56 protein-coding genes (2 of these 56 only partly in view) are annotated in these 56,944 nt (G+C 64.9%); 35 read left to right on the top strand and 21 right to left on the bottom strand.

Translation table 11 applies throughout. From position 1 onward, the window contains the following. The 10 genes from BH683_RS22695 to BH683_RS22650 all read left to right on the top strand — a co-directional run. A protein-coding gene (locus tag BH683_RS22695) for an NAD(P)H-dependent oxidoreductase (RefSeq protein WP_084838698.1) crosses the window boundary here: on the top strand, positions 1–215 show its end. The gene continues 232 nt to the left of window position 1, outside the view; only the last 215 of its 447 coding nucleotides appear in the window; its start codon lies beyond the left edge, outside the window; it ends in the stop codon at positions 213–215. Between the two features lie 78 nt (positions 216–293). Then, positions 294–2,444, top strand: a complete 2,151-nt coding sequence (helR, locus tag BH683_RS22690) for an RNA polymerase recycling motor ATPase HelR (protein WP_084838547.1) — start codon at positions 294–296, stop codon at positions 2,442–2,444. A 10-nt stretch (positions 2,445–2,454) separates the two neighbouring features. Beyond that, entirely contained in the window at positions 2,455–3,267 is an 813-nt protein-coding gene (locus BH683_RS22685) for a thymidylate synthase (RefSeq protein WP_094647672.1), read from the top strand. 10 nt (positions 3,268–3,277) lie between these two features. Then, positions 3,278–3,784: a dihydrofolate reductase gene (locus tag BH683_RS22680; protein WP_084838545.1), complete on the top strand. Its 507-nt coding sequence runs from the start codon at positions 3,278–3,280 to the stop codon at positions 3,782–3,784. Beyond that, entirely contained in the window at positions 3,784–5,037 is a 1,254-nt protein-coding gene (locus BH683_RS22675) for a crosslink repair DNA glycosylase YcaQ family protein (RefSeq protein WP_084838544.1), read from the top strand. Before BH683_RS22680 ends, BH683_RS22675 begins: the two co-directional genes overlap by 1 nt. Before the next feature lie 101 nt (positions 5,038–5,138). Continuing rightward, entirely contained in the window at positions 5,139–5,891 is a 753-nt protein-coding gene (gene thyX, locus BH683_RS22670) for an FAD-dependent thymidylate synthase (RefSeq protein ID WP_084838543.1), read from the top strand. A gap of 81 nt (positions 5,892–5,972) precedes the next feature. After that, positions 5,973–6,878 carry a 4-hydroxy-tetrahydrodipicolinate synthase gene (dapA, locus tag BH683_RS22665; protein WP_084838542.1) on the top strand — a complete coding sequence of 302 codons (906 nt, stop codon included), beginning with the start codon at positions 5,973–5,975 and terminating at the stop codon, positions 6,876–6,878. Next, positions 6,875–8,833, top strand: coding sequence for a ribonuclease J (locus tag BH683_RS22660; RefSeq protein WP_084838541.1), 1,959 nt, complete (start codon positions 6,875–6,877; stop codon positions 8,831–8,833). The genes dapA and BH683_RS22660 overlap by 4 nt, the downstream gene beginning before the upstream one ends. A gap of 24 nt (positions 8,834–8,857) precedes the next feature. Next, positions 8,858–9,478: a TIGR03085 family metal-binding protein gene (locus tag BH683_RS22655; RefSeq protein ID WP_084838540.1), complete on the top strand. Its 621-nt coding sequence runs from the start codon at positions 8,858–8,860 to the stop codon at positions 9,476–9,478. 121 nt (positions 9,479–9,599) lie between these two features. Then, on the top strand, positions 9,600–12,413 hold the full coding sequence (locus BH683_RS22650) for a DNA translocase FtsK 4TM domain-containing protein (RefSeq protein ID WP_168187102.1): 2,814 nt from the start codon (positions 9,600–9,602) through the stop codon (positions 12,411–12,413). Positions 12,414–12,416: 3 nt separating this feature from the next. Here the strand turns inward: BH683_RS22650 and BH683_RS22645 are convergent, their stop codons facing one another. Then, positions 12,417–13,133, bottom strand: coding sequence for an alpha/beta hydrolase (locus tag BH683_RS22645; protein ID WP_084838539.1), 717 nt, complete (start codon positions 13,131–13,133; stop codon positions 12,417–12,419). A 72-nt stretch (positions 13,134–13,205) separates the two neighbouring features. Here BH683_RS22645 and BH683_RS22640 point away from each other — a divergent pair, with 72 nt between their 5' ends. Further along, positions 13,206–14,210 carry a TerC family protein gene (locus BH683_RS22640; protein ID WP_084838538.1) on the top strand — a complete coding sequence of 335 codons (1,005 nt, stop codon included), beginning with the start codon at positions 13,206–13,208 and terminating at the stop codon, positions 14,208–14,210. 8 nt (positions 14,211–14,218) lie between these two features. Here the strand turns inward: BH683_RS22640 and BH683_RS22635 are convergent, their stop codons facing one another. Together BH683_RS22635 and BH683_RS22630 are read right to left on the bottom strand one after the other, a co-directional pair. Continuing rightward, positions 14,219–14,503 carry a YciI family protein gene (locus tag BH683_RS22635; RefSeq protein WP_084838537.1) on the bottom strand — a complete coding sequence of 95 codons (285 nt, stop codon included), beginning with the start codon at positions 14,501–14,503 and terminating at the stop codon, positions 14,219–14,221. Positions 14,504–14,523: 20 nt separating this feature from the next. Continuing rightward, entirely contained in the window at positions 14,524–15,066 is a 543-nt protein-coding gene (locus tag BH683_RS22630; RefSeq protein ID WP_084838536.1) for an amino-acid N-acetyltransferase, read from the bottom strand. Positions 15,067–15,179: 113 nt separating this feature from the next. Between BH683_RS22630 and pgsA the strand changes: the two genes are divergently transcribed. The 8 genes from pgsA to BH683_RS22595 all read left to right on the top strand — a co-directional run bounded on the left by pgsA (position 15,180) and on the right by BH683_RS22595 (position 20,994). Further along, positions 15,180–15,845 (top strand): CDP-diacylglycerol--glycerol-3-phosphate 3-phosphatidyltransferase, encoded by a 666-nt coding sequence (gene pgsA, locus BH683_RS22625; RefSeq protein WP_084838696.1) that lies wholly within the window; start codon positions 15,180–15,182, stop codon positions 15,843–15,845. A gap of 197 nt (positions 15,846–16,042) precedes the next feature. After that, a complete protein-coding gene (locus tag BH683_RS22620) occupies positions 16,043–16,372 on the top strand; it encodes a helix-turn-helix transcriptional regulator (protein ID WP_084838535.1) in 330 nt (109 codons plus the stop codon). Positions 16,373–16,480: 108 nt separating this feature from the next. After that, positions 16,481–17,293 carry a PspA/IM30 family protein gene (locus tag BH683_RS22615; RefSeq protein WP_084838534.1) on the top strand — a complete coding sequence of 271 codons (813 nt, stop codon included), beginning with the start codon at positions 16,481–16,483 and terminating at the stop codon, positions 17,291–17,293. Positions 17,294–17,432: 139 nt separating this feature from the next. Beyond that, positions 17,433–17,606: a hypothetical protein gene (locus BH683_RS28765; protein ID WP_168176739.1), complete on the top strand. Its 174-nt coding sequence runs from the start codon at positions 17,433–17,435 to the stop codon at positions 17,604–17,606. A 24-nt stretch (positions 17,607–17,630) separates the two neighbouring features. Next, positions 17,631–18,827, top strand: a complete 1,197-nt coding sequence (locus tag BH683_RS22610) for a nucleotide disphospho-sugar-binding domain-containing protein (RefSeq protein WP_084838533.1) — start codon at positions 17,631–17,633, stop codon at positions 18,825–18,827. Further along, entirely contained in the window at positions 18,818–19,012 is a 195-nt protein-coding gene (locus BH683_RS22605; protein WP_084838532.1) for a DUF3046 domain-containing protein, read from the top strand. The genes BH683_RS22610 and BH683_RS22605 overlap by 10 nt, the downstream gene beginning before the upstream one ends. Before the next feature lie 256 nt (positions 19,013–19,268). Beyond that, complete coding sequence (gene recA, locus BH683_RS22600; RefSeq protein WP_084838531.1) at positions 19,269–20,312, top strand: recombinase RecA; 1,044 nt, start codon at positions 19,269–19,271, stop codon at positions 20,310–20,312. Between the two features lie 64 nt (positions 20,313–20,376). After that, complete coding sequence (locus tag BH683_RS22595; protein ID WP_246833527.1) at positions 20,377–20,994, top strand: regulatory protein RecX; 618 nt, start codon at positions 20,377–20,379, stop codon at positions 20,992–20,994. A 40-nt stretch (positions 20,995–21,034) separates the two neighbouring features. On the opposite strand, the gene BH683_RS22590 is transcribed toward BH683_RS22595, so the two are convergent. From BH683_RS22590 to BH683_RS22575, 4 genes are read right to left on the bottom strand one after another with little or no spacing between them, the layout of a single operon-like run. Then, complete coding sequence (locus tag BH683_RS22590) at positions 21,035–21,907, bottom strand: amino acid ABC transporter permease (RefSeq protein ID WP_084838529.1); 873 nt, start codon at positions 21,905–21,907, stop codon at positions 21,035–21,037. Then, positions 21,904–22,587, bottom strand: a complete 684-nt coding sequence (locus BH683_RS22585) for an amino acid ABC transporter permease (protein WP_084838528.1) — start codon at positions 22,585–22,587, stop codon at positions 21,904–21,906. The genes BH683_RS22590 and BH683_RS22585 overlap by 4 nt, the downstream gene beginning before the upstream one ends. Continuing rightward, the gene (locus tag BH683_RS22580) at positions 22,584–23,612 is read right to left on the bottom strand and encodes a glutamate ABC transporter substrate-binding protein (RefSeq protein WP_084838527.1); all 1,029 of its coding nucleotides are present in this window, start codon (positions 23,610–23,612) and stop codon (positions 22,584–22,586) included. The genes BH683_RS22585 and BH683_RS22580 overlap by 4 nt, the downstream gene beginning before the upstream one ends. A gap of 38 nt (positions 23,613–23,650) precedes the next feature. After that, the gene (locus tag BH683_RS22575; RefSeq protein WP_094647699.1) at positions 23,651–24,379 is read right to left on the bottom strand and encodes an amino acid ABC transporter ATP-binding protein; all 729 of its coding nucleotides are present in this window, start codon (positions 24,377–24,379) and stop codon (positions 23,651–23,653) included. A gap of 244 nt (positions 24,380–24,623) precedes the next feature. Between BH683_RS22575 and miaB the strand changes: the two genes are divergently transcribed. After that, the gene (gene miaB, locus BH683_RS22570) at positions 24,624–26,135 is read left to right on the top strand and encodes a tRNA (N6-isopentenyl adenosine(37)-C2)-methylthiotransferase MiaB (RefSeq protein ID WP_094647670.1); all 1,512 of its coding nucleotides are present in this window, start codon (positions 24,624–24,626) and stop codon (positions 26,133–26,135) included. Next, positions 26,135–26,755 carry a hypothetical protein gene (locus BH683_RS22565; RefSeq protein ID WP_084838524.1) on the top strand — a complete coding sequence of 207 codons (621 nt, stop codon included), beginning with the start codon at positions 26,135–26,137 and terminating at the stop codon, positions 26,753–26,755. Before miaB ends, BH683_RS22565 begins: the two co-directional genes overlap by 1 nt. Before the next feature lie 9 nt (positions 26,756–26,764). Here the strand turns inward: BH683_RS22565 and BH683_RS22560 are convergent, their stop codons facing one another. Next, positions 26,765–28,129, bottom strand: a complete 1,365-nt coding sequence (locus BH683_RS22560) for a DUF349 domain-containing protein (protein ID WP_094647697.1) — start codon at positions 28,127–28,129, stop codon at positions 26,765–26,767. A 181-nt stretch (positions 28,130–28,310) separates the two neighbouring features. Between BH683_RS22560 and BH683_RS22555 the strand changes: the two genes are divergently transcribed. The 5 genes from BH683_RS22555 (at position 28,311) to BH683_RS22535 (ending at position 33,738) form a co-directional block, all read left to right on the top strand. After that, positions 28,311–29,051 carry a hypothetical protein gene (locus BH683_RS22555; protein ID WP_094647668.1) on the top strand — a complete coding sequence of 247 codons (741 nt, stop codon included), beginning with the start codon at positions 28,311–28,313 and terminating at the stop codon, positions 29,049–29,051. Continuing rightward, positions 29,045–29,965: a tRNA (adenosine(37)-N6)-dimethylallyltransferase MiaA gene (gene miaA, locus BH683_RS22550; RefSeq protein WP_094647666.1), complete on the top strand. Its 921-nt coding sequence runs from the start codon at positions 29,045–29,047 to the stop codon at positions 29,963–29,965. Before BH683_RS22555 ends, miaA begins: the two co-directional genes overlap by 7 nt. Positions 29,966–29,984: 19 nt before the next feature. Then, positions 29,985–30,968, top strand: a complete 984-nt coding sequence (dapF, locus tag BH683_RS22545) for a diaminopimelate epimerase (RefSeq protein ID WP_084838694.1) — start codon at positions 29,985–29,987, stop codon at positions 30,966–30,968. Between the two features lie 45 nt (positions 30,969–31,013). After that, the gene (gene hflX / locus BH683_RS22540) at positions 31,014–32,489 is read left to right on the top strand and encodes a GTPase HflX (protein WP_084838521.1); all 1,476 of its coding nucleotides are present in this window, start codon (positions 31,014–31,016) and stop codon (positions 32,487–32,489) included. A gap of 106 nt (positions 32,490–32,595) precedes the next feature. Continuing rightward, the gene (locus tag BH683_RS22535; protein WP_084838520.1) at positions 32,596–33,738 is read left to right on the top strand and encodes an acyl-CoA dehydrogenase family protein; all 1,143 of its coding nucleotides are present in this window, start codon (positions 32,596–32,598) and stop codon (positions 33,736–33,738) included. Positions 33,739–33,812: 74 nt separating this feature from the next. Here BH683_RS22535 and lexA read toward each other — a convergent pair whose 3' ends face one another. After that, positions 33,813–34,532 (bottom strand): transcriptional repressor LexA, encoded by a 720-nt coding sequence (gene lexA, locus BH683_RS22530; RefSeq protein ID WP_084838693.1) that lies wholly within the window; start codon positions 34,530–34,532, stop codon positions 33,813–33,815. A 231-nt stretch (positions 34,533–34,763) separates the two neighbouring features. Here lexA and BH683_RS22525 point away from each other — a divergent pair, with 231 nt between their 5' ends. Both BH683_RS22525 and nrdR read left to right on the top strand, forming a co-directional pair. Continuing rightward, positions 34,764–35,276: a LysM peptidoglycan-binding domain-containing protein gene (locus tag BH683_RS22525; RefSeq protein WP_094647693.1), complete on the top strand. Its 513-nt coding sequence runs from the start codon at positions 34,764–34,766 to the stop codon at positions 35,274–35,276. A 95-nt stretch (positions 35,277–35,371) separates the two neighbouring features. Further along, positions 35,372–35,821, top strand: coding sequence for a transcriptional regulator NrdR (nrdR, locus tag BH683_RS22520; RefSeq protein ID WP_084838519.1), 450 nt, complete (start codon positions 35,372–35,374; stop codon positions 35,819–35,821). Between the two features lie 33 nt (positions 35,822–35,854). Here nrdR and hrpA read toward each other — a convergent pair whose 3' ends face one another. After that, positions 35,855–39,712 carry an ATP-dependent RNA helicase HrpA gene (gene hrpA / locus BH683_RS22515; protein WP_084838518.1) on the bottom strand — a complete coding sequence of 1,286 codons (3,858 nt, stop codon included), beginning with the start codon at positions 39,710–39,712 and terminating at the stop codon, positions 35,855–35,857. 81 nt (positions 39,713–39,793) lie between these two features. Here hrpA and BH683_RS22510 point away from each other — a divergent pair, with 81 nt between their 5' ends. Beyond that, on the top strand, positions 39,794–41,032 hold the full coding sequence (locus tag BH683_RS22510) for an aminotransferase class III-fold pyridoxal phosphate-dependent enzyme (protein WP_084838517.1): 1,239 nt from the start codon (positions 39,794–39,796) through the stop codon (positions 41,030–41,032). 70 nt (positions 41,033–41,102) lie between these two features. Here the strand turns inward: BH683_RS22510 and BH683_RS22505 are convergent, their stop codons facing one another. Together BH683_RS22505 and BH683_RS22500 are read right to left on the bottom strand one after the other, a co-directional pair. Continuing rightward, positions 41,103–41,633, bottom strand: a complete 531-nt coding sequence (locus BH683_RS22505; RefSeq protein ID WP_084838516.1) for an alkyl hydroperoxide reductase — start codon at positions 41,631–41,633, stop codon at positions 41,103–41,105. A gap of 2 nt (positions 41,634–41,635) precedes the next feature. Further along, complete coding sequence (locus BH683_RS22500; RefSeq protein WP_084838515.1) at positions 41,636–42,223, bottom strand: peroxiredoxin; 588 nt, start codon at positions 42,221–42,223, stop codon at positions 41,636–41,638. Between the two features lie 99 nt (positions 42,224–42,322). On the opposite strand from BH683_RS22500, the gene BH683_RS22495 reads away from it, so the two are divergent. Further along, positions 42,323–43,261, top strand: a complete 939-nt coding sequence (locus tag BH683_RS22495; RefSeq protein WP_084838514.1) for a hydrogen peroxide-inducible genes activator — start codon at positions 42,323–42,325, stop codon at positions 43,259–43,261. An 11-nt stretch (positions 43,262–43,272) separates the two neighbouring features. Here BH683_RS22495 and BH683_RS22490 read toward each other — a convergent pair whose 3' ends face one another. The 4 genes from BH683_RS22490 to BH683_RS22475 all read right to left on the bottom strand — a co-directional run bounded on the left by BH683_RS22490 (position 43,273) and on the right by BH683_RS22475 (position 47,941). Beyond that, positions 43,273–43,716, bottom strand: coding sequence for a MarR family transcriptional regulator (locus tag BH683_RS22490; RefSeq protein WP_210405257.1), 444 nt, complete (start codon positions 43,714–43,716; stop codon positions 43,273–43,275). Next, the gene (locus BH683_RS22485; protein ID WP_084838512.1) at positions 43,713–44,354 is read right to left on the bottom strand and encodes a DJ-1/PfpI family protein; all 642 of its coding nucleotides are present in this window, start codon (positions 44,352–44,354) and stop codon (positions 43,713–43,715) included. The genes BH683_RS22490 and BH683_RS22485 overlap by 4 nt, the downstream gene beginning before the upstream one ends. 68 nt (positions 44,355–44,422) lie before the next feature. After that, positions 44,423–46,930, bottom strand: coding sequence for a DEAD/DEAH box helicase (locus tag BH683_RS22480; RefSeq protein ID WP_084838691.1), 2,508 nt, complete (start codon positions 46,928–46,930; stop codon positions 44,423–44,425). Positions 46,931–46,957: 27 nt separating this feature from the next. Continuing rightward, positions 46,958–47,941 carry a PAC2 family protein gene (locus BH683_RS22475; RefSeq protein WP_084838690.1) on the bottom strand — a complete coding sequence of 328 codons (984 nt, stop codon included), beginning with the start codon at positions 47,939–47,941 and terminating at the stop codon, positions 46,958–46,960. A 286-nt stretch (positions 47,942–48,227) separates the two neighbouring features. Here BH683_RS22475 and BH683_RS22470 point away from each other — a divergent pair, with 286 nt between their 5' ends. Continuing rightward, complete coding sequence (locus BH683_RS22470; RefSeq protein ID WP_084838511.1) at positions 48,228–49,316, top strand: S-(hydroxymethyl)mycothiol dehydrogenase; 1,089 nt, start codon at positions 48,228–48,230, stop codon at positions 49,314–49,316. Next, positions 49,313–49,939 carry an MBL fold metallo-hydrolase gene (locus BH683_RS22465; RefSeq protein WP_084838510.1) on the top strand — a complete coding sequence of 209 codons (627 nt, stop codon included), beginning with the start codon at positions 49,313–49,315 and terminating at the stop codon, positions 49,937–49,939. Before BH683_RS22470 ends, BH683_RS22465 begins: the two co-directional genes overlap by 4 nt. A gap of 82 nt (positions 49,940–50,021) precedes the next feature. Here BH683_RS22465 and BH683_RS22460 read toward each other — a convergent pair whose 3' ends face one another. The 3 genes from BH683_RS22460 to BH683_RS22450 form a co-directional block, all read right to left on the bottom strand. Beyond that, positions 50,022–50,513 (bottom strand): hypothetical protein, encoded by a 492-nt coding sequence (locus BH683_RS22460; RefSeq protein WP_084838509.1) that lies wholly within the window; start codon positions 50,511–50,513, stop codon positions 50,022–50,024. Then, a complete protein-coding gene (locus BH683_RS22455) occupies positions 50,495–51,637 on the bottom strand; it encodes a hypothetical protein (RefSeq protein ID WP_246833547.1) in 1,143 nt (380 codons plus the stop codon). The genes BH683_RS22460 and BH683_RS22455 overlap by 19 nt, the downstream gene beginning before the upstream one ends. A 73-nt stretch (positions 51,638–51,710) precedes the next feature. Next, the gene (locus tag BH683_RS22450) at positions 51,711–52,853 is read right to left on the bottom strand and encodes an SPFH domain-containing protein (RefSeq protein WP_084838507.1); all 1,143 of its coding nucleotides are present in this window, start codon (positions 52,851–52,853) and stop codon (positions 51,711–51,713) included. A 140-nt stretch (positions 52,854–52,993) separates the two neighbouring features. On the opposite strand from BH683_RS22450, the gene BH683_RS22445 reads away from it, so the two are divergent. Beyond that, a complete protein-coding gene (locus BH683_RS22445) occupies positions 52,994–53,701 on the top strand; it encodes a hypothetical protein (protein WP_143696114.1) in 708 nt (235 codons plus the stop codon). A gap of 97 nt (positions 53,702–53,798) precedes the next feature. After that, positions 53,799–55,061, top strand: a complete 1,263-nt coding sequence (locus tag BH683_RS22440; RefSeq protein WP_084838505.1) for a DUF4192 domain-containing protein — start codon at positions 53,799–53,801, stop codon at positions 55,059–55,061. Positions 55,062–55,067: 6 nt separating this feature from the next. Here BH683_RS22440 and galE read toward each other — a convergent pair whose 3' ends face one another. Together galE and BH683_RS22430 are read right to left on the bottom strand one after the other, a co-directional pair. Continuing rightward, entirely contained in the window at positions 55,068–56,060 is a 993-nt protein-coding gene (gene galE, locus BH683_RS22435) for a UDP-glucose 4-epimerase GalE (protein WP_084838504.1), read from the bottom strand. Between the two features lie 11 nt (positions 56,061–56,071). Beyond that, the gene (locus BH683_RS22430; protein ID WP_084838689.1) at positions 56,072–56,755 is read right to left on the bottom strand and encodes a metal-dependent transcriptional regulator; all 684 of its coding nucleotides are present in this window, start codon (positions 56,753–56,755) and stop codon (positions 56,072–56,074) included. 176 nt (positions 56,756–56,931) lie between these two features. Between BH683_RS22430 and BH683_RS22425 the strand changes: the two genes are divergently transcribed. Next, positions 56,932–56,944, top strand: the 5' portion of a protein-coding gene (locus tag BH683_RS22425) for an acetoin utilization protein AcuC (protein ID WP_084838503.1). 1,268 nt of this gene lie beyond the right edge of the window; only the first 13 of its 1,281 coding nucleotides appear in the window; the start codon lies at positions 56,932–56,934; its stop codon lies off the right edge, out of view.

Raw genomic sequence — 56,944 nt, 5'->3', positions numbered from 1 at the left:
ATTACCCGGTCCTCGGGTCGGTGACCGGGAAACCGTACGGACTGTGGGTACACGGAAACAACGACACCGCAGGCGCGATCTCGTCGATTCGAAAGCTGGCCACCGGGCTCGAGCTCGAGGCAGCTGCTGCGCCGCTGGAGATCACCGAGTTGAACGCTGCAGCACGGGAAGCCTGTTACGAATTGGGTGCCGTTCTCGCGGCAACGCTCGCATAGCGAGTCCTTCCACTTTCAACTTATAGCCCACCCCGGGGCTTGCGGCAAGACCAGGGGGAGCGCGCAGAATCTCTCGCCGTGGCAAACAATCTTCGCTTTCCCAGTGTGTTCGACCTCCCACGCCGGCTCGCGGACAAGGCCGACCCTGCGCTGATCGCGGCCGATCAGACGCACTTGGAGGCCATCGCGCAGAGCCTCGACGACACGATCGCAGATCTCACCTCCCGCCTCGATGCAGCGCGAAAGTCGCCGGGCGGCACCGGCCGCGATGCGATGGACCGAGACATGGAAGTCCACCGGGTGGGTGCCCGACTGCGCGCGCTACATCGCTTCGGCGTAGACCTGTGCCTCGGCCACATGAGGTACGACGACGGTGCCGCGACCGTCTATGTCGGGCGGCTCGGCCTGACCGACACCGACGGGCGCCAACTCCTGCTGGATTGGCGGTCACCGGCGGCCGAGCCGTTCTTCGGTGCGACCCACGCCGACCCGATGGGGCTGTCGAGTCGTCGCCGCTACCGATGGTCCGGCGGCCGGATCACCGACTACTGGGACGAGGTGTTCACCGCCGAAGGCCTGACGAACAGGGCAGCGCTCGACGATCAGTCAGCGTTCATCGCGAGCCTCGGTACGAACCGCTCATCCCGGATGCGGGATGTCCTGGGCACGATCGCGGCAGATCAGGACGCCGTGATCCGTGCGGGGTCGCGGGGAGCGCTCGTCGTCGACGGTGGCCCCGGCACAGGGAAGACCGTTGTCGCGCTGCATCGCACCGCATATCTCCTGTACGCGGACCCTCGCCTCGGGCGTCGCAAGGGCGGGGTCCTCTTCGTCGGTCCGCACCAGCCTTTCCTGGCCTATGTCGCGGGCGTCCTACCCAGTCTCGGCGAGGAGGGTGTACAGCTCTGCACCGTCCGTGATCTGGTCGCAGAAGGAGCTTTCGCCGCGGTGGATTCCGATCTGGAGGCGGCTCGTCTGAAGTCGTCGGCCGAGCTCGTACGAGCAATCGAGCCTGCCGTCGGGTTCTACGAACAACCTCCGGCGAAAGGCATGGTCGTCGAGACCGACTGGACAGACATCTGGGTCAGTCCGGATGACTGGGCCGCGGCCTTCGGTGCGGCGCTTCCGGGCATCCCGCACAACGAAGCGCGTGAGGAGATCTGGTCCGAACTCCTCACGATCCTCTCGGACGGGCATGACGGTGTCGCAGGCAGGCAGCTCCGTAAGGCGTTGCAGGAGAATGAGGATCTACGCAAGACGCTGTATCGGGCGTGGCCGCTGATCGAGGCCACCGACCTCGTCGCAGATCTGTGGTCGGTGCCGGCGTATCTACGTCGGTGCGCTCCGTGGCTCAGTGCTGACGAGGTCGCTGCGTTGAACCGCCGAGACCCCTACGCCTGGACTGCATCCGACCTGCCTTTCCTGGACGCCGCGCGTCGACGCCTCGGCGACCCGGAGGCGACGGGTCGCCGGCGCCGGGACACCGCTGCCGTGGCTGCCGAACATGAGCGGCGCTCAGCGGTCGTCGACGACCTGATCGCGTCCGACGATTCCGAGCTGATGGTCATGTCGATGCTGCGGGGCGATGACTTGAGCCAGGCGCTGATCGATTCAGACGCGGCGGAGCGACCCGATCCAGATCTGTTGGCCGGGCCGTTCGCGCACATCGTCGTGGACGAGGCGCAGGAGTTGTCTGACGCGCAATGGCAGATGCTGCTCGCCAGGTGCCCGTCGGGGAGCTTCACCATCGTCGGAGACCGCGCCCAGGCCAGAGCCGGATTCACCGAGACCTGGCGACAGCGGCTCGGGCGGGTGGGCCTCGACCGCGTCGATGTGACGTCCCTGACGATCAACTACCGGACCCCGGAAGAGGTGATGGCCGAGGCCGAGCCCGTCATCAGGGCGGTGATCCCGGATGCCAACGTACCCACGTCTGTCCGCAGCAGCGGGCAACCAGTCGAATACGGTTTGACGTCCGATCTGCGATCGGTGATCGACACATGGGCCGCCTCGAACTCCGACGGCACTGCCTGCGTGATCGGTGATCCCACGTTTGCGGGCACCGAACGCGTCACGTCGCTGGCACCGGAACTGACAAAGGGTCTCGAGTTCGACCTGGTCGTCCTGGTCGATCCGGACGCATTCGGCGAAGGGGTCTCGGGAACAGTCGACCGCTATGTCGCCATGACCCGCGCGACCCAGCGGTTGGTGATCCTCACCCGCGATTAGACTCGACCGCGTGACGGATGCGGCGAAGATTCCGACCCCCTACGAGGACCTGTTGCGGCTGGTCCTGGACACGGGGACTCCGAAAGCGGACCGAACCGGGACCGGGACGAGGAGCGTGTTCGGACATCAACTCCGATTCGACCTGTCCGAAGGGTTTCCGCTGATCACGACCAAGCGGGTGCACCTGAAGTCCATCGTCTACGAGCTGCTGTGGTTCCTGCGCGGGGAATCCAACGTGCGCTGGCTGCAGGACAGAGGCGTGACCATCTGGGACGAGTGGGCCGATCCGGATGGAGAACTCGGTCCCGTCTACGGCGTGCAATGGCGGAGCTGGCCGACTCCGTCAGGCGAGCACATCGACCAGATCAGTGCTGCGCTCGAGTTGCTCAAGACCAATCCTGATTCACGCCGGAACATCGTTTCCGCGTGGAATGTGGGAGAGATCCCGCAGATGGCGCTTCCACCGTGCCACGCGTTCTTCCAGTTCTACGTTGCCGACGGCAAGCTCTCGTGCCAGCTGTACCAGCGCAGCGCGGACCTGTTCTTGGGGGTGCCGTTCAACATCGCCTCCTACGCGCTCTTGACCCACATGATGGCCGCTCAAGCGGGACTGGAAGTCGGCGATTTCGTGTGGACCGGGGGCGACTGCCATATCTATGACAACCACGTGGAACAGGTCACCACTCAACTTGCTCGCGATCCCTACCCCTACCCGAAACTGGCTTTGGCGGAACGCGATTCCATCTTCGACTACGAGTTCGAAGACATCGAGGTACTGAACTATCGCTACCATCCGGGAATCAAGGCGCCGGTGGCGGTCTAGGGTTCACGTGATGACCATTGCACTGATCTGGGCGCAGTCGACCAGTGGCGTGATCGGACGTGACGGCGACATACCCTGGCACCTTCCCGAAGACCAACGGTACTTTCGCAGGATCACCGGCCACCATCCCGTGGTGATGGGCAGGCGTACCTGGGACTCGTTGCCCGAGCGGTTTCGTCCCTTGCCGAACCGGGAGAACCTGGTGATCACCAGGCAGCGTGACTGGCTCGGCGACGGCGCGCAGAGTTTTCCTGACGTCGCGTCGGCGCTGGCGGCGGCCGAACAGCTCGACGACACGGTCTTCGTCATGGGTGGTGGTGAGATCTACCGTGCCGCAACCGATGTCGCCGACACCGCCTACGTCACCGAGATCGACATCGAGATCGGCATCTCCGGCGGGGACACGCTCGCACCAGAACTCGACCCCGACCGCTGGACCCTGGATGCCGACGAGGACTGGCGCGTATCGGCCTCAGGCCTGCGGCACCGCTTCCTTCGGTACACGGCGAAAGCCTGATGGTCGCCAACCGCTCCGTTGTCAAACCTGCAGGGGCCGATGACCTTTCGGCGTCGCAGGCCCGTCGATTGGCATTGGCTGCCCAGGGTTTCGCGGATCGGCAGCCCGCGGCAGCAGTCAACCGCCGCCACCTGCAGCGGATGCTGTCGAGAACCAGGCTCATCCAGATGGACTCGGTCAGTGTGGCGGTCCGCGCCCACTACATGCCGATGTTCAGTCGGCTCGGACCGTACGACCGGACCGTGCTCGAGCAGGCCGCATGGGAGCCCACCGCGCGGCGCCCGGCCCTGCTGGCGGAGTACTGGGCACACGAAGCTGCACTCATCCCGATCGAGCACTGGCCGCTGTTCCGTTGGCGCATGCAGGACTACGCGCACGGTCGATATCGCGAGGCGATCGGCGACAAGAGAGCCGCCGATCTGCGGACGCGCATTCGCGAGGCGGTCTCGGAGGTCGGTCCCAGCACCAGCGGCATGCTCGAAGATCACCTGGGCCACGAGAAACGACCGAAGAAAGGTGCGTGGTGGGATCGCAGCCAGGTCAAATACCTGTGCGAAGTGATGTTCGCCGCGGGGGAGCTGTCGGCGACTCGCCGTAGTGGCTTCACTCGCTACTACGATCTCGCCGAAAACGTCGTCGGTGAGTACGCGAACCTCGAGATCCCACGCGAGGAGGCTGTCAGGTCGTTGGTGGCGGGGTCGGTCGTGGCCCTCGGCGTGGGCACCGAGGCGGACATCCGCGACTATTACCGATTGAAGCCCGGACCCGCCCGCGAGGCACTGGCCGACCTGGTGGCCGCGGGGGAGGTCCGGCAGGTCCGCGTGGAGGGGTGGGACAAACCCGCCTACCTGGACCCCGGCGCCAAGGTCCCGCGAGCCATCAATAGGTCGACCTTGCTGAGTCCGTTCGACCCACTGGTGTTCTTCAGGCCCCGGACGGAGCGTTTGTTCGACTTCCACTACCGCATCGAGATCTACGTTCCGGAGGCCAAACGGGTCCACGGTTACTACGTCCTGCCGTATCTGATGGGAGATCGGCTGGTGGCCAGGGTCGACCTGAAGACCGACCGATCCGGCAATCGGCTGCTGGTACTCGGTGCATTCGCCGAAGCCGGCGCGGATGCGCCGTTCGTCGCGGACTCGCTGGCGACAGATCTGTCGGCGATGGCGAGCTGGCTCGGCGTCGAACAGATCGTCGTGGGTGATCGCGGCGACCTCGCGCAGGCGCTCCGCACGTCGATTCGGCGCCGCTGAACCCGTCTTCGGGGTGCGCCGCCGCGAGGTCGCGTGTCGACGAACTTCTCGGGTAGGGGAGAATCAGCACTCACACCCGCGGCGAGAAAAGAGGAACTGCAGTGTCGGAAATGGTGCCGTTGAAGGTGCAACTGGTGGCGAAATCGTCTTTCGAGGCGCCCACCGACGTGCCTTGGAGCACCGACGTCGACGGCAGTGAGGCGCTTGTCGAGTTCGCAGGCCGTGCCTGCTACCAGAGCTGGGACAAGCCGAATCCGCGCACGGCGACCAATGCCGGATACCTCAGGCACATCCTCGAAGTCGGTCATCTGTCGCTGCTCGAGCACGCGACGGTGACGTTTTACATCACCGGTATCTCACGGTCGTGCACCCATGAGCTCATCAGACATCGGCACTTCTCGTATTCACAGCTGTCGCAACGTTTTGTGCCGGAACATGATTCGAATGTGGTGCCGCCGCCGGCGATCCGCGGTGACGAAGAACTCGAAGCACTGTTCGTGGCGGCGACCGACGCGAGCAGGCAGGCCTACTCCGAACTGTTGACCGCGCTGGAGGAGAAGTTCTCCGACGTTCCCAACAACATCCTGCGCCGCAAGCAGGCGCGTCAGGCGGCCCGTTCGGTGCTGCCGAACGCCACCGAGACCAAAATCGTCGTCACCGGCAATTATCGCGCTTGGCGGCATTTCATCGGCATGCGCGCCACCGAGCACGCCGACGTCGAGATCCGCCAGCTGGCCATCGAATGTCTGCGTCAACTCACCGACGTCGCACCGACGGTCTTCGGCGACTTCGAGATCGGGACCCTTTCCGACGGCACCGAGGTGGCCACATCGCCCTTCGTGTTCGAGGGCTGAGCGGGGCGTCACCGGTTCACCGAAGGCGCGAGGCGCCGCGGCGTCACTCGGTGCCCGGTGGCTCCGGTAACCTTACCGACCATGACCACCGGTGAGACGCAACCGCAGAGCTTCCCTTTCGGGACAGTCAGTGTTGCCATGGTGACGCCGTTCACCGTTGACGGAAAGCTTGACCTCGACCGAGCCGCCGAGCTCGCAGACAAGTTGGTGACCGGTGGGTGCGACGGACTCGTCGTCTCCGGAACCACCGGCGAGTCCCCGACGACCACACCGGCCGAGAAGCTGGATCTGCTGCGTGTGGTGCTCGACACGGTCGGTGACAGAGCGCGAATCGTGCAAGGTGCGGGCAGCTACGACACCCGCGAGAGTGTCTGGTTCGCCAAGGAGTCCGCGGCGCTCGGGGCGCACGGGTTGCTGGTGGTGACGCCGTATTACTCCAGGCCGCCGCAGACGGGTCTGCTCGCCCACTTCACCGCAGTCGCCGATGCCACCGACCTGCCGGTCCTGCTCTACGACATCCCGCCGCGCTCGGTGGTCCCCATCGAACATCGCACATTGCTCGAGTTGTCGCGCCACCCGAACATCGTCGGCGTGAAAGACGCCAAGGGTGATCTGAACTCGGCCGCGTCACTCATGACGGACACCGGACTGCAGTATCTGTCCGGTGAAGACGCACTGAACCTGCCCTGGCTGTCGATCGGGGCTGCGGGATTTGTCAGCGTCATCGGACACCTGGTTCCGGATCGGTTGCGCGACATGCTCGAAGCCGTCAACAAAGGAGATCTGGTGCGCGCCCGCGAACTGAATGTTTCGATGATCCCGCTCGTCAACGCGATGGGTCGCCTCGGTGGCGTCACCATGGTCAAGGCGGCGCTCCGCATCGTCGGGATGGACGTTGGTGATCCCCGGCTCCCGCAGGTGCCGGCCAGTGGCCCCCAGATCGAATCGCTGATCGCTGATCTGCGTGCAGCCAAGGTGCTTTCATGACCACGCCAGAGGGTGGCGGACGTAGGCGCGGCAGGGTCGTCCGGCAGGCCGGACCGCCGTCGGACCCGCCCCCGGTGAACGCTGCGCCGCCGGCGACGGTGGAACCCGTGGCCCCGCCTGCAGCTGATCCCGTGGTCGAACCGCAGGCAGCGAAAGCCGCTCGGGCTGCTAAACCTGCTGCTGCAAAACGGACGTCGCGCGATCGCAAGGGCGGCAAGTCCGGACCGCAGAAACGCAACGAACCGAAGGTGGTCGAAGGAACCGACCGACTCGGAGTCCCGCCGAAGCTGCCCAAGGGCGGGATGCGGATCGTCGCACTCGGTGGAATCGGCGAAATCGGCCGGAACATGACTGTTTTCGAGTACGACGGCCGACTGCTCATCGTCGATTGCGGGGTCCTGTTCCCAGAAGATGCCCAACCCGGCGTCGACCTGATCCTGCCCGATTTCCGTTACATCGAAGATCGCATCGATGACGTCGAGGCGATCGTCCTGACCCACGGCCACGAGGACCACATCGGAGCGGTCCCGTTCCTGCTGCGGCTGCGTCAGCAGATACCGGTGATCGGCTCCAAGTTCACGCTGGCACTGCTGGCGGCGAAGTGCAAAGAGCATCGGCTGCGTCCGAAGCTCATCGAGGTCACCGAGGGCGAGCATTCGACGCACGGTCCATTCGACTGTGAGTATTTCGCGGTCAACCATTCGATCCCCGACGCGCTCGCAGTTGCGATCCGCACGGGCGCGGGCGTGGTGCTCCATACCGGTGACATCAAGCTCGATCAGCTCCCGCTCGACGGCAGGCTCACCGACCTCGCCGGTTTCTCGCGTCTCGGTGACGAGGGCGTGGACCTGTTCCTCGTCGACTCGACCAACGCCGAGGTCCCCGGGTTCGTCATGCCCGAACGCCAGATCGGTGGGGTGCTCGACCAGGTCATCGGAAAGGCCAAACAGCGCGTCATCGTCGCATCCTTCGCCAGCCACGTGCACCGCATCCAGCAGGTCGTCGATGTCGCGCACACCCACGGCAGACGGGTCACCTTCGTCGGCCGGTCGATGGTCCGCAACATGCAGATCGCGCAAGAACTCGGTTACCTGCGAGTTCCTGACGGCGTGGTGGTCGACCTCGACACCGCGGCGAGTCTGCCGGATCACAAGCTCGTCCTGATCTCGACGGGATCGCAAGGCGAGCCGCTGTCCGCCCTCTCTCGGATGGCGCGCGGCGAGCATCGCCAGATCAACATCCGTGCCGACGATCTCGTGGTCCTGGCGTCGTCACTCATCCCGGGTAACGAGAACTCTGTCTTTGCCGTCGTCAACGGGCTGGCTCGTCGTGGGGCCACCGTCGTCACCCAGCAAAGCGCAAAGGTCCACGTGTCCGGCCACGCCTCGGCGGGCGAATTGCTGTATCTCTACAACGCGGTGCGTCCTTCGAACGTCATGCCCGTGCACGGTGAATGGCGGCATCTGCGCGCGAACGCCGCACTGGCGGAGGCGACCGGTGTGCCGGCCGACGCGGTTGTGCTGGCCGAGGACGGGGTCGTCGTCGACCTCGTCGACGGGAAGGCCCGTATCACCGGCCGGGTCCCGGTCGGCTATGTCTACGTCGACGGCCTGTCGGTCGGTGATGTGGGGGAGTCGACCCTGTCCGAGAGGCTCGTACTCGGTGAGGGCGGCTTCATTGCGATCGCGATCGTCATCGATGCGGCCACCGGTAGGGCGATCAGTCCTCCCGAGGTGTCGGGTCGAGGGTTCTCCGACGATCCGACGGCGCTGAAAGAAGCGGCAGACCTGGTGGAACAGGCCTTGACCCAGATGGCCACCGAGCGGGTGACCGACACTCATCGCATCGCGCAGACGATTCGCCGGATCGTCGGTCGCTGGGTTGCCGACAAGTACCGTCGTCGCCCGATGATCATCCCGACCGTGCTCACGGTCCGCGAGGGATCCGACAACTAGCAGTCTGGCAACTAGGGTGTTCACATGACCATTGCCCAAGATGAACGCGCCGCGCTCGCAACCACCCTGCGAGCGGTTGGCCCCGATGCGCCCACTCTGTGCGAAGGCTGGACTGCGCGCGACCTCACCGCTCACATGATCGTGCGGGAATACCGATTGGACGCCTCGCCCGGCATTCTCATCTCGGCATTCGCCGGACATACCGAAAAGGTCCAGAACCAGGTCGCGGCGGGGGACTGGGATGCGATGGTCACCAAGTTCGCCGCGGGGCCGCCGCTGTTCTCGCCGCTGAAGCTCGTCGATCGATTCGTGAACATCACCGAGATGTTCGTGCACCACGAAGACGTTCGACGCGGTAGCGCCGAGTGGGAGCCCCGCGCACTCGACGCTGCCAGCACGAAGGCAGTGCTCGGTCCCTTGAAGGCCATGGGGAAGCGGGCAATTGCGAAGTCGCCCGCGACGGTCGAACTGGTCACTCCTGCGGGCGAACAGATCGGTGTCGGGGGTCGCGGACCCATCGTTCGAGTCACCGGCGAACCCCTTGAACTGCTGTTGTTCGCCTTCGGCCGGTCGAAGACCGTGCTGGACTTCTCCGGCGACGTGGACGCGATCGCTGCGGTGAAGGCCGCCAAGCGCGGCTTTTGATCGAACATCCCAGGTCAGCGAAGTTGGACCAGGTCGGTCTCCGGTCACGAATCTGACACGGCCCGCGATACGCGTGTTGTAGATGAGGTAGGTGTGACTGTTGCCGACTAGGCTGTCAGCCATGGCAACCAAGTCCACCGCCCGTCGTTCTGGCGCGTCGGCTCGAAGTTCTGCGCAGGCAACCAAAGCCGGCGCCAAAAAGGCTGCGCCGCGCAAGGCGGCTCCGAAGAAGGCCACAACGGCCACCGGACCGAAGAAGACGGCAGCAAAGAAGTCCGGCGTGAAGAAGGCGGCGGCGAAAAAGTCTCCCTCGACGCGGGCCGCGACCAAGAAGACCGCAGCGACCCCGGCACGTCCGGTGCGTGAGCGTCGATCGGTCGCCAAGGCCGTCGGTAATGGGGTCGGGGCAGGCTGGGGAATGCTTGCGAAAGGTGTCGGTTCGGTTGCCCGGGTGGGTTCGCGAGATGGCGACCGGGACTATGACGAGCGGATCTACGATACCGGCGACGGCTGGGACGAGACCGGCGGCGATGTCGGCGGCGACTGGGACGCGCGATCCGACGGCGACCACGGGCCCGAGCACACCCAGGGCAGAGATGGGATCGCCCTGGTATTGATCGCGGCCGCGATCGTGATGATCGCAGCGATCTGGTTCGACGCCGGCGGTCCGGTCGGTGCCTTCGTCGACTCCGCCACCCGCGCGGTACTCGGATCTGTTGCGGCCCTGGTTCCGGTCGTATTGATGGTGATCGGCTTCGCGCTGATGCGCCATGCGCCGAATCCGCGCGGCCGTGGCCGTTTCATCGGCGCAGCGCTGCTCATCGGATTGCCGCTGCCGGGACTGTTTCACATCTTCTCGGGCATGCCGAACGACCTCGACGGCAGGCAGGGCGCGGGGGGCTTCATCGGTTTCGCGGTGGGCGGCCCTCTCACCGACGGTCTCACCGCCTGGCTGTCCGTCCCGATCCTGCTGCTGTGCATGGCGTTCGGGTTGTTGCTGCTGTCGGGTCTCACGGTCCGCGAACTCACGGCAGTCGTGGGTTCCTACCTCGGAATCGGTGTCGATCGTGAATGGGACGACGAAGAACCCGATGATGACGAGGATGTCGACGGTGGTTACGCAGACACCGCGTTCGGCGACCCCTACGACAACTACCCGCCTGACGACCACCCGACAGCTGCCGGATCGGAAGCGTTGCGCAGACCGCCACGGCGCCGCCAGGCAAGTGCGGTGACCGCTTCAGAAGCCTTGACCGAACCGATCATCGACGACGACGGCCCGACAGCGGTGACGGCCGCCATCACCACCCCACCCGTCGGAGCAAAACCGGTGCGCAAACGGCCGGTGCCCAAGCCGACGCCGAAGCCCGCCCCAGACGAGGACGACGATGACCTCGGCGGCGACCACGACGCACTGGTGGTTGATCGCGCGGTCGAAGGCGACTACAAACTGCCCCCCGCGAGTCTGCTGATCGACGGCGATCCGCCTAAGTTGGGTAGCGCGGCCAACGACGAGATGATCGATCGGATCTCGGCCGTCCTCGAGCAGTTCAAGATCGATGCCGCCGTCACCGGTTTCACCCGTGGTCCGACCGTGACCCGGTACGAGGTGGAACTCGGACCCGGTGTGAAGGTGGAGAAGATCACCGCGTTGCAGCGCAACATCTCCTATGCCGCCGCCACCGACAACGTTCGATTGCTCGCCCCGATCCCGGGCAAGTCCGCGGTGGGCATCGAGGTGCCGAACAGCGACCGAGAGATGGTCCGCCTCGCGGACGTACTGACCGCGAGTTCGACCCGGAAGGACAAGCACCCGCTCGTCATCGGTCTCGGCAAGGACATCGAGGGGGACTTCGTCACCGCGAACCTCGCCAAGATGCCCCACTTGCTCGTTGCCGGTTCCACCGGTTCGGGTAAGTCCAGCTTCGTCAACTCGATGCTGGTGTCCCTGCTCACCCGCGCCACCCCTGATGAGGTCAGGATGATCCTCATCGACCCCAAGATGGTGGAACTGACTCCGTACGAGGGTATTCCGCACCTCATCACGCCGATCATCACTCAACCGAAGAAGGCTGCCGCTGCCCTGGCATGGCTGGTCGAGGAGATGGAACAGCGCTACCAGGACATGAAGTCATCTCGGGTCCGCCATATCGATGACTTCAACGCGAAGGTGCGTTCAGGCGAGATCTCGACCCCGCTCGGTTCCGAGCGGGTCTACAAGCCGTACCCGTACATCCTTGCGATCGTCGACGAGCTCGCCGACCTGATGATGACCGCTCCGCGTGACGTCGAAGACGCAATCGTCCGAATCACCCAGAAGGCCCGTGCCGCGGGTATCCACCTCGTGCTGGCAACTCAGCGTCCCTCGGTGGATGTGGTTACGGGGTTGATCAAGACGAACGTCCCCTCGCGCCTGGCGTTCGCGACGTCCTCGCTCACCGACTCCAGGGTCATCCTCGATCAGCCCGGCGCGGAAAAGCTGATCGGTATGGGTGATGGTTTGTTCCTGCCCATGGGCGCGAGCAAGCCGGTGCGCATGCAGGGCGCCTTCATCACCGACGAGGAGATCCAGGCGGTCGTCGACTTCGCCAAGGACCAGAGCGAACCCGACTACACCGAAGGCGTGACCGCCAAGAAGGTGTCGGACAAGAAGGACATCGACTCCGATATCGGCAACGACCTCGACGATCTGCTGCAGGCGATCGAACTCGTGGTGACCAGTCAGTTCGGCTCGACCTCGATGCTTCAGCGCAAGCTCAGGGTCGGTTTCGCCAAAGCAGGTCGCCTGATGGACCTGATGGAGACCCGGGGAGTGGTGGGCCCGTCGGAGGGATCGAAAGCGCGCGATGTGCTCGTGAAGCCCGAGGACCTGGCCGGGGTCATCGCTTCGATCACCGGTGGCGGTTCCGATACCGACGGCGATCCGGACGACTGAGGGTCATGCGCGCCGCGCCGAGGCGATGAGAAGGTCTGCCAGACGTTCTGGGTCACTGAAAGGCGACATGTGTCCGGCGTCGGCCAGCACCGTCATCCGGGCCCCGTCGATTCGGTCCGCCATCTCACCCATCGCGGCAACACTGGAGACGGGGTCGCGATCGGCTGCGATCACCGTGGTCGGCGCGGTGATCCGGCCGGTGCGGTCAGAGCAATCGAAACGCGAGATGGCAGCCAGGGCAGTCGCCCACTGCGTGCGATCGGCGCGCTCGAGCGTGGTCCGGGCGTACCGCACCGCAGGCCCGTTCGCATCGATCTCGGCGGCGCTGAACCAGCGCTGAATCGATTGCGAAGGATCGATCGGTGAATTCCGCACCGTCTCGGCCAGTTGCGCAAAGGCCGGGAACGGGGTGTCGCGGGTACACAAGAGCGTCAGCGATGCCACGGAGGCGGGGGCCTGCAGAGCGAACTCGAGCGCGACCTGACCACCGAACGAGTGCCCGACCACGTGCAGTCGACGCGCATCCTGACAGTGTCGTGCTATCAGGTCACCGGCCAGTTCCGCCTGAACATCAGGTGAACTCTCGGTGGCCGTCAGGGTTGGCATGACTGCGTCTGCAGCGGTCGCTGCGGGCAATAGCTGCACTAGAGGCGCCCAAACCGCAGGCGTGAGCGGCACTCCGTGCAGGAGCAACCAGGCGGAGGTGTTGCTCTCACTCATCGAGATCTCCTCGAACGTTCGGTAAAGTCATCTTTACTGTTTGACTGGAACTGCTGCTTGGAGGCTGCGACTGTGCACGTGTCATCGACCGTGTGGATCATCACCATCCTGGTGATCCTGGGCTTGTTCATCTTCGACTTCTTCGCCCACGTGCGCGTTCCGCACGCCCCCTCGATCAAGGAATCGGGGTTCTGGTCCGCTTTTTACATCACAGTTGCGCTCATCTTCGGTGGGTTCGTCTGGTGGAAGTGGGGTTCGACGTCGGGCACCGAGTACTACGCCGGCTTCGTCACCGAGAAAGCGCTCTCGGTGGACAACCTGTTCGTCTTCGTCATCATCATGGCCAAGTTCGCGGTGCCGCGCGAGTATCAGCAGAAAGTTCTGCTGTTCGGGATCATGATGGCGCTCGTCATGCGCGGAGCGTTCATCGCCGTGGGCGCGGCAGCCATCAACGCATACTCGTGGGTCTTCTACCTGTTCGGTGCATTCCTGATCTACACCGCGATCAAACTCGTTCGCGAATCCGGTCACGAAGAGGAAGCGGAAGAGGAACGCGACAGCCGCATCCAGGTTTTCGTCAAGCGGGTCCTGCGCACCACCGACAACTACGACCGCGACAAGCTGTTCACGAAAGAAAACGGTAAGCGCCTGGCGACCCCGATGCTGATGGTCCTCATCGTCATCGGCTTCACCGACGTGCTGTTCGCGCTCGACTCGATCCCGGCGATCTACGGACTGACCTCCGAGCCCTACATCGTGTTCACCGCCAACGCGTTCGCCCTGATGGGTCTACGGCAGCTGTACTTCCTGCTGGGTGGTCTGCTCGACAAGCTGGTCTACCTCTCCTTCGGCTTGTCGTTCATCCTCGGGTTCATCGGCATCAAGCTGGTCCTGCACGCCCTGCACGAGAACACGCTGGGCTTCATCAACGGAGGCGAACACGTGAAGGTGCCGGAGATCTCGACTCCGTTGTCGCTGTCCGTGATCGTCGGAACGCTGGTGATCACCACCGTCGCGAGCCTGCTGAAGTCGAGATCCGATGCCCGTAAGGCGGACAAGACCGAGCTCAGTCCGTAAAGGAGTACTCAGTCGGTGATGGGTCCGAACACCGGCGTCCACTCGGTGATGGTCGTCGCATCGATCGCAGCGACGGGCACGTAAGGATCACCGGCGAGGATCGTGGACAGAGAATCGACGTCGGGCGCGTTGAAGATCAACAGCGCGCCCGACCCGTCGGTGTACGGTCCCGATGCCTTTAGCACACCGTCGTCGAGTAGCGATTTCAGCCAGGTTCGATGGGTGGCGCGGGTTTCGTCGCGGACCGATGCGGTGCCGGCCGAGAACGTGTAGGTGACGAGATAGGTCGACAAGGTTCCACTTTCGTTGTGATCTACAGGTTTGCGATCATCCTGGTGTTGCCCAGGGTGTTCGGTTTGACGTAGCTGAGGTCGAGGAACTCGGCGACACCGGCGTCGTAAGAACGGCACATCTCCTCGTAGACCTCGGAGGTGACCGGGGTGCCCGCGATCTCGGTGAAACCGTGTTTTGCAAAGAAGCTGGTCTCGAAGGTCAGGACGAAGACCCGGCTCAACTGCAGTTCCCGGGCCATCTCCATCAACCGGGCGACGAGCTGGTGTCCCACGCCGTGTCCGGCGTGCGCTTTGTCCACGGCCACCGTGCGCACCTCGCCGAGGTCGGCCCACAGCACGTGCAGTGCACCACATCCGACCACAGTGCCGTCGGCCTCTGCGACCCAGAACTCTTGAACTGCTTCGTAGAGGGTGACGAGGTTCTTCTCCAACAGGATGCGGCCGGCGTACTGGTCGATGAGTTCTTTGATGCGCGGTACGTCGGAGGTGCGGGCGCGTCGTACTGTCACCGCGGTCGCGGGTGCGGCGGCAGCCTGGTGTGTGGAGCGCTCGTCAGATGCCATGGATGAACAGTAATACGAGCGCCGCGTACCCCTGCCGGTGACCGCGACGGCCGCCGCCTATCCTGTGCGTGTGGGTATTGGGCAACGCAGATCACCGGAACCAGGTGCTGCCCATGGCTGATCGTTTGCGGCGCGAGGTCAACGACCCCGAAGCCGATCCCATCTCGGACCCGGTCAGCACCGATGTCCCGGTACTCAATCTCGCGAACATCCTGACCATGTTCCGCATCGCGCTGGTGCCGGTCTTCGTGGTGGTCCTGTTCGTGGACGATGGTGACAATCCGTGGTGGAGGACCCTGGCCTGGGGCATATTCGCTCTCGCAGCGGTCACCGATCACTACGACGGCCGGATAGCGCGCCAGCGTGGACTGATCACCGATTTCGGCAAGCTGGCGGATCCGATCGCGGACAAGGCGCTGATCGGGTCGGCGTTGATCGGCTTGTCGGTTCTCGGTGAGCTCCCGTGGTGGGTGACGGGCGTGATCCTCGCCCGCGAACTCGGAATCACCGTCTTGCGGTTCTGGGTGCTGCGTCACGGGGTGATCCCGGCCAGTCGCGGCGGCAAGCTCAAGACCCTTCTGCAGGCAGTCGCGATCGGGCTGTACATCCTGCCGTTGCCCGGCTTGTTGCATTGGCTTGCGGTGATCTTCATGGCCGCCGCGCTCGTCGCAACGGTGGTCACCGGCGTCGACTACGTGTGGCAGGCCTTCGCGAAGAGGGCGCAGCGACGCCGGGATGCGGCCGCAGCCCGGCAGATCGACGGTCGCAGTCACCGCTGACGTTTCGGCCGACTCACCGGCGTCGGAGCGCATGTCACCGTCCGGCGATCGATAAGATATTCGTCTAGTCTCGTTCACACGGTCGATCGCTGAACCGTCGACCGGCCGGGTGCGTGCGTCACGCGCACTCACCGAGTTCCGGGAACGGAATCGAGCCGTGTGGCGTTGGACAGACTGATGTGTTGAGGAGGACTCATATGGCACTGCTTTTGCGGGAAGCGCTCGGTGGCAGCCTGCGGCGGGTCCGCATGGATCAGGGTCGAACGCTGCGCGAGGTCTCGACGAGCGCCCGGGTCAGTCTCGGGTACCTGTCGGAGGTCGAACGCGGCCAGAAGGAAGCGTCGAGCGAATTGCTCGCGGCCATCTGCGACGCACTGGCTGTCGAGATCGCGGACGTGTTACTCGATGTGCGGGACACCTTGCGTACCGATCCCGAACACGTGACGCCGCAGGGCGCGCACGCGAACATCGCCACCGAGACCAAGGTGGTCATCCCCGCCCCGGCATCTGCGCTCGCGGCCGCTTGATCGGTGTCTCGTGCACCCCGTGTCGCGGCCTCTGCTGTTTCAGCTCGGGCCAGACGATAGATTAGACATCGAACTGCTCGGAATCGGACTTCAAGACAAGGCAGGGCAATGGCTAACCCATTCGTGAAGGCGTGGAGATACTTGATGGCGTTCGGCAACGCCAAGATCGACGAGAATGCCGACCCCAAGATTCAGATCCAGCAGGCGATCGAGGATGCGCAGCGCCAGCACCAGGCGCTGTCGCAGCAGGCGGCAGCCGTCATCGGTAATCAGCGGCAGCTCGAGATGAAGCTCAACCGGCAGCTCGAGGACATCGAGCGTCTGCAGGCGAACACCCGACAGGCGCTGACCCTCGCGGACAAGTCCGCCTCGGCCGGCGACACCGCGAAGGCGACCGAGTACACCAACGCGGCCGAGGCCTTCGCCGCCCAGTTGGTGACCGCAGAGCAAAGTGTCGAGGATTTGAAGAATCTGCACGACCAGTCGTTGCAGGCCGCAGAACAGGCCAAGCGTGCCGTCGAGCAGAATTCGATGCAGCTGCAACAGAAGCTCTCCGAGCGCACCAAGCTGCTGAGTCAACTGGAACAGGCGAAGATGCAAGAGCAGGTCTCTGCCTCGCTCAACCAGATGAGTGAACTCTCGGCGCCCGGCAACACCCCGAACCTCGAGCAGGTGCGCGACAAGATCGAGCGCCGGTACGCCAATGCTCTCGGATCGGCTGAGCTGTCCCGCAATTCGGTTCAGGGCCGGATGATGGAGGTCCAGCAGGCCAGCGTGCAGATGGCAGGCCATTCCCGGCTCGAACAGATCCGCGCCTCGATGGCAGGCGAGTCCTTGCCTGCCGGTGAGTCCAGCGCCACGCCGGCGGCCGATCCGGCCGCGGCTCTGGGGCCCAACATCGAGAAGCCACAAGCGAACTGAGTGGTCGATCGACCGATCGGTGGCACTCGGGGTAGTCCCTGAACTTCCACCCATCTTGGCTGCTTTTCCGTGACACCGGGTCATACCCCTGGCACCGTTGTGGTCACCGGAGACGAACACCGGAATGAGGAGAAGCATCATGTGGTGGAAAGTATTGCTCGCAGTTCTGGTCGTGTGGCTGGCCTTCGGCCTGATCATGGCGCTGGTCAAGGGGTTGCTGTACATCCTGGTGATCGGTCTCGTCATCCTCGGCATCGTGTCCGTGGTCAAGTGGGCGAGTTCTGACAAGCAATCCACGCGTTCCGGCCTGTAGTTGACCCGTACTCATGCCGGCCCGTTGCGGGTCGCGCTGGTGGCGGGCTCCGATGCGGGACACGCCCTGCCGGTGCTGGCGTTGGCGGAGCTGTTGCGAGACAGGGGTAGCGATCCGGTCGTCTACACGGGTGCGGGTTGGATCGAGACAGCGGCGGTACGCGGCCTGCAGGTGAGAGAGCTCCCGGGCCTGGTTGCCGATCGCGATGACGACGATTCGGATGCGGGCGCCAAGCTCGGCGTCCGAGCCGCCCGAATGTGCGAGTTGCTCGTCCCGTTGCTTCGGCGCGAGCCTCCTGATCTCGTGGTGTGCGATGTCATCACCGTGTGCGGCGGGTGGGCTGCGGAAGCCCTGCGCATCCCCTGGGTGGAACTGTCGCCCCATCCGCTTTACAGTCCGTCGCGCGCGTTGCCACCCATCGGCAGCGGCCTGGCACCAGGGGCCGGCGTCGGAGGTCGACTGCGGGACGCCTTGATGCGGGCCGCCACCGACAGGTCCATCGCCACCGGCCGACGACAACGACAATCGGCTCGTCGCCAGATCGGCCTGCCCCCAGGTGAACAGGTCCCTGCTGCGCGGCTGATCGCCACCCTGCCGGCCCTGGAGGTCCCGAGACCGGACTGGCCGGACGAGGCCGAGATCGTGGGTCCGTTGTTGTGGGAGCCCACAGACGTGGTGTTCACCCCACCGTCCGGCGATGCGCCGCTGGTGGTCATCGCACCGTCCACCGCCACCACGGGTACGGCCGGTCTCGCCGAGACGGCTCTGCAGGCGCTTGCCCCGGATCTGTTGGGCAGGCCGGTGCGCGCTGTGGTCTCCGGCCTTGCGCCGGCGGTGAGTGACCTGCCGTCGTGGGCGATTGCCGGGCACGGCCGACAGGACCTGTTGTTGGCCGAGGCCGCGCTGGTGATCTGCGGCGGCGGACACGGCATGCTGGCCAAGTCCCTGCTCGCCGGGGTACCCCAGGTACTCGTCCCCGGCGGTGGTGACCAATGGGAACTCGCCCAGCGAGCCCGGCGATGGGGGTGTGCCGAGGTGGTGCGTCCCGCCACCGTGCAGGGGTTGAGTGCTTCGTGCCGAAAGGTGTTGGACAGCACATCTTTTGCCGAGTCGGCCCAGCGCGCGGGCAGCAGTGCCGCCGACACCGTCGATCCCGTGGCGGTCTGTGCCCGCGCGGCGGGCGGCCCGGGGGCTTCGCTACTCTCGGTGGCGTGCGACTGACCGAATTCGCCGAACTCATCAGCTCTGAGTTCGGCGCCACCACCTCGGATTCGTTGCTCGTCGACCACGTGCTGACCGATCTGGGTGGTCGGACGGCAGCGCAAGCCCTCGAGTCCGGGGTCGATCCCAGGGATGTATGGGTCGCGCTCTGTCGCGACTTCGATGTTCCCCGCAGCCGCTGGTAGTTCTCTCATCTCTGTCGGCGTGTCATCGCCGTATGTCTTTGACTCGAACACGCGTTCGCCTACAGTGGGTGGCAGATAGAAGCGGCGATGAGAAATGTCGAGACCGGGGATTCGCCGGACAAGTGAATTGTCAGAGGGCTCCTCTAGCGTGACGTCAGTGCGCAAAGAGACGCCGAATACGCGAAAACGAGCCCGATCCCGCCAGACCGGCGGCACCACCGCCGACAACTCGGCCCAACCACCACTAGGGGTAACCATGGCAGCTCAACCAGACCGCGAAAAGGCCCTCGATCTGGCCTTGGCCCAGATCGACAAGAACTACGGCAAGGGGTCGGTGATGCGTCTCGGCGAGAACGCTCGCCAGCCGATCGCCACCATCCCCACCGGTTCGATCGCGCTGGATGTCGCGCTCGGAATCGGTGGCCTCCCACGTGGCCGCGTGGTCGAGATCTACGGTCCGGAGTCCTCGGGTAAGACCACGGTGGCGCTGCACGCGGTTGCCAACGCCCAGGCAGCCGGCGGTATCGCCGCCTTCATCGACGCGGAGCACGCGCTGGATCCGGACTACGCGCAGAAGCTGGGCGTCGACACCGACGCGCTACTGGTGTCGCAGCCTGACACCGGTGAGCAGGCCCTCGAGATCGCCGACATGCTGATCCGCTCAGGCGCGCTGGACATCCTGGTCATCGACTCGGTGGCCGCGCTGGTCCCTCGTGCGGAGATCGAGGGCGAGATGGGCGACAGCCACGTCGGTCTGCAGGCCCGTCTCATGAGCCAGGCGCTGCGCAAGATGACCGGCGCCATGAGCAACACCGGCACCACGGCGATCTTCATCAACCAGCTGCGCGAGAAGATCGGTGTGATGTTCGGTTCGCCCGAGACGACGACCGGCGGTAAAGCGCTCAAGTTCTACGCCTCGGTGCGGCTCGACGTGCGTCGGATCGAGACCCTCAAGGACGGCACGGAAGCCGTGGGCAACCGCACCCGCGTCAAGGTGGTCAAGAACAAGGTTGCGCCGCCGTTCAAGCAGGCAGAGTTCGACATCCTGTACGGCCAGGGCATCAGCAAGGAAGGTTCGCTCATCGACATGGGCGTGCTGCACGGCTTCATTCGCAAGTCGGGTTCCTGGTTCACCTACGAGGGGGAGCAGCTCGGTCAGGGCAAGGAGAATGCTCGTAAGTTCCTCCTGGAGAACACCGAGATCCGCGACGAGGTCGAGAAGAAGATCAAGGAAAAGCTCGGTATCGGAGCTGTGCTGACCGCCGATGACGAGGTCGCACCCGCCCCTGTCGAGTTCTAGCAACGTATCGAGTTCTAGAAGGACGCACGAGAACGTGAACGACCTTGGGGGAGAGGATCCCCGTGTGAGCGCCGCGAAGTTGCGGACTGCGACCGCGGAGATCCTCTCCCGCACTGCATCTGAGGTCTCGGGTGCGATATCTGAAGAGACCGTTTCGAAGCGGGGACCGGACGCCGACTCCGGATTCGGCTCGACCTCGGCGTCTGCGTCTGCGTACGATGCAGCGCTTCGGCTGCTCGGGGTGCGAGCCAGAAGCCGATCCGAGTTGTTGAAGCGTCTGCAGGACAAAGATTTTCCTGCCGAGGAAGTCCACTCGGTGATGGAGCGTCTGGAGCGGCAACACCTGCTCGACGACAATGATTTCGCCCAGCAGTGGGTCCGGTCGCGACACCTGCACAGTGGCAAGGGCCGGACGGCGTTGCGTCACGAATTGAGGAACAAGGGCGTTGATCAGGCGATCATCGAGGATGCCCTGAGCCAGGTCGATGACGAAGCCGAGCACGATCGAGCGGCTGACCTGCTACGCCGGAAGGCGCAGCGGTTGGGCCCGGACGACCTGGCCGAGCGCGCAGATCGGGACCGCCACACCCGACGGCTGGTCGCCATGCTGGTGCGCCGCGGTTACTCGCCCTCCTTGGCGCTGGGTCTGGTCAAGACAGAAATCGACCGGCTGCGCGAATAGCGCAGCCGGTCGATGTGTTGCACGACGTGGTCCGTGCCGATCAGCGGTCGGCTGTGATCGCGTCGTCCGTGATCGTCACGTCACCGACCGTGCCCTTGCGTTTGCCTTCTCGAACGCGACGCTCGACGACCGTTGCAAAGGACGACAGCCCGAAGTTGAGCGCGATCATGATCAGAGCGACCACGACCAGTGCGGGCAGATAGTTGCCGTAGAACGATGCGGACTGGATGCCCGATCGCACGACCTCGATGTAGCCGATGGCATACCCGAGCGCACTGTCCTTGAGCGCGATGACCATCTGCGAGATCAACGCCGGGAGCATCGCCGTGATCGACTGCGGTAGCAGGACCAACCGCATGGTCTGCGACTTTCGCATACCCAGCGAATTGGCAGCTTCGAGTTGTCCTGAGGGCAAGGAGTTGATGCCGGAACGAAGGATCTCCGCGATCACCGACCCGTTGTAGAGGGTGAGTCCGGTGACCACTGCCGCGAACGCGAGTTGTTCGGCCGGGAAGACCGCATACTCGGCGAACAGGTAGTAGGCAAAGATCATCAGGATCAGCACGGGGATCGCGCGGAAGAACTCCACGGTTCCTCCGCTGAGGATCCGGATCGCCCGATGGTCCGACAACCGGCCGATGCCGAGGATCGCACCCAGTACCAAGGCAAAGACGATGGACAGTACGGCCGCCTTGATCGTTCCCCAGAGACCGGGCAGCAGATACGTGGTCCACGTGTCCAGCTGAATGAAAGGGTCCCACTTCTCGGCGGTCAGCTGACCGTTGTTGCCCAATGCCACCAGCACATAGACGGCGATGGCGAGCACGATCGCGCCGAAGACGACTGCGATCACGGCATTGCGCTTGCGCGCCTTCGGTCCGGGTGCGTCGTACAGAACAGTTGAGCTGCTCATCGTTTGACCGCCAATCGCTTTGCGAGATAGCCGAACACGAAACCCTCGGTGAGGGTCAACACCATGAACCCAGCGGCGATGATGGCGAAGATCCAGATCACCTGGTCGGCGTGATTCTCGATCTGTTCCTTCATCAGCAGGGACGCCTCGGCGACACCGATCGCCGACGCGATGGTGGTGTTCTTGGTCAAGGCGATCAGCACGCTGCCCATGGGCCCTATCACCGACCGAATCGCTTGCGGCAACACGATCAGAGTGAAGACCTTGCTGAACGGCAGGCCGAGGGATCTGGCCGCTTCGGCTTGCCCGAGGGGAACCGTGTTGAACCCGGACCGCAGCGTCTCACACACGAATGTCGAGGTGTAGAACGTGAAGCCGAGCACCGCCAGCCAGAAGTTGTTGTTGTCGATGAAGTTCTCGTTCTCGGGGGCCAGCGCCAACCCGAGATTCTGATACAGGCCCACCGAGCAGAAGATGATGATCAGGGTCAGCGGGGTGTTGCGCACGATGTTGACGTACCAGGTGCCGAAGAACCGCATGACGGGCACAGGGGACACCCGCATTCCCGCCAGCACCGTGCCCCAGAGGAGCGATCCGATGGCGGAGAAGAACGTCAGTTTGATCGTGACCCAGTAGGCCGGCCACAAGCCAGGGCCGATGTCTGTCCAGAGTTCGTTCATGACAGTCCCTCCGGGCAGGGGGTGGACTTGGACGTGAGGAAATCGAGATTCCCGGGCTCAGGGGTGAAGGTGTATGTGGAGTCGGGCCCCTGCGACCGCTCGATCATCGAGTCGACCTGGGCACTGCCGATGTTGTCGCGCAACGCGGTCTCCCATGCGGACGGGCCGCCACCAGGCGGCGGCGTCATCATGGAGACGAGTGCCTTGTTGACGGCCTCGACAGCCTCTGGATACTCCTTGGCCATACCGATGCCGTATCGCTCGGTCGAGAACGGTGACCCCGCCTTCTTCAGCGATTTCTTCCCGCTCGACGTCACGCAGGCATCGTCGGGATAGGTCATGTCGACGAGCTTGAACTCGTCGGGGTAGAAGTCCGAGAAGCCGGCCAAAATTGCCTCGTCGGTGGTCAGCGCATCGACCTTCCCGCGGCGCAACGCCTCGACGCACGACGAGTACGAGTCGTACTCCTGGAGCTGGATGTTGGGTAACTGGTTCTTGACGTTCTGTGCAGACGTCGAGCCGGTGACCGAACACAGCTTCTTACCGTTGTTGAGGTCGGTCAGCACCGCGATGCTGTCGTCGTCCTCTCGGACGAGAAGACCCTGGTAGTTGATGAGGTACGGCCCTGCGAATGCCACCTTCTCCGAACGAGCGGCATTGATGGAGTAGGTGGCCGCGATCATGTCGACCTCACCGTTGGCGATCAGGGTTTCGCGCTGGGCCGAGGGGGTTTCTCTCCACGTGATGTCGGGTTTGTCCCAGCCGTTGGTCTCGGCGATGTTGTTGATCACGTACTCCGACACCGCAACGTCGAATCCGGTGAAGTCCTTGTCTGGGTGACGGAGACCGAGACCGGGCTGATCGAACTTCGTGCCTGCGATCACCGAGCCCTCCTCGATGGATTCGAGCAGGTTTCGCGGGCTGGTGCTGCCGCAGGCGGCGAGCCCGCCCGCGATGAGCACGGCGGCGATCGCGAGACCGAGAATCGAGGTCAGGCGCCGCGGCTTGGGTGAGTTGACGGGCATAGATGCTTTCGTGCGTTCGAGTCGGTTCATCACAGTCCTCAGTGGCCCAGGATCTTGCCGAGAAAGTCACGCGCGCGTTCGGATTTCGGGCTGGTGAAGAAGGTCTCGGGTTCGTCGTCCTCGACGATCGCACCGTCGGCCATGAAGATGACCCGGTCGGCAGCCTTCCTGGCAAAGCCCATCTCGTGGGTGACCACGAGCATCGTCATGCCCTCCTTGGCGAGTGAGACCATCACGTCGAGCACTTCGTTCACCATCTCGGGGTCGAGTGCCGAGGTGGGTTCGTCGAACAGCATGACCTTGGGTTCCATCGCCAACGACCGTGCGATCGCCACCCGCTGCTGCTGGCCGCCTGACAGCTGGGCTGGATACTTGTCGCGCTGACTGGCGATTCCTACGCGTTCGAGCAACTCCATACCGCGCTTCTCCGCGTCGGCCTTGCTCTTGCCGCGAACCTTGATGGGAGCGAGGGTGACGTTCTGCAGGATTGTCTTGTGGGCGAAGAGGTTGAAGGACTGGAACACCATGCCGACGTCGGCGCGCAACGCCGCCAATGTCTTGCCCTCTGCAGGGAGGATGTTGCCGTCGATGCGGATCTCACCGCTGTCGATCGGTTCGAGCCGGTTGATGGTGCGACACAGCGTGGACTTTCCTGAACCCGAGGGGCCCAGGATCACCACAACCTGTCCCGCCGGCACCTCGAGGTCGACGTCTTTGAGCACGTGCAGGTCGCCGAAATGCTTCTGTACGTTCGTCATGCTGATCATCGTCTGGCTGCCGCCGCCTGCCGGTCCCTTGTCGACCGGATGCTGCGCGCCCGAGGAGTCCCGAGATGTTGTCATGGATAACGACCTTATTGGGTCGACGATCGGGCCGTGAGCGCAACACCCGACATCCGGCGGACCGCCACTCGTGTGGCGGACCGCTTAAATCGCAGGTCGTCGCGTCCATTTCGCCTGGTCGGGCCGGGCAAGTACCCTGGATCGGGTGACAATCTCGTTGACAAGTCCGGTGACCGACAGTCCGCTGACCAGTGGGCGTTCCTACCAGGTCACCACCTACGGCTGTCAGATGAATGTCCACGATTCCGAGCGCATCTCAGGTCTGCTCGAAGAGGCAGGGTACGTGCGTGCCGAGGCAGGTACCGAGCCCGACCTCGTGGTGTTCAATACGTGTGCGGTGCGCGAGAACGCGGACAACAAGCTGTACGGAAACCTCTCGCATCTCGCTCCGGTGAAGGAGCGGCGCCCCGGAATGCAGATTGCCGTCGGCGGTTGCCTCGCGCAGAAAGATCGCGCGACGGTGGTGAAGAAAGCTCCCTGGGTCGACGTCGTCTTCGGTACCCACAACCTCGGTTCGTTGCCGGTGCTGCTCGAACGGGCCCGGCACAACGAGCAGGCGCAGGTCGAGATCCTCGATGCCCTGGAGGCTTTTCCCTCGACGCTCCCCGCCAAGCGTGAGTCGGCGTACTCGGGTTGGGTGTCCATATCGGTCGGTTGCAACAACACCTGCACGTTCTGCATCGTCCCAGCCCTCCGGGGCAAAGAAGTCGACCGCCGCCCCGGTGACGTGCTGGCCGAGGTGCAGGCACTGGTGAACGAGGGTGTCGGTGAAGTGACGCTGCTCGGGCAGAACGTCAATGCGTATGGGATGTCCTTCTCAGACCCCGACCTCGGTCGCGACCGAGGTGCCTTCGCGGCCCTGCTGCGGGCGTGTGGGGAGATCGAGGGGCTCGAGCGCGTGAGGTTCACGTCCCCCCATCCGGCAGAGTTCACCGACGACGTGATCGAGGCGATGGCGCAGACTCCGAACGTCTGCCCGCAATTGCACATGCCGTTGCAGTCGGGTTCGGACCGGATCCTCAAGGCCATGCGTCGTAGTTATCGCAGCACCAAGTTCCTCGGGATCATCGATCGTGTCCGCGCCGCAATGCCACATGCGTCCATCACGACCGACATCATCGTGGGGTTCCCCGGCGAGACCGAAGCAGATTTCCAGGACACCCTCGACGTCGTCGCCAAGGCCAGATTCACCAGCGCCTACACCTTCCAGTACTCGCCCCGGCCGGGCACCCCGGCGGCGGAGATGGCCGAGCAGGTCCCCAAAGCCGTTGTATCCGAACGTTATATGCGGTTGACCGAGCTCCAGGACAGGATTTGCCTGGAGGAGAACCAGAACCTGATCGGGATGCCGGTCGAGGTTCTCGTCACGGCTGACGGCCGCAAGGATCAGGGCCGGATGACCGGTCGTGCACGCGACGGTCGGCTCGTGCACTTCGCCACTGCTGATGAGGGCGTCCGGCCGGGAGACCTCGTGAACGCGGTGGTCACCGGTGCCGCGCCGCACTACCTGCTGGCCGACGACGGCATCACCGCACATCGGCGCACTCGGGCCGGCGATGCGCACGCAGCAGGCACCACACCGCAGACTCCGCCGATCGGCGTGGGTCTGGGGTTGCCGACAATCGGAAAACCGACGAGCGCACCGGTCGAATCGGCATGCGGCTCAGGATGTGAGATGTGATGGCCGAACCAGAGGGCGGACAGTTGCCGGCGTTTGAAGACTTCAAGGGTGATCTCCGCAAGGCTGAACGAAAAGTGGCCGGCGAGATCGACCCGGGTGCCCGTGCCGTGGTGGTCGCTGTGGCGGTGCTCGCGGTCTTGCTCTCGTTCGTACTGCCGCACACCGGTTCGGTCACCGGTATCGACGTCCTGACGTTCAATGCGGACGCCGCCGCCGAGAACGTCACCATCACCTCACGTATCTTCGTGTGGCTGCAGTTGGTGTTCGGTGTCGGGTTCTCTGCGCTGGCCTTGATCACCCGTCGCTGGTTCTTCGCCTGGGTTGCCCTGTGCGGCAGCGCGGTGTCCTGCGTTGCCGGGATGCTCGCTTGGTGGTCGCGCAACACCCCCGGGGTCTCGGGATACGCTCCGCCGAGCGGCGTCGGTGTCGGACTCGTGGTGGGTTGGATCGCGATGTTCGTGATCGTCTTCCACTGGTCGCGGGTCGTGTGGACCAGGACCAGCTACCAGCTCACCCTCGAGGCCCAACGCCGCGAGGAGGCAGCTGCGGAAGAACAACGGGCACTCGCCCTGCAACGACGTCGCGCTCCACGGCCTGTCGATCCCGACACCGAGAGCTGAGTGACCTGCTCAGTCGCTGATCGCACCCTCGGCGGCCCGGGCCCATTCCCGCCATTGCTCGGCCTGCTCGCGTAGTTTGCGCGCGTCCTTGGCCTTTCCGTTCGCCTCGGCCTTGGCGGCCTGATCCTCGAGTTGCGAGACCCGATCGGCGAACTGTTGCGCGCGTGCCTTGACCTCGGGATCGGTGCGCTGCCACTGTGCTGACTCGGCATCGCGGATCCGCTTCTCGACGGCCTTGATGCGAGCCTCCAGTGAATGCATCTGCTCGCGGGGGACCTTGCCGATCTCGTCCCATTGATCGCGGATCAGCCGGAACTCGCGACGTGCGGCGTCCAGATCGGCGTCGGGATCGATCGATTTCTCGGCCCGGTTGAGCAACTCGACCTTCGCCTTGGCGTTTGTCTCGAACTCGGCGTCTCGCTCGGAGGAAGCGGCGTTGCGGGCTCCGAAGAAGACGTCCTGGGCTGCCTTGAAACGGGCCCACAGCGCGTCGTCCTGGTCGCGGGGGGCGCGGCCTGCGGCCTTCCATTGGGTGAGGAGGTCTCGGAATTTGGCCGCGGTGTCGGCCCATTCGGTGGAGGCCGACAGCGACTCGGCCTCGGTGATGAGCTCTTCCTTGCGCGAACGTGCCCCGGCGCGTTCGCGATCCATCTCGGCGAAGTGCGCGCCACGCCTACGGTTGAAGGTGTCCCGCGCTTTCGAGTATCGCTTCCAGAGCTGATCGTCGGTCTTGCGGTCGACGCCCTTGATGGTCTTCCACTCGTCGAGGATCTCCCGCATGCGATCGCCCGCGACCTTCCACTGGGTCGACTCAGAACCGATCTCCTCGGCTTCGGCGGCGAGCTCCTCTTTCCTCGCGATGGCCGCGGTCCGTGCCTCGTCGCGATCGTGTTTGACCTTCTCGGCCGCACCGTCGGCGCCGTCGATGATCGTCTGCAGGCGTGCCGCGACCGCGTCGACGTCGCCGATCACGGCAGCGGTCGGAAGAGACTCCACCAATGCCGCCGCTGCGATCTTCGTCTTGCGCGGATCTCCGGTGCCGGCCTCGAGTCGTTCCTCGAGCAATTCCACCTCGACGACCAGATCGTCGAACCGGCGGCCGAAGTGAGCGAGGCCTTCGGCGGCGGTCCCTGCCTGCCAGGACGCGATCTGGTGTTCGCCTCCGGAGTTCTTGAGCCACACCGCGCCGTCGTCATCGATCCGGCCGAACTCGGACGGGTCGGAGGCAGGCCTGACGACATCTGCGGGGGCATGCACCTTGGGCGGCGCGTGCTGACCCGGACGTGGTCCGGGTCGGGGGCCGGGCCGTGGTCCCGGTCGGGGGCCGGGTACCGGGGCGGCGTCTGCGGCAGGTTCAGGGGTGTGCTCGGTCATGTTCATCCTCGTCCTGCCGCGCGACACGGCTGCCAGTTGCGTTCGTCTGCCGGCGCTGACGCCGGTGTGGCGCCCATCGCCTCTCTCATTGAAGCAGGTCAAGGCCGTAGGTGTGGACACTCATCGACAATGGGTTCGCTCGAATCGCGCGGCGCGGTGTCGTCGCGGAGAGTCGGCTACCGTGGCGCAGGTGTTGGTCGCCGCTGCATTCGTCCCCGCCGCACCGGTTTTGGTGCCCGAGCTGTCCGGTCCCGGCGTTCCGGAGATCCTTCCCATTCGTGATGCTGCACATGCGGTTTGTGATCAGTTGGCCGAGCGTGCGCGCCGCTGGATGGTCGTGGGGATCGGAGATCCGGCCGTTCCGGTTGCGGCGCGCGGCACCTTTGTGGGTTTCGGCGCCGATGTGGAGGTCGAGATCGATCCGCGGACGCCTGGTGACCCCGATGCGTTGATGCCGACCTCGGTCCTGCTGGCCGGGTGGCTGGCCGCTGCGGTCGAACCGCGGCCGGAATTGGCGGTGACTCTAGTCGACGCCGAGACGTCGGCCGCTGACAGTGCCGAGCTCGGCCGGGTGCTGGGTAGAGCGCTGGCGGCAACGGACGAACCGATCGGGTTGTTGGTGGTCGCCGACGGGGCGACCACACTGGGGGCGAAAGCTCCGGGAGGCGAGCAGGCCGAGGCGGCGGCGTTGCAGACGGTGATCGACGCCGCGTTGGGTTCGGCTGATCTGGACGCGCTCGGTGCCCTCCCCGAAGAGAAGTGCGCTCACCTCGGGGTCTCCGGACGCGCGGTCTGGCAGCTGGTCGCCGGCGCGCTCGTAGGTGCCGGCGTGGACGGTGCCGCGGTGGACGGGGTGTTGCTCAGCGCCGCGGCGCCGTTCGGCGTGGGCTATGTGGTCGCCCGCTGGGACATGCGGTGGTGACGCCGATCGCTGTCATCGGACCCACGGCCAGCGGTAAGTCAGACCTTGCGCTCGAGCTGGCCATCGATCTCGGTGGCGAGATCGTGAACGTGGACGCGATGCAGCAGTACCGAGGTATGGACATCGGGACGGCCAAGATGCCGATCGCCGAGCGGCGTGGGGTCCGGCACCATCAGATCGATGTGCTCGGGGTGACCGAGACGGCGACCGTCGCGCGGTATCAACAGGCGGCACGCGCCGATGTCGAGAGCATCCTCGCCGCCGGTCGGACTCCGGTGATCGTCGGCGGATCGATGATGTACGTCCAGGCGTTGCTCGACGACTGGCAGTTCCCGGCGACCGATCCCGAGGTCAGGTCCCGGTATGAGGAGCAACTGGCGCAGCTCGGTCCCGCAGCGTTGCACCGACGCCTCGCCGAGGTGGACGGCGAGGCTGCAGAGCACATCCTCGACACCGACGGCCGCAGGATCGTCCGAGCGCTCGAGGTCGTCGAGATCACGGGCAGGCCCTTCTCCGCGTCAGCTCCCCAGATCGGCGAACCTCGTTGGAACACAACCATCATCGCGCTCGACCGCGACACCGCCGATCTCGACGAGCGGATTGCACGCAGGACGTCTGCCATGTTCTCCGGAGGTCTGGTGGACGAGGTCCGGGCGCTGCTCGACGTCGGACTGCGCGAAGGAGTGACCGCTGCCCGGGCGATCGGCTATGCGCAGACGATCGCAGCGCTCGACGGGGAGTACGACCTCGCACGAGCGGAAGAATTGACCTTCATCGGGACCCGCAGATACGTCCGCAGGCAGCGCTCATGGTTTCGTCGCGATCCGAGGGTGAAGTGGCTCGACGCATCGGCTCCCGACGTGCTCGGTCAGGCATTGCTGGCCGCGGGTCGTGGCGGCGGTAGTGCCCGGTAGAGCGCGTATTGTGGATGAGATGTCGGAGACGGAGCGGAGCGGAGCTCGACCTGGTGGGCTGGAGACGGAGCGCAGCGGAGCTCGACCTGGTCGGTCGGAGACGGAGCGCAGCGGAGCTGCGCATGTTGATTTCGTGAAGGGCCATGGCACCCAGAACGACTTCGTGCTGCTGCCGGATCCGGGCGTGGCGCTGGACCTGACCCCGGAGTTCGTGTCAGCGCTCTGTGATCGGCACCGCGGGATCGGTGCCGATGGGGTGTTGCGGGTCGCGACCGCAGGAGCGCTTCGCGACGCCGGGGTGCTCGCGACCGTGCCTGACGGCATCTCTGACAACGACTGGTTCATGGACTACCGCAACGGGGACGGTTCCATCGCGGAGATGTGCGGCAACGGGGTTCGGGTGTTCGCCCACTACCTCGCAGCCCACGACCTGGTCACCGGCAGCGCTTTCGTCGTCGGATCACGTGCCGGTGCGCGGCCGGTGGTGGTGCACGAGCGCAGCGGAACACACGCGGAAGTCAGTGTGTCGATGGGCAAGGTGGTTTTCGGTACGGACAGCAAGGCGACCATCGACGGCCGCCCATTTGCCGGGGTGGCGGTCGACGTGGGCAATCCGCATCTGGCCTGCGTGGTGGAAGGTCTGAGCGCGGCGGATCTCGATGACGTCGACCTCACAGCGCCGATCACCTTCGACAGCGGAGACTTTCCGGCGGGTGTGAACATCGAGCTGATCACGCCGCCGGTGCCGTCCACCGTGGACGGCGTCACCGGCGAGGTGCGGATGCGAGTGCACGAGCGCGGGGTCGGGGAGACGCGCAGTTGTGGCACAGGAACCGTCGCTGCCGCTGCGGCCGCGCTGCGCTCGATCGGCCGGACCACGGGAACGATCATCGTCGATGTCCCCGGCGGACGGATCACGGTGACGGTCGGCGACAACGACAGCGAACTACGAGGCCCGTCCATTCTCGTCGGCGCGGGCATACTCAACGAAGGATGGCTTTAAAACCGGTATGCAGCGAGTACACCGCAATGTCACGATGGTCACCTCATGACCGAAGACACCAACCCGCAGAGCGGGACCCCAGACCGGACTGACGAGTTGCCTGCCGAGCGTACGCAGCACATCCCGACGACCGGTGAACTACAACTCGACGAACGAAGTTCGCTGCAGCGTGTCGGAGGGCTGTCGACCGAGCTGACCGATGTCACCGAGGTGGAGTATCGGCAGCTGCGCCTCGAGCGGGTCGTGCTGGTCGGGGTCTGGACCCAGGGCAGCACCACGGCGCAGGCCGACTCCAGCATGGCGGAACTCGCCGCGTTGGCGGAGACCGCGGGTTCCGAGGTTCTCGAGGGACTCATCCAGCGGCGCGACAAGCCCGACCCGGCAACGTATATCGGCTCGGGCAAGGCGCACGAACTCCGCGAGATCGTCTTGGCCACAGGGGCCGATACCGTGATCTGCGACGGTGAACTCACCCCGGCGCAGCTCACCGCGTTGGAGAAGGTCGTGAAGGTCAAGGTGATCGACCGCACGGCCTTGATCTTGGACATCTTTGCCCAGCACGCCACGTCGCGTGAGGGCAAGGCGCAGGTGGCCCTCGCGCAGATGGAGTACATGTTGCCCCGACTGCGCGGCTGGGGTGAGTCCATGTCGCGGCAGGCCGGCGGCCGGGCGGGCAGCAACGGCGGCGTGGGCCTGCGCGGGCCCGGTGAGACGAAGATCGAGACCGACCGCCGCCGGATCCGGGAACGCACGGCCAAACTGCGGCGCGAGATCCGGGAGATGAAGACATCTCGAAACACCAAGCGCAGCAAGCGTAAACAGGCGGTCGCCCAGTCTGTGACCATTGTCGGGTACACGAACGCGGGCAAGTCGAGCCTCATCAACCGGATGACCGGCTCGGGGGTCCTGGTCCACAATGCCCTGTTCGCGACCTTGGATCCGACCACGCGTCGGATGACTCTCGAAGACGGCAGGGAACTCGTCATCACCGACACAGTCGGCTTCGTCCGGCATCTGCCGACCCAGTTGGTGGAGGCGTTCCGTTCCACCCTGGAGGAGGTTGCGGACGCGGATCTCTTGTTGCACATCGTCGACGGGTCCGATCCGATTCCGACCGACCAGATCTCCGCTGTGCGGACCGTGATCGAACAGGTGGTGTCTGAAGAGAAGGCCACGGCCCCGCCGGAGATCCTGGTGATCAACAAGATCGATGTGGCGGACCCACTCGTGCTGGCGCAACTGCGGGGTCTGTTTCCCCAGGCGGTGTTCATCTCGACGGTGACGGGGGAGGGCATCGACGAGTTGTTCGTCGCCATTCGCGAGGCCATCGCCCGTCATGATGTCCACGTCAGCGTGCGAGTGCCGTACTCCAGAGGCGATCTCGTGTCGCGGATCCACGCCGAAGGCGACGTGCTGTCCGAGCAGCACGGTGCAGACGGAACCGCGATCACCGCAACGGTTCCCTCTGGTCTGGCGCGGCAGTTGGCAAGCTTGGCAGTGCCGGAGACCGCGGAGCAGTGATCACTGCCCACGTTTTGGGCGAGATGTAGAATCCAGTTACAGTTAATGGGAACCGAGGCGTCGCCCCCTTCGCCTGCTTTGTCCCCTTAGTAATGGAGATCTGCTGATGGAACGCACGTTGTTCGAGCCCGAGCACCTACTTTTCCGTGATTCGTACCGCAGCTTCCTCGACCAGCACGTGGCGCCGAACCACGATCGCTGGGAGGAGCAGAACATCGTCGATCGTGACGTGTGGATCGAAGCCGGAAAGAACGGCTTCCTGGCCGTCGACGCTCCAGAGGAGTTCGGGGGCGGTGGAGTCCAGGACTTCCGTTACAACGCCATCGTCGCCGAGGAATCGGCCCGTGGGGGCTACAGCGGACTCGGTTTCCCGCTACACAACGATGTGATCGCGCCGTACCTGCTCGAATTGACGAACGATGAGCAGAAGGCACGCTGGCTGCCCGGCTTCACCTCCGGAGAGCTGATCACCGCGATCGCCATGACCGAGCCGGGTACCGGCTCCGATCTGCAGGGCATCAAGACAAATGCCAAGAAAGACGGCGATCACTGGGTCCTCAACGGATCGAAGACCTTCATCACCAACGGCATCAACGCCGATCTCGTGATCGTGGTCGCGCGCACCGACCCCGAAGCCGGCGCCAAAGGCTTCAGCCTGCTCGTCGTCGAGCGTGACATGGACGGCTTCGAACGGGGCCGGAACCTGGACAAGCTGGGGATGAAGGCGCAGGACACCGCGGAATTGAGCTTCGACAACGTCCGTGTACCTGCAGAGAATCTGCTCGGTGAAGAGGGCCTCGGCTTCATCTACCTGATGCAGAACCTGCCCCGTGAGCGCCTGTCGATCGCAGTTGTCGCCGCCGCCGCCATGGAAGCCGTCCTCGAGACCACCGTGCAGTACGCGAAGGACCGCAAGGCATTCGGCCGTTCGATCGGCAACTTCCAGAACTCGCGTTTCCTTCTCGCAGAACTGGCGACGTCCACCGCCACGACGCGCGTATTCGTCGACCACTGCATCGGCTTGCTCAACGAGAAGAAACTGACGGTTCCGGACGCGGCGATGGCCAAGTACTACGCCACCGAGAACCAGGTTCAGCTCATCGATCGCTGCCTGCAGCTGCACGGCGGCTACGGCTACATGCGTGAGTACTCGGTCGCGAAGGCCTTTGTCGATTCGCGGGTCCAGACCATCTACGGTGGCACGACCGAGATCATGAAGGAAGTGATCGGTCGCAGCCTGGGGATCTGAATCCCTCCAGACGAACCGAGCGGGGTGCACCGGATAATCCGGTGCACCCCGCTCGGTGTTGTCAGGCAGTCGATTCAGAGGCGCCGCATCACGGTGACGACCTTGCCGAGGATCACCGCATCGTTGCCGGGGATGGGATCGAACACCGGGCTGTGCGGCATCAGCCAGACGGCGTCCTTCGTGCGCTTGAACGTCTTGACGGTGGCCTCGCCCTCGATCATGGCGGCCACGATGTCGCCGTTGTCCGCTACGTTCTGCTGGCGGACCACCACCCAGTCGCCATCACAGATGGCGGCGTCGATCATGGACTCACCAACGACCTTGAGCAGGAACAGGGAACCTTCCCCGACGAGTTCCTTGGGTAGCGGGAACACGTCTTCGACAGCTTCCTCCGCGAGGATGGGGCCGCCGGCCGCAATTCGACCGAGCACGGGTACGAATGTGGGCGTTGGCAGGGATTCGTCCGGGATCTGGACCTGACCAGCTGCCGTCGCCGGATTCAGGTCGGTGTCCTGCACGTTGACCGCTCGCGGTCGATTGTTCTCCCGCTGCAGGAATCCCTTGCGTTCGAGGGTGCGGAGCTGGTGGGCGACCGAGGATGTGGAGGTGAGTCCGACGGCGTCGCCGATCTCACGGATGCTCGGCGGATAACCGCGCTCGCGCACCGACGCCCTGATGACCTCGAGAACGGCCTTCTGGCGAGGTGTCAGCGAGCCCTCGGCCAGGGGTTCGGTGCTGACCACGGTGGTTGCCGCCGACTCTTGCGGACTTCGGGAATCAGTTGTTTCGGCCATCAGGGCCTCCATTTCGTGGTGTGTGGCCTGGTCGGTGCGAGGTTCGTCCTTGGTTTATGGGCCTCACGGTAATGGAAAATGTCACAACTCTCAAACATTTGTTCGAGCGGGCGTGGCGCGTGTCGGACCCCCGTGATACAACTCGAACATTCGTTCAATCGAACGAGTGATCGAAACCTCGCGGTCGAGTCCGCTGCGTTTCGGTCTCCGAGTGACCTGAGGATCGAACCCATGACTGCAGCCACCACCATCAACCGGCCGGCAACGTCTCGGCCCGTTCGTCGGCTCGCCGATTCCGGCGCCGGTACGCGCACCGTTCGTCCGGTTCGGCCGGCCGATACCAGCCGTCCCGCGGATCGCCGCCATGGAGTCGCCCGCCGAGGCTCCGCGGTCTCGTGCGGCGAATCGGACAACGCAACGCAACGGCCGACGCCGACAACCAGGAGCGTGTACGTCCGTCGCCGGGCGTGGGCCGCTGCTGCGGTAACCGGTGTAGGCCTCATGGCACTGGTGGTTTTCATGATGTTCTTCGGCGGCCTGGTGCAGCAGTCCGCGACCCCGGCGACCACCGGGACGGCGATCGTCCACGTGCAATCCGGAGAGTCCCTGAGTGACATTGCCTCTCGGCTCGCACCCGAGATGCCCACCGCAGCGGTCGTCGACGAGATCATGGAGCTCAACGGCATGAACAACTCGGCGTTGTCCGTCGGGCAGTCGCTGCTCACACCGGTGTACGCGCGGTAGCCGCAGTGCCGCCGCAGCCAATTGCCTGGGCGGTATCCTCGACGTCAGAGTGCCCGGTCACCATGCCTGGGCCGCCGACAGTCGAGGGACCCTGCATGCATTGCCCGTTTTGCAAGAACGAGGACACCCGAGTCGTCGATTCTCGGGTGGCGGACGAGGGGCAGGCGATCAGGCGCCGTCGCTCGTGTTCGCAGTGCGGCCGCCGGTTCACCACCGTGGAGAGTGCGGTGCTCGCTGTCGTCAAGCGCACGGGGGTCACCGAACCCTTCAGTCGCGAGAAGGTGATGAGAGGTGTACGCCGGGCGTGCCAGGGACGCGCCGTGGACGATGCGAAGCTCCAGCAGCTGGCGCAGCAGGTGGAAGAAGCTGTTCGCGCCACCGGTTCGGCCGAGGTTCCGAGCAACGAGGTCGGCCTGGCCATTCTCGGACCGTTGCGCGACCTGGACGAGGTCGCCTATTTGCGGTTCGCCTCGGTGTATCGCTCGTTCGATTCCGTCGACGACTTTCAGAAGGAGATCGACGATCTGCGTGCTGCCAAGCCATGACCGTCGATCGCGTTGATCATCGGAGTGCTTCGATCATCGGAGTGCTTTGATCGCCTTCACGACTCGCTTCTCCGAGACGGGGTAGGCGGTCCCCAAGTGCTGGGCGAACAGCCCCACCCGCAGCTCCTCGACCATCCAGCCCGCTTGCTCGTTGACGGCATCGCGGCGCGGTTGGGGGACCGTGCGCACATGCGCGGCCCATGCCGCGACCACTCGATCGATGGTGTCCATGGCCTGTGCATCCCTCGTGGCACTCGCCGGTAGTTGCTCGAGTCGCGAGATCGCCGCGTCTAGATATCGTGGGATCTCGCGCAACGCAACCGCACTGGTCGCGGAGATGAACCCATCGAACACCAGCTCGTCCAGTTGTTCGAGGACGTCGTCCTTGGCGGCCGTCACCGAGGTGGAGTCGAGTGCGCGCCGAAGCGGGGCGACCCGGGAGAGGATGTCCGCCGCCTGGCTCAGCTTCTCGGTGGCGCGGCGGTTCACCTGGCCGGCGACATGTGTCCTGAGAGCTGCGAATTCGGCGGCCGTCCACACATTCGGTTGATGCGGAACGAGATCGACCACTGCACCGCGCACGCAGTCGGCGAGCAACGCGGTGGTGGTGGGGTACGGGCTCTGACTGAGGGCCAGCCGGTGGGCGGTGCTCAGGGCGGTCGTGGCGGATTGTCGTAGGGCGGGCAGGCCGGCGATGAGCAGATCGACGACCGCAAGGTACATGTTCGCCTCTTGCTCGGCCGCGGTCGCGGCGGCGACCACGGTGAAACCCTTGCCACGGCGGACCAGAGCGGGGTAGCTGGTGATCTCCTGGCCGGCGACCACAGCGCTCACGGTGCGGTCGATGTCGCCGAAGGTGTCGGCAGTCCAGGTGTTCGCCACCGGGACGGCAACGGCGGCCGCCTCGCTCTCGAGCGCTGCACGGGCCCGTGCTGCGAGTGCATCTTGCAACTCGCGCAGGGACTTCGACGTCGCGAGTACGTTTCCGCCCGCATCGGTGGCCGCGAAGGTCATGCGCAGATGAGCCGGTAGCGCGGCGACGCGCAGGTCGGCCGCGGCGACGGCCACGCCGGTACGGTCGCGGACTTGTTCTGCCACCGACTCGGTCAGCGGACGGGCCCGCGGGGTCACCGACGCCAGGATGTCCGCCGCGAGGTCGGGAGCCGGACCCACCTGACGCCGTAGGGTTTTCGGGAGCGTACGCAGCAGTTCGGTGATCAGCTCCAGTCGCATTCCCGGCACCAGCCAGTCGAACCCGGACGGACGGGCCCGGACGAGGAGCGACAGCGGTATCAGTACGGTGACACCGTCGTCGGCCGTACCGGGCTCGAAGCGATAGCGCAGGTCATAGCTGGTGTCGCCCTGGCGCCACCGGTCGGGGAATCCGGTGGGATCACTTGCGGCGTCGGCTGCGACCAGGTCGGCAGGGTCGAGGTCGAGGAGCGTGGGAGAGCGTTTGCGGGCAGTCTTCCACCAGGTGTCGAAGTGCCTGCCCGACACCACCTCCGGTCCGATGTGCTGATCGTAGAAGGCGAAGAGCGTGTCGTCATCGACGATGACGTCGGTACGACGGACCCGATGTACCGACTCCTCGGCGTCGTCGAGCAACGCGCGGTTGCGATGGAAGAACGGGTGCTGCGTGCGCCAGTCACCTTCGACCAGTGCGTGCCGGATGAACAACTCCCTGGCGGCCTCGGGATCGATCGAGCCGTAGTTCACGCGACGTTGCGTGACCAGCGGGACGCAGTAGAGAGTCACCCGTTCGTATGCCATTGCCGCAGAGTGTTTTCCCGACCAGTGCGGCTCGCTGTACTGCCGTTTGACGAGGTCCCCGGCGAGGCGTTCGGCCCACTCGGGCTCGATGCGGGCGGCAGTGCGTGCCCACAGGCGCGACGTCTCGACGATCTCCGCGGCCATCACGAAGCGTGGTGGCTTGTTCGACAGATAGGACCCGGGGAAGATCATGAACTTGGTACCGCGTGATCCCAGGAATTCCTTGGTGTCGCCTTCGCGAACGCCGATCTGACTCAACAGGCCAGAGAGCACAGACTGGTGGATTGCGGTCGCCGCAGGCGTGTCTGCCTCTGGTGCTGCCACGGTACCGGGCACCGTCCAGCCGAGGTCGCGCGCGATCCGGACGAGTTGGGAGTGCAGGTCCCGCCACTCCCGAATGCGGAGGCCATGGAGGAACTCTCGACTGCAACGCTTGCGGAATTGGTTGGAGGAAAGTTCTTTTCGCAGATCTTCAAGGTACACCCAGAGATTGAGCAGGGTCAGGAACTCTGAACCCGGCACGGCAAATCGTTTGTGCGACTCGTCGGCGGCCTGGCGATGGTCTGCGGGTCGTTCGCGGACGTCGGGCAGAGAGAGCGCGGCGGTGATCACCAGCATGGGCCCGAGGGCGCCCTGCGTCTCGGCCTCTACCAGCATGCGCGCAAGTCTCGGATCAACGGGGATGCGGGACAACGACTTCCCGATGGGAGTCAACCGCCGCACCGGTGTGTCCGCCGTCGGCGCTGCGAGTGCCCCGAGTTCTTCGAGCAGTTGCTGCCCGTCGCGAATGGCCTTGGGGTCGGGTGGTTGCACGAAGGGAAAGCGACCGACATCGCCGAGGCCCAGTGAGGTCATCGTCAAGATCACTGCGGCGAGATTGGTTCGCAGAATCTCCGGTTCGGTGTATTCCGGACGTGACTCGAAGTCATCCTCGCTGTAGAGGCGGATGCACACGCCCGCGGCCACCCGGCCACAGCGGCCGGCGCGCTGTCGCGCGCTGGCCTGGGAGATCGGTTCGATCGGCAGTCGCTGCACTTTTGTGCGGGTCGAATACCGGGAGATGCGCGCGGTGCCGGCGTCGATCACGTAGTGGATCCCGGGAACCGTCAGCGACGTCTCGGCGACGTTGGTGGACAGCACGATTCGGCGCCCGCGGTGCGGCGAGAACACGCGGTGCTGGTCGGCGGCCGACAGGCGTGCAAACAGCGGTATGACCTCGACGCCCTTGGCTTCCAGATGCTTCAACGAGGCGGCGGTGTCCGTGATCTCACGCTCGGTGGGAAGAAAGACCAGGATGTCACCCGGGCCTTGTCGGAAGAGTTCGTCAACTGCCGCGCCGATCGCCTGCAGCTGGTCGAGATCTGCTTCGTCTTCGTCCTCCACGATCAGCGGTCGGTAGCGAACCTCCACCGGGTACGTCCGGCCCGACACCTCGATGATCGGCACCGGGGCGCCGTCCGTGGCGAAATGTTCGGCGAAGCGTCCGGGCTCGATGGTGGCCGAGGTGATGATCACCTTCAGGTCCGGCCGTTGGGGCAGGAGCTGCTTGAGGTACCCGAGTATGAAGTCGATGTTGAGGCTGCGCTCGTGCGCCTCGTCGATGATCAGCGTGTCGTATTCGCGCAGCTGTCGATCACGCGACAACTCCCGCAGCAAGATGCCGTCGGTCATGACCTTCACGAGCGTGTCATCACCGGCCCTGTCGGTGAATCGCACCGAATAGCCGATCAATTCGCCGAGTTCGGTACCGGTCTCCTCTGCGATTCGCTCCGCCACCGAGCGGGCGGCGAGGCGCCGTGGTTGAGTGTGCCCGATACGTCCGGAGACACCTCGGCCGAGTTCTAGGCAGATCTTCGGCAACTGCGTCGTCTTGCCGGATCCGGTCTCACCTGCCACCACGATCACCTGGTGCTGCAAGATCGCTGCCGCGATGTCCTCGCGAGCAGCGGAGACCGGCAACTCGGGGGGATAGCTGATGGTGGGCACCAGGGCCCGCCGACGCTCGGTCTCGGCGGGGGACAGCCGAGACCGGTTTCCTCGCCGCTGATCAGGGCGGCGCCTGCGTCGTCCGGGAGCCTGGTCGGCTGTCTTGTTGGACTCGTTCGGCGCGGTCGACATATCTCCTCCATGATAGTCCGGCGAGGGAGTGCCCCGGCCCAGGCTGGTGTCGCCCGCAGCGCTGCGGGCATGATGTAGCGCATGACTGCTTCGACTTCCGCCGGTCTCTGGCACGGTTTCGCCGACATGGGCGCGGTGAGCGCCACCGGGCCATTCGTGGTCGCCAAGGGTGAGGGCGTACACATCTGGGACACCTCGGGTAACAAGTACCTCGACGCGACAGCGGGACTCTGGTTCACGAACGTCGGTCACGGCCGGACCCAGATCGCCGAGGCGGTCGCGCGCCAGCTGGGCACGCTCGCCCATTACTCGGGCTTCGGGGACATCACCTCGGACGTCACCGCTGCGCTCGGGGACCGTCTCGCTGGCCTCGCGCCCATTCCCGGTAGCAAGGTGTTCTTCACCTCGGGCGGCAGCGACTCGGTCGACTCGGCGGTCAAACTCGCACGGCGCTACTGGCACGAACTGGGAAAGCCCGACAAGAAGATCGTGGTGGGCCGCACCAAGGCGTACCACGGTATGCACGTCGGCGGAACAGCATTGTCAGGGCTACCGCCCAACCGCGAGAACTACGGCGAACTGATGACGGACGCGGCGACGGTCGAGTGGGATGACGCGAAGAGCCTGCTCGGCTTGATCGAGCGGATCGGCGCCGACAACATCGCCGCCTTCTTCTGCGAGCCGATCATCGGGGCCGGCGGCATCTATCTGCCACCAGAGGGCTACCTGACCGAGGTGCGCCAGATCTGCCGCGACAACGACGTGCTCTTCGTGGCCGACGAAGTGGTGACCGGGTTCGGACGCATCGGTGGGTCGTGGTTCGCCTCGACACGTTTCGATCTCCAGCCGGACATGATCGCCACCGCGAAGGGTTTGACGTCGGGATACGTGCCGATGGGCGCGTTGTTCATCGCGCCCCACATCGCTGAGCCGTTTTACGCCGGCGGGGTGTGGTGGCGGCACGGTTACACCTACGGCGGGCACGCAGGTGCGGCCGCTGCGGCCATGGCGAACCTGGACATCATCGAGTCCGAGGGGCTGCGCGAAGAGGCGGCACGGCTGGAATCGGACCTGCATGTGGCGCTCGCTCCACTCGCGGATCTGCCCGCGGTGAGTGAGGTGCGCAGCGGACTCGGCGCGGTGAGCGCCGTGCAGCTGGAGGACCCGGGCACGGCACCTGCGGTCATCGCAGCGCTACGCCGTCACGGTGTCAGTGGTCGGGCCGCAGGCCAAGGCGCGCTGCAGATCTCACCGTCGTTCGTGATGACCTCGGCTCAGGTCGCCGAACTCGCCGAGCGAATGTCAGATGCTTTGACGTAATTCGTCTGTGGACAACAAAGAGCAGGGACTCCGCGCGGAGTCCCTGCTCTTCGTACGTCACCGCCAGGAGTTACCCGACGAGCACCTCGGCAGTGCTGAGGGCGGCTGCCACCCCCGCCACGATGGAGGCGACCTTGAGCGATTCGAAGATCGCTTCGCGGTCGATGCCCGCTTCGCGCAGTGTGTTCTCATGCGCTGCAACACAATGACCGCAACCGTTGATCGAGGACACCGCGAACGACCAGAGTTCGAAATCGGCCTTGTCCACACCGGGGTTACCGATGATGTTCATCCGTAGCCCGGGACGCAGGTCGTCGTACTTGCCGTCGAGAAATCCGCGACCGCGATAGAACACGTTGTTCATGCCCATGATCGAGGCGGCGCCCAACGCGGCGTTGTATGCGTCAGCCGACAGGTTGTCCGCGGCTTCGTCTGCGATCTCCTTGAGTACCACGGCGTTCTTGGTGGCTGCCGCGGTCGAGAGGAGGGTTCCCCAGAGTTGCTCGTCCTTGAGGACCGTGGTCCTCGAGATGGACCCCAGGTTGAGCTTGAGGTCTTTCGCGTACTCCGGAAGCGCTTCCTTCAGGTTGTCGATACTCATCCTCAGACGCTCGCAGTCAGCAGTTCGCCTGCGTCGATGGTGGGATCACCCTTTTTCCAGTTGCAGGCGCACAATTCGTCCGACTGCAGCGCGTCGAGCACTCGCAGAACCTCGTCGACATTGCGGCCGACGGAGCCGGCGGTGACGGAGACGAACTGGATCTCGTTGTTCGGGTCGACGATGAAGGTTGCGCGGTCGGCGACACCGTCGGCGTTGAGAACTCCTGCAGCCGAGGCCAGTTCGCGCTTGAGATCTGACAGCATGGGGAAGGGGAGCGTCTTGAGATCTTCGTGCTGTGCCCTCCACTGGAAGTGGACGAACTCGTTGTCGACGGATGCGCCGAGTACCTGGGCGTCGCGATCGGCGAACTCATCGTTCAGCTTGCCGAATGCTGCGATCTCGGTGGGGCACACGAACGTGAAGTCCTTGGGCCAGAAGAAGACGATGCGCCACTTGCCGGCGGAGTCGTCGCTCGTGATGGTCGTGAAGTAGTCGTCGGGCTGCTGGGCGTTGACCTTCGAGAGATCTCCACCGATGACGGCCGTCAGATTGTATGAGGGAAATTGGTCGCCAATGGTCAGCAAAGACAAAGTTGCTCCTTAGATGTCACGATTTCTTACGCGGTGCCCCCAATCTTGCCGGTAAGCCGGTGAAAAGAAAACGTGATGAGTAGCACTATAGTGATAGGTATGACCGATCAAACTTATCAGCCGACGATCGCCGGGCTGAAGGCATTCGCGGCTATTGCAGACAAGAGGCATTTCGGTTCGGCGGCAGATGGTTTGGGTGTGAGCCAGCCCTCGTTGTCTCAGGCGCTCGCGGCGCTCGAAACAGGTTTGGGGCTCCGGTTGGTCGAGCGGTCGACGCGGCGTGTCTTCTTGACGAGCGAGGGCGAGGCACTCCTGCCGCGTGCCACCGCGGTCATCGAGGCTGTCGATATGTTCACCGCGGCGGCGGTGGGGGTGGCTCAGCCGTTGTCGGGCACTGTGCGACTGGGACTCATCCCGACGGTCGCGCCGTACGTTCTACCCTCGGTGCTGCGTGATCTGGCCACGCAGCTTCCCGAGCTCTCGGTACGTGTCGTCGAGGACCAGACGTCACGTCTGCTTGATGCGCTGCGGCACAACTCGATCGATGCCGCGATGGTCGCCCTGCCCGTCGATGCGCCCGGCATGATCGAGATCGCCATGTACGACGAAGACTTCGTGCTGGCCTTGCCTCCGGGACATGTGCTGGCCGGTCGAAGTCGCGTCGACCCCGCCGCGCTCGCGGACCTGCCTCTGCTCTTGCTCGACGAAGGTCATTGCCTGCGGGATCAGGCGCTGGAGGTGTGCAGGCTGGCAGGGGTCCGGCCGGACGTCGGTCCCACGCGGGCCGCGTCGCTGGCGACCGCTGTCCAGTGTGTGGAGGGTGGTCTCGGCGTCACCCTGATCCCGCAGACGGCGGTCCAGACCGAAACCGCGAGGGGCGCCTTGGCGATCGCAAGGTTCGGCCGGCCCCGTCCGGGCCGCCGGATAGGACTGGTGATGCGCGCGACCAGCGGACGAGAGGACGAGTACCGCCAGTTGGCGGCGCTGATCGCCGGGACGATCACAGGTGCGGGCCTGGGCGCCGTGAAATCGGCTTAGTTCCCGGCGTGTCAGAGGCGGTCGAGCCTGTGCAGGGCATCGGAGAGTTCCTGTAATCCGGACAGCGCTGCAGCCCAGGTGGTTTCGTCGATGATCTCACTCAATCGACGCGCCATCTCGCTGTGCCCGGGGTTGATCAGCCGGACGGCGGAAAGCCCGGCCTCGGTGATGTCGACGAGTTTCGCCCGGCGGTGCGCCGGATTGTCGCGAAAGGTCACCAGGCCCTGCTCGGCGAGAAGATCGGCGGTGCGCTGAACACTCTGCCGGGTTATCCCCATCTCCCGGGCGATGTCTGACACCGAAAGTGGTTCTGAGAGTACTGCGCCGAGAACTTGCCAGCGGGTCGCGGTCAGGCCGGCGGGAGCGGCGAGAGCCTCGGCGACGGCGAGGAACTGGCCGTTGAGGCGGAAAGCCGTGAGAGCCGAGTCGCTGAGTAGCTGCTGGGGGTCGCTCACGAGGTGGCTGCCATCAACTCGTAGTAGCCGGCGGGGTCGCCACTGTAGAGCTTGGTCCATGCTGCGAGGGTCTCGGGCGCGTACAGGTCCAGTTCCGCGAAGATCTCCCGCGCGAAAGGCACCGGATGCATTGCTGCAGCGGTGATCAGATGGCCGGCGCGGCTGTTGTCGGTGACCGCGGGCTCGTCCACGTAATCTGCCGCGCCCGCGTAGCCGGTCCACGACAGGGCTTCCGCTGCGTTGCTGGTGTGGCGGCGGCCATTGAGCAGTCCGCGCTGTGCCATGGCGACCGTGGCACCGCAGATCCCCGCGACGGGTGTTCCGGCTGCGAGGAAGTCGGCTGCCGCATCCACGAATCCGGTCAGTCCGCCGTTCAGGTAGTCCGACGCGCCGGGCAGGATGAGCATGGCGCTGTCTCGCGGGTCGAGATCGGCGAGCGCCATGTCAGGTGCGATGCGCACGCCTCCCGCGGTGGTGATCGATTCCATCGTCGGCCCGACGGTGCGAATCCGGTACCTACCGGGGTGAGCCTGATACTCGGGATTGTTGATGTGCGCGACTGCGTGACCGGTCTCCCAGTCGGCGAGGGTGTCGTAGACGGCGAGATGCACGGTCTGTGGATATGTTTCTGGGGACATGACAGCATTCTGTCATTGTTGACAGAATGCTGTCAAGATTCCATGCTGCTCAGCTTCATGTGGCTCAGTCAGCCCGGAATGATCTCCATGTCCTGGAGTTCGGGCTCATCGTCGGCGGTCTCGGGGGCGCTGAACCGGGCGAGCAACGACCACCCGCGATGCCCGTCGGGGTCGTCGAGTACCTGTCTGGCCACCCACTGATCGTCTTCGCGAGTGACACTGAACAGCGCCGGTCCTCGCGCCTCCGGGCCGGCGCCGACGTCGCCGTACTCGTCGATGAAATCGGCCATCTCTTCGGCCCAGTCGAGGTCAGGATAGGCCGACTGCAAGTCGAACCAGGCGCGCCGCGACAACAGGTTGACGTAGCGGAACATCGTGTTCCGCAGCTGGACCCGAATGGCACGGGCATTCGGGGCCCGTCCGGGTGTGGGTGACCCGGCGGCGATCGGGTCGATGGGCCCGTCGTCGGGATGGGTGAGTTGCTCCCACTCGTCGAGCAGGCTCGAGTCGACGCGGCGGACCAGGTCGCCCAGCCACTCGACCACGTCGTCGACTTCGTCGGTCCGGGCGGAGTTCGGAATGCTCTGCCGCAGGGTGCGATAGACGTCGGTGAGGTAGCGCAGGACCACACCCTCGCTCCGGGCCAGGGAGTACCGGGAGATGAGATCGCCCCAGTCCATCCCTTCCTCGATCATCTGGCGCACCACCGACTTCGGGCGCGGAGGTGTGTCGGCGACCCATGGGTGACCCTGTTGGTAGATCCCGAAGGCCTCGAAGATGAACTCACGCAGCGGCCGAGGCCAGGTGACCTCGGTCAGCAGCTCCATCCGCTCTTCGTACTCCACGCCGTCGGCCTTCATCCGCGCGATCGCCTCGTCGCGGGCACTCTTCTGCTGAGCCATGAGAACCGGTCGTGGATCGTCCAGGGTCGCCTCGACGATCGAGATCAAGTCGACGGTGTAGCTCTCCGAGTCGGTGTCGAGCAGTTCGAACGTAGCCAGCGCAAAAGGGGACAGCGGGTTGTTGAGGGCGAAATTCGCCGGAAGGTCGACGGCCAGAACGGCATGGCGGCCGTATTCGTCGGGTTCGTCCAGACGCCGGACCACGCCGCTGTCTATCAGCGATCGGTACAGCCGCAGCGCTCGCAGGATGTGCCAACGCTGCCGGGCGCGGGTCTCGTGGTTGTCTTCGAGCAGGTGTCGCATCGCGGTGAAGCAATTGCCCGGGCGAGCAATGACTTCCAGCAGCATCGAGGTGGTCACGGTGAATCGGGAGCGCAGAGGTTCTGGCGGCGCGACGATGAGCTTCTCGAAGGTGGCCTCGCCCCACGAGACAAAGCCCTCGGGCGCCTTCTTGCGCTGGATCTTCTTCAGTTTCTTCGGATCGTCGCCGGCCTTGGCGACCAGTCGGGCGTTCTCCACGTCGTGGTCGGGTGCCTGGGCGACCACGAACCCACGCACATCGAATCCGGCGCGCCCCGCACGACCCGCGATCTGGTGGAACTCGCGCGCTTTGAGATGACGCTGCCGGACGCCGTCGTACTTGGTCAGACCGGTCAGCAATACCGTGCGGATGGGCACGTTGATGCCGACACCGAGGGTGTCCGTGCCGCATACCACCCGCAGCAGACCTTGTTGGGCCAGGCGTTCCACCAGGCGTCGGTAGCGGGGGAGCATCCCGGCGTGGTGAACCCCGATGCCCGCTCGGACGGTTTTCGACAGGGTCTTCCCGAACCCGGTGCTGAAACGGAAATCGCCGATTTCCTCGGCAATCGCGTCACGTTCGGCGCGGCTGCAGATATTGGCACTGAGCAGGGACTGTGCCCGTTCCATCGCAGAGAGCTGGGTGAAGTGGACTACGTACACCGGCGCCCGATCTTTGTGGATCAATTCTTCGATGGTCTCGTGGACGGGCCGGGTCGAATACGAGTAGTCCAGAGGAACGGGCCGGGTGGTGCCGGTGATCGCGGCAGTGTCGCGGCCGGTCCGGCGCCGAAGATCGTCGACGAAAAAACTCACGTCGCCGAGGGTTGCCGACATCAACACGAACTGGCAGCCGGCCAGTTCGATCAACGGGACCTGCCAGGCCCAGCCGCGGTCGGCTTCGGCGTAGTAATGGAACTCATCCATCACGATTACGCCGATCGAGTCGTCGTCGCCCGCGCGGAGGGCGATGTTGGCGACGACCTCGGCAGTGGCACAGATGATCGGTGCGGTGGGGTTCACCGAGGCGTCGCCGGTGAGCATGCCGACCTTGTCGGCGCCGAATTGCGAGCACAGATCGAAGAACTTTTCACTGACGAGGGCCTTGATCGGCGCGGTGTAGAAGGCCCGCCGACCCTGCGCCGCAGCGAAATACAGCGCACCACTGGCAACCAACGATTTTCCCGAACCCGTGGGGGTCGAGATGATGACGTTGGATCCGGCCGCGAGCTCGATGAGCGCTTCGTCTTGGTGGGGATACAGGGAAATCCCTCGCGCCCCCCACCATGCCGTGAAAGAGCTGTACAGCTCATCGAGATCAGGCTCGGTCTCGGCTGGGAATTCGAGGGGCCGGACCTGCGGCGAATGGGTCACCACTGCAGGTTATGGCACCGAACGCGGTCAGCCCGCAGCGCCGTCACCCTTGTCGTCGCCGTCGCGTGATTCCGCGTCGTTCTCGGTCGTGGCTTCGTTCTGGGCGTGGTCGGCCAGGAACCGTTCGAGCTCGGCTCCGAGCTCGTCGCCGGTGGGCAGATCACCCTCGGCGGCCAGCAGAGAAGCCTTCTCCTGCTGCGCCTGGTTGAACGTGTCGTACTGGGTCTCCAGAGCTGCAACCACGGACTCGACCTCCTGGTTACCCGACACCTCCGCATCGACCTGGGTGCGCACCTTTTCTGCTGCGTTGGCCAGGGCAGCGGTCGGGAGATCGAGACCCGTCACCTCGCCCAGTGATTCCAGCAGTTTGTGGGATGCGGCGGGGTACTCGGCCTGCGACAGGTAGTGCGGGACGTGCACCGACAGTCCGGCGGTCGCCAGACCACGCTCACCGAGACGGAGTTCGAGCAGCATGGACGCGCTGCCGGGGACCTTGAGCTCCGAACCCCACCGGGGCAGTGAACCGATCAGGTCCTTGCTGTTCCCGTGGGCGGTGATCGTCGAGGGTCGCGTGTGCGGGATGCCCATCGGTATGGCGTTGAGTCCGATCACCGAGGTCACCCCGAACTGATCCGAGAGAGCACCGATCGCAGCGACGAAGCGTTCCCAGCGCAGGTCGGGTTCGGCACCCGACAACAGCAGGAACGGGGTTCCGTTGTTGTCGCGGATCGCGTGCAGGGTCAGCTCGGGCATGGCCGCTGCGGTGAACTCGTCGCCGGTGAAGGTCATCAGCGGACGGCGCGAGCGGTAGTCGATCAGTTCGTCGGTGGAGAACGTGGCGACCAGCTCCGAATCGAGACTCTGCCGCAAATGGTCGGATGCCAACTTGATGGCGTGTCCGGCGTCCGCGAATCCTTCGAGGGCGTGGATCAGCACCGGACCGGCACCCTCGTCATCTGCCAGTTGTGGTGCTGGGAATTCGAGTTCGTAGAGAGTGGACTTCTCGTCCATGGCGAACCTCCTCGCTGCCCAGTCGTGCGGTGTGTCGTCCATTGTCTCCCATGAGCACCCCTACCCACCAATTCCGGCCTTCGGCCGGCCCTGCGGTGACGTCGGTTCCATGGACTTCTATGTGTCAACAGTGGTCGTCCGCGCAGGATTCCCACCAGTGCGTTCGCTCAGTGCGAACAACGGTCGCCGCCGATCGCTCCGGCGTCCATCCATGCACGCATGGCCATCTGGATATCGCTTAGGGTTGGTGCCGAGCGACAACTATGGACAGCGGCGAGAGGCAGTCATGGCAGAGCAGGTTCGTGGTGTGGTGTCGGCAGGCAAGGGTGCTCCGACGACCATCGAGACGATCACCATTCCCGATCCGGGCCCACGCGATGTGGTGGTGAAGATCCAGGCGTGCGGCGTATGCCACACAGATCTGGCCTACCGCGAGGGTGGGATCAACGACGAATACCCGTTCTTGCTCGGTCACGAGGCCGCCGGCATCGTCGAGACCGTCGGTGACCAGGTCACCCTCGTCGAGCCCGGCGACTTCGTGGTCCTGAACTGGCGTGCGGTGTGCGGCGAATGCCGGGCCTGCAAACGCGGCCGGCCGCAGTACTGTTTCAACACCCACAATGCGAGCAAGCCGATGACGCTGGCCGATGGCACCGCGTTGACCCCGGCGCTGGGTATCGGCGCGTTCGCCGACAAGACGCTGGTTCACGAGGGCCAATGCACCAAGGTCGCCCCGGATGCAGATCCGGCCGTGGTGGGACTGCTCGGATGCGGCGTCATGGCCGGGCTTGGTGCCGCGATGAACACCGGCGGCGTGGTCCGCGGAGACAGTGTCGCGGTGATCGGCTGCGGCGGTGTCGGCGACGCCGCCATCGCCGGTGCCCGCCTGGCCGGCGCGACGAAGATCATCGCGGTCGATCGTGATGCCCGCAAGCTCGAGTGGGCCACCGACCTCGGTGCCACGCACACCATCGACGGCTCGAAGACCGATGATGTCGTCACGGCGATCCAGGATCTCACCGACGGCAACGGCGCCGACGTCGTGATCGACGCGGTCGGGCGGCCCGAGACCTACAAGACGGCGTTCTACGCGCGGGATCTGGCCGGGGTTGTCGTCCTCGTCGGCGTGCCGACGCCGGACATGAAGCTCGAACTCCCACTGATCGACTTCTTCTCCCGCGGTGGCGCGCTCAAGTCGTCCTGGTACGGCGATTGCCTGCCCGAACGCGATTTCCCGATGCTCGTCGACCTCTATCAGCAGGGCCGGTTGCCGCTGGAGAAGTTCGTCTCCGAGCGGGTCGGCCTCGACGATGTCGAAGCCGCCTTCCACAAGATGGAGGCAGGCGAAGTGCTCCGCTCGGTGGTGATCCTGTGACCATACGCATCGAGAACGTCGTCACCTCCGGCCAATTCAGCCTCGACGGCGGAACCTGGGACGTCGACAACAACATCTGGCTCATCGGCGACGACTCCGAGGTCGTGATCATCGACGCCGCCCACTCGGCGACCCCGATCATCGACGCCGTCGCGGGCCGCACCGTGAAGGCTGTCCTACTGACGCACGGCCACAACGACCACGTCACCGTCGCGCCGGAGCTGTCGCAACGCCTCGACGCCCCGATGCTCCTGCACCCGGGCGACCGCATGCTCTGGGACCAGACCCACCCCGACATCGCCCCCAGCGAGCTCGAGGACGGACAGAAGATCACCGTCGGCGGCGCCGATCTCGTCATCATCAACACCCCGGGACACTCGCCCGGATCGTGCTCGATCTACGCGCCCGAACTCGGCGTCCTGTTCAGCGGCGACACCCTGTTCTCCGGCGGTCCCGGCGCGACCGGGCGTTCGTTCTCCTCGTTCCCGACCATCATCGAATCCATCCAGACCAAGATCTTCAACCTGCCCGCCGAGACGAAAGTCAACACCGGGCACGGCGACTCGACAGCAGTCGGCGAGGAGTCACCGCACCTGGAGGAATGGATCAAACGCGGGAGCTGACGCTCCGCCGGTCCACCCACCCGAATTCGCACCACCCACCCGCAATTGCTGGTGGGTGGTGCGAATTCGGGTGGGCGAGCGGCTATCCGTCGAGCTGTGGGCGCGTCGTCAGGAGGCCGACGACTGCGTCGACCCGCGGGAGTTGCAGGTCCGCACCACCGGAGATCTCGGCCGCGAGGTTCTCGAGTTCGGTCACTGCGTCTCCTGCCTGCGCGATGATCGGGTCCCGCACTCGCTGAGGCGACTTCGACGCGGTCACCAGCCGGTTGTCCAACTCGGTCGCAGCGATCTCGAGACGCACCCTGGCGTCGATCCTGCCGCCGTCGTAGTCCGCTTTCGGGTCCGAACGCAACAGCGACAACGCATCCCGCATGCGCCGGTGCAGCCGCGCCTCCGGGTCGTGGGAACCGGACCACGATTCGGGGGCGTTGGTCGGCTGACCCGGGATGAGTTCGTTCGCACGCCGCGCACCCTCGCGGATACGTCTGGTCATCACGAACACACCACCGGCAGCGGCAAGGCCGGCCACGATCACCAGCAGGACGACGACGGTGGTCACGCCCACGCTGCCCACGCCGCCACGATCGCGATGATCACGATCAGCGCTGCCAGTACCGCGAACGCGATCTTGACCTTGCTCCACGGCCGTTGCCCTTGCACCTCGCCCGTGACGCCGTTGATGAACACCTGGAACGGCGTACCCGCGTACACGACGGTCAGCAACCAGATGGGCAGCAACACGTGTTTGAACGTCAGCGAGTTGTAGCGGGTGTCCTTGTTGTTGATCCGTTGATGGTCACCGCCGATGTCGCGGCGGATGGCAGCGTCGATACCGGCATCGATTCTGGACTGGGCCACCGGGAAGCACTGATCAGCGTCCAGATCGTAGGTTCGGCACAGATGGCCTGCAACGAACTCCGGACTGAACGGGGTTGCCTGCCCGGTGGGCCACGGTTCGAGTTCGTGGACCCGGTCGGTGTCGAATCCGGTGTTGGCCAGGACCGCAACGTCATCGAAATTGTTGCCCACCACACCCGACCGGTGACTCCAGCGGGTGCGGGTCTCGGTGCGCCGGTTGTCTCCACTGCCCGTGGTCACCGTGTAGTTGTCCCCGCGCATCCCCGTGTACGAGGTGGTCGTGTCCGCGTCGTAGGTGAAGTAGGCCGCGTAGAGGCTGGAGAACGAACCGAGTTCCCGGTACTTCTTGAATTCGGTCGGAGCGAACCACCTGCTGTTGATCCAGTGCTCGATCACCTCCCGACCGCGTGCGTCATCGACCTGGAACGGCAGTATCCCGTCGACCGGAAGCCTCGTGGGGGCTGCGTGGATGTCGTCGCGCTGAATGGGCGTGGCGCAGTACGGGCATCGGGTTGCCGTCAGCGTGCCGGTGAATGTCGTTCTGCCCCCGCAACTCTGGCAAACGATTTCGCGCTCGGCATCCGGTGCCGTCGCCGGGGGTGCCGCGGCGAGCAAGCCCCGCAATTGGGTCATCGTCGAGGCCAGATCGTGCTCCACGACCCGGCGCGTGGGATCGAGGATGATGGCGTGCGAGCGACCACAGCTGGGACACAACAGATTCTGCGTCGTCGGATCGAACACCAGCTGTGCCCCGCAGCTGTCACAGGGGTAGGTGCGGGTCTGCTCGGTGACCTGAAACAGTGCCCGTTCCGGGTCGGACGCAGCGGGCGGTGGCGGCATCGGAGGCAAGGGTGGTGGGGATCCGGCCGAATCCCCGGGCAGGGGCGGCGGGTTGTGCGAATCGTTCATCGGCCTAGGTGGTGGGAGTCGTGGGAATCGGAGGAGGGGTGGCGAAGAGTCCCGCCAGGGCCGGCACGGACGACGCCTGCACCCAGCCGGGCATACCTTGACTCCACACCAGCGTGGCGCCCGTGAATTGCCCCGAGGTCGCTGCCCCCTGCAGTTGGGCGATGGTGAACGGACCCGCAGGCCGGCCACCGCTGTCGATGTGGAACGTCGCGGCTCCGGGCAGCGGCGGGGGACCTGCAGCAGGGGCGGGCTGCCCTTGTCCTGCTTGGCCGAACTGCCCAGCCATCTGACTGCCCAAGGCGACGCCCATCCCGGCGGACATCATGTCGCCCATGGCGCCGCCGCCGGGATTCTGAGCGGCCGCGAGCATCGCGTCGGCCGCCTTCCCCTGCTGATAGCGACCCAGATCGCCGACGTTGTTGAGAAACCCTCCCTCCTCGACACCCCGGGCGACGCCGCGGGTCATCGCGGACGTGATCTCGTCCGGGAGTGAGATGTTCATGGTGATCGAATCGATCGCCAGTCCGAACTCGTCGTCGACGCGCTCGGATACGAACGCACGGAGCTTGTCGGACAACTCCACCTGGCGACCCTGGAGGTCGATGACACCCAGGCGAGTCTCCATGATCATGTCCGAGAACGCGAGAGTGATGACCCGTCGCAGGAGTTCAGAGATCTCGTCCACGTCGACTGCGCTGTCGGTGCCGATGACCTCTCGCAGAAATATCTCAGGATCAGCCACCCGAACGACACACAAACCGTTGGCACGAACCTGCACCATCGTGAAATCCGGGTCGCGGACGGTCACGGGATTGGCGGTGCCCCAGCGTAGATCGGTCACCGGGCGGGTGTTGATGAAATACACCTCGGACCGGAACGGGCTGTTGAATCCGTGCTTCCAGCCCTGCAGGGTGCTCAGGATCGGGAGGTTCTCCGACGTCAGCGTGTAATGGCCGGGTCCGAAGCGATCTGCGAGCTGCCCGCGATAGACGAAAACAGCCTGCTGACCTTCACGAACGATGAGTTCGGCCTCGTTCTTGATCTCGTTGTTGTAGCGCGGAAAACGCCATGCCAACGTCGAGCGCGAATCGTCGATCCATTCGATGATGTCGACGAGTTCACCCTTGATCTTGCCGATGATCCCCATGTTCGGTGTTCTCCCTAGCGGCGTCGCGTGATCGCGGTGTCTGAAGAAGGCAGATGTGAAGCATCCAGCCAGAGACCAGTCTAGTGACACTCGCCGTGTCGCACGGCGACATCGCCTGCTCGCGATGGGAGAGTGGTCACGTGAGTCGGGTCTTTGTCGAGCGAACCGGGCGCCGGTGGATACCGGTCGCGGTGTTTGCTGCTGTGCTGGCCGTCGGTGGGTGCACAGCCGAGGTCGACGGTGATCCGACGGCCGCTCCCGTCTCCGAGGTGAGCCCTCACAGCTCCGATCAGTCGAGGGATCTCCGGGAGCGCTCGGTCACCCCCGCAGATTTCCCGGCCGGATACTCCGCGACGGAGGTCACCGGCGGACAACTGGGCGCTGTGCTGGGCGACACCGCGGGCGTGGCCGCGGGCGGGACTGTCGACCCACCGACCTGCGCGCCGAGACAACTCTCATCTGACTCCGGCGACGCGATCGCTTTCGTGGCCACCGGTGCCGGTGCCAACGCCGGCGCGCTGTCCGCGGTGACGGTTCTGGTGGACACGCCGCTGGCGGAATTGCAGGCGGACCTGGAGAGGTGCCCCACCTACACAACCGACACCGAGGGCGCGAAAGCGACTGTGACAACGACGGTTCTGCCGTCTTCGCCCGCGCAATCGGAGGAGTCGCTGGCGTTCCGGCGGGTCACGTCCTCAGGTTCGATGACCCAGACGATGACTGCGCTGGTCGGTCAGAACGACGGCATCCGGGTCTATGTCACCTATGTCGCATCGGGGCAGCGGCCGCCCGACGGCATGGCACTCGACCAGCTATACACCACAGCACTGTCTCGGTCCCGCGGCTGAGCGCCCGCCTGTGGATAGAGCTCGAAACGGTGGACAACTCCCCGATTCGGCTCATCCGGCCCCGACTGCCGGCTGAAGCGCGACCGAACATCGGTGCATGACATCTGACAACTTCGAAACCTCGGTATCGGGCCCCGCGGCACTGATCACCGCCATACCTGCTCTGCTCGGCTTCATCCCGGCGCGTTCCCTGGTGTTGATCACCTTCGAAGGCAACGGCGACGAGATCGGCACCACGATGCGTCACGACCTGACACTGGAACCGGACGGCACACCCAACGAGCTGATGCTCGGTGTCATCGATCACCTCGCTCGGGTGTGCGAGTCCTACAGAGCGGCGCGAGTGGTCGCCGTGATCATCGATGATCGGATGGACCCCCACGGCCCGGCCTATCGTCGCCTTGCGGCCATCATCGATCGCAACCTACTCGCCGTGGGCGGGCTGTACGGTGCCTTCTGGACATCGGCGATCACTCTCGGTAGCCCGTGGATCACGCTGTGGGACCGCCGGTCCGAGGTGATCGAATCGGATCGGATTGCCGACGGCGTCGTGGGTGATCCGATGATCAGCCCGGTGGCCATAGCGCGGGCGGTGGCCGGCGGGCGGCGTGTCCTGATGACCCGGGAAGAGATGGTCGAGAACCTCTCGCCACTGCCTCACTGTGCGGCAACCGAGTGTGATGCGTACGAGATCTCGGCGACGGACGACCGTCGATACACCGAACTGCTCGAGTCGACACCGACCGGGGCCGCCGCGGACGAGTGGTCGGACATCGTGGACGACGATGAGGTGGCCTCGATGTCGGGATCGGTCGATCAGAGCACGATCGATCCGGCAGTCTTGCACGACGCCTGCACGGGTGCCGGGCGTGTTCCGCTGCACCTGCTGGTCGAGCAGGTGCGTCGAATCCAAGAGCGGTCCGACCTGGAGTTCGTCCTGGACCTGGTCGCGCGCGGCTGCGGCGATCTCGATTGCGGCGACCTCCAGCGCCTCGACAAGGCTCTCCGCGAACTCTATGTGCGTGATGCGCTCGTGTCGCTCGCGGTGACCGACCTGTGGTCTGACGCCGAGTACCTGTTCACGCAGGCTGCCCGGCGGCTGCGCGGACGAGGCCAGGCAGCTGCCGCGACCCTTCTGGGGTTCGTCCATTACGTGCACGGCAACGGAGCGATGGCAGGTACGGCCTTCGACTTGGCGCTCGCGGCCAGCCCGGGGTACTCGATGGCGACCCTCTACAACGACGCGCTGACGCGCGGGATACCGCCCGGCGTGATCAATAAGTGCGCGGAGACCGGTTACCACCTCGCCCGGTCGCTCGGGGTGGAGCTGCCGCCGCCGATTCTCCGGCCGGCGGCGTGAAAGGGATCAGCGCGTCGCGAGGGACGCAGAGTGAGCGCGGTCGCCGAGAGCCCGGGTGTACTCCCACGCGTCGGCGACGATGACCGACAGATCGGTGTGTTCGGGGTACCAGCCCAGTTCTGCGATGGCCTTGTCGCTTGACGCGATCAGGACAGCCGGGTCGCCGGCGCGTCGGGGTGCGTCGACCACCGGGATCTCCAGCCCGGTGACCTCTTCGCAGGCCGAAATGACCTGTCGCACAGAAAAACCGGTGCCACTGCCGAGGTTGAAGATCGAATGACGGCCGGCGACCGCGGCCTCGAGGGCCAGGGCATGGGCCTGCGCGAGGTCGAGGACGTGGATGTAGTCACGAATGGCTGTGCCGTCGTCGGTGGGGTAGTCGGTCCCGAACATCTTGATGTGCTCACGATGACGCAGGGCGACTTGGAGGACGAGCGGGATCAAGTGGGTCTCGATGACCCGATTCTCACCGGCACCGGCGTAGGCACCCGCGACGTTGAAGTACCGCAGCGACACGGCGGCGAGGCCATGGGCCGCCGCGTACGACGTGATCGCGTGATCGATGGCGAGCTTCGTCGCGCCATAGGGATTCGTCGGACGCGTGGGCGCGGACTCGAGGATGGGCACCGATTCGGGCTCGCCGTAGGTGGCGGCCGTCGACGAGAACACCAGACGCGGAGTATTGGTGGTGCGTACGGCCTCGAGGAGGGCAAGCGATTCGACGACGTTGCCGTACCAGTACAACTCGGGGTGTTGGACCGATTCACCTACCAGCGACTGGGCGGCGAAATGCAGCACCCCGTCGAAGGCGTCCGAACCGAGTACGTCGGCGGCGACGTCTCGGACATTGCCCTCGATGAAGGGAACACCCTCAGGCAGCGCCTCGACGTTTCCGGTACTCAGGTTGTCGACGATCGTGACGTCATGACCGTGCTCCACCATGACTCGGGCGCACACACTGCCCACGTACCCGGCGCCGCCGGTGACCAGGAGTTTCATGAAGAGTTCGGTCAGACCTTCTCGACCTGAACGGAGTGCGCCATCTCCTCGGACAGTGAAAGCCCTTGGTGTCCCGGGGTGCTGATCACGATCGAGGTCGGGTTCACGGTGACGCTCACCCGTGCATTCGGGACGACACCCGCTTCGCGTAGTGCGCCGATCAGCTCGATGTCTGCCTGAGCATGCTCCGACAACCGTCGCACGATCACCGCGACGGGCTCACCCTGGGGAAGCTCTGAGATCCGTGTCATCGGTGCCGGAGGAATCAGATCCGAGTAACCGAGCTGATCAAGGCCGGGAATCGGGTTGCCATACGGTGACGTGGTCGGGTGATCCAGCACCTCGAGCAGGCGGCGTTCCACGTTCTCACTCATCACGTGCTCCCAGCGGCAGGCCTCCGCATGGACGTCCTCCCACGGCATCCCGATGACATCGACCAGCAGCCGCTCGGCGAGACGATGCTTACGCATCACCGAGACCGCAAGATTACGGCCCTTGTCGGTCAGCTCGAGGTGGCGGTCGCCGGCGACCAGCACAAGTCCGTCCCGTTCCATGCGGGCGACCGTCTGCGACACCGTCGGACCGCTCTGCTCCAGGCGTTCGGCGATACGTGCCCGCAAGGGAACGATGCCTTCTTCTTCGAGGTCGTAGATCGTCCGAAGATACATCTCAGTGGTGTCGATCAGTTCGTTCACGATCCCCATCCCTTTCGTCCTGCACCAGGCTACCTGTAACAACGTCCGGTTCAGGTCAACCCTTCCCCGACGGTGATGCGTCACACGCGCGAACTCAGCAGAGCTCCGCTGCACTCCGTCTCCGCCGATCCGGTCGAGCTCCGCTACGCTCCGTCTCCGCCAACTAGGCTCGGAGAATGAGCATTGACA

Origin of the sequence: Williamsia sp. 1138 (genome assembly GCF_002095435.2) — a bacterium.
Taxonomy (GTDB): domain Bacteria; phylum Actinomycetota; class Actinomycetes; order Mycobacteriales; family Mycobacteriaceae; genus Williamsia.
The sequence above is the reverse complement of the archived record's forward strand: the minus strand, read 5'-3'. Positions and strand labels throughout refer to the sequence as shown.

What these genes read in the sequence shown, in the direction of transcription:
- BH683_RS22650 (WP_168187102.1), top strand. Translation starts at nt 9,600, where the DNA reads ATGGCAACCAAGTCCACCGCCCGTCGTTCTGGCGCGTCGGCTCGAAGT.
- BH683_RS22455 (WP_246833547.1), bottom strand. Translation starts at nt 51,637, where the DNA reads ATGCCGCCACCGCCCGCTGCGTCCGACCCGGAACGGGCACTGTTTCAG.
- BH683_RS22535 (WP_084838520.1), top strand. Translation starts at nt 32,596, where the DNA reads ATGGAACGCACGTTGTTCGAGCCCGAGCACCTACTTTTCCGTGATTCG.
- nrdR (WP_084838519.1), top strand. Translation starts at nt 35,372, where the DNA reads ATGCATTGCCCGTTTTGCAAGAACGAGGACACCCGAGTCGTCGATTCT.
- pgsA (WP_084838696.1), top strand. Translation starts at nt 15,180, where the DNA reads ATGGCTGATCGTTTGCGGCGCGAGGTCAACGACCCCGAAGCCGATCCC.
- recA (WP_084838531.1), top strand. Translation starts at nt 19,269, where the DNA reads ATGGCAGCTCAACCAGACCGCGAAAAGGCCCTCGATCTGGCCTTGGCC.
- BH683_RS22495 (WP_084838514.1), top strand. Translation starts at nt 42,323, where the DNA reads ATGACCGATCAAACTTATCAGCCGACGATCGCCGGGCTGAAGGCATTC.
- BH683_RS22470 (WP_084838511.1), top strand. Translation starts at nt 48,228, where the DNA reads ATGGCAGAGCAGGTTCGTGGTGTGGTGTCGGCAGGCAAGGGTGCTCCG.
- BH683_RS22510 (WP_084838517.1), top strand. Translation starts at nt 39,794, where the DNA reads ATGACTGCTTCGACTTCCGCCGGTCTCTGGCACGGTTTCGCCGACATG.
- BH683_RS22675 (WP_084838544.1), top strand. Translation starts at nt 3,784, where the DNA reads ATGGTCGCCAACCGCTCCGTTGTCAAACCTGCAGGGGCCGATGACCTT.
- hrpA (WP_084838518.1), bottom strand. Translation starts at nt 39,712, where the DNA reads ATGTCGACCGCGCCGAACGAGTCCAACAAGACAGCCGACCAGGCTCCC.
- BH683_RS22655 (WP_084838540.1), top strand. Translation starts at nt 8,858, where the DNA reads ATGACCATTGCCCAAGATGAACGCGCCGCGCTCGCAACCACCCTGCGA.
- BH683_RS22575 (WP_094647699.1), bottom strand. Translation starts at nt 24,379, where the DNA reads ATGATCAGCATGACGAACGTACAGAAGCATTTCGGCGACCTGCACGTG.
- lexA (WP_084838693.1), bottom strand. Translation starts at nt 34,532, where the DNA reads ATGGCCGAAACAACTGATTCCCGAAGTCCGCAAGAGTCGGCGGCAACC.
- dapA (WP_084838542.1), top strand. Translation starts at nt 5,973, where the DNA reads ATGACCACCGGTGAGACGCAACCGCAGAGCTTCCCTTTCGGGACAGTC.
- BH683_RS22680 (WP_084838545.1), top strand. Translation starts at nt 3,278, where the DNA reads ATGACCATTGCACTGATCTGGGCGCAGTCGACCAGTGGCGTGATCGGA.
- BH683_RS28765 (WP_168176739.1), top strand. Translation starts at nt 17,433, where the DNA reads ATGTGGTGGAAAGTATTGCTCGCAGTTCTGGTCGTGTGGCTGGCCTTC.
- BH683_RS22485 (WP_084838512.1), bottom strand. Translation starts at nt 44,354, where the DNA reads ATGTCCCCAGAAACATATCCACAGACCGTGCATCTCGCCGTCTACGAC.
- BH683_RS22645 (WP_084838539.1), bottom strand. Translation starts at nt 13,133, where the DNA reads ATGAGTGAGAGCAACACCTCCGCCTGGTTGCTCCTGCACGGAGTGCCG.
- BH683_RS22580 (WP_084838527.1), bottom strand. Translation starts at nt 23,612, where the DNA reads ATGCCCGTCAACTCACCCAAGCCGCGGCGCCTGACCTCGATTCTCGGT.
- BH683_RS22660 (WP_084838541.1), top strand. Translation starts at nt 6,875, where the DNA reads ATGACCACGCCAGAGGGTGGCGGACGTAGGCGCGGCAGGGTCGTCCGG.
- BH683_RS22620 (WP_084838535.1), top strand. Translation starts at nt 16,043, where the DNA reads ATGGCACTGCTTTTGCGGGAAGCGCTCGGTGGCAGCCTGCGGCGGGTC.
- BH683_RS22630 (WP_084838536.1), bottom strand. Translation starts at nt 15,066, where the DNA reads ATGGCATCTGACGAGCGCTCCACACACCAGGCTGCCGCCGCACCCGCG.
- hflX (WP_084838521.1), top strand. Translation starts at nt 31,014, where the DNA reads ATGACCGAAGACACCAACCCGCAGAGCGGGACCCCAGACCGGACTGAC.
- BH683_RS22590 (WP_084838529.1), bottom strand. Translation starts at nt 21,907, where the DNA reads ATGAGCAGCTCAACTGTTCTGTACGACGCACCCGGACCGAAGGCGCGC.
- BH683_RS22450 (WP_084838507.1), bottom strand. Translation starts at nt 52,853, where the DNA reads ATGGGGATCATCGGCAAGATCAAGGGTGAACTCGTCGACATCATCGAA.
- BH683_RS22615 (WP_084838534.1), top strand. Translation starts at nt 16,481, where the DNA reads ATGGCTAACCCATTCGTGAAGGCGTGGAGATACTTGATGGCGTTCGGC.
- BH683_RS22585 (WP_084838528.1), bottom strand. Translation starts at nt 22,587, where the DNA reads ATGAACGAACTCTGGACAGACATCGGCCCTGGCTTGTGGCCGGCCTAC.
- BH683_RS22475 (WP_084838690.1), bottom strand. Translation starts at nt 47,941, where the DNA reads ATGGACGAGAAGTCCACTCTCTACGAACTCGAATTCCCAGCACCACAA.
- BH683_RS22440 (WP_084838505.1), top strand. Translation starts at nt 53,799, where the DNA reads ATGACATCTGACAACTTCGAAACCTCGGTATCGGGCCCCGCGGCACTG.
- dapF (WP_084838694.1), top strand. Translation starts at nt 29,985, where the DNA reads ATGTCGGAGACGGAGCGGAGCGGAGCTCGACCTGGTGGGCTGGAGACG.
- BH683_RS22505 (WP_084838516.1), bottom strand. Translation starts at nt 41,633, where the DNA reads ATGAGTATCGACAACCTGAAGGAAGCGCTTCCGGAGTACGCGAAAGAC.
- BH683_RS22565 (WP_084838524.1), top strand. Translation starts at nt 26,135, where the DNA reads ATGGCCGAACCAGAGGGCGGACAGTTGCCGGCGTTTGAAGACTTCAAG.
- galE (WP_084838504.1), bottom strand. Translation starts at nt 56,060, where the DNA reads ATGAAACTCCTGGTCACCGGCGGCGCCGGGTACGTGGGCAGTGTGTGC.
- BH683_RS22560 (WP_094647697.1), bottom strand. Translation starts at nt 28,129, where the DNA reads ATGACCGAGCACACCCCTGAACCTGCCGCAGACGCCGCCCCGGTACCC.
- BH683_RS22525 (WP_094647693.1), top strand. Translation starts at nt 34,764, where the DNA reads ATGACTGCAGCCACCACCATCAACCGGCCGGCAACGTCTCGGCCCGTT.